Annotated in this window: 53 protein-coding genes and 2 pseudogenes (2 of these 55 only partly in view); 35 read left to right on the plus strand and 20 right to left on the minus strand. The window is 68.8% G+C overall.

The window, feature by feature from the left end; genetic code table 11:
* Nucleotides 1-156, plus strand: partial view of an aldo/keto reductase gene (locus SM116_RS07480; protein ID WP_320943819.1) — the end only. Its footprint begins 837 nt before the window's first position; 156 of the gene's 993 nt are visible here — the last part of the coding sequence; its start codon lies off the left edge, out of view; its stop codon occupies nt 154-156.
* Between the two features lie 36 nt (nt 157-192).
* Here SM116_RS07480 and SM116_RS07485 read toward each other — a convergent pair whose 3' ends face one another.
* Nucleotides 193-1,080, minus strand: a complete 888-nt coding sequence (locus SM116_RS07485) for an NADP-dependent oxidoreductase (protein ID WP_320943820.1) — start codon at nt 1,078-1,080, stop codon at nt 193-195.
* A 204-nt stretch (nt 1,081-1,284) separates the two neighbouring features.
* On the opposite strand from SM116_RS07485, the gene SM116_RS07490 reads away from it, so the two are divergent.
* The 3 genes from SM116_RS07490 to SM116_RS07500 all read left to right on the plus strand — a co-directional run bounded on the left by SM116_RS07490 (nt 1,285) and on the right by SM116_RS07500 (nt 3,413).
* Complete coding sequence (locus SM116_RS07490; protein WP_320943821.1) at nt 1,285-2,049, plus strand: hypothetical protein; 765 nt, start codon at nt 1,285-1,287, stop codon at nt 2,047-2,049.
* Nucleotides 2,050-2,136: 87 nt separating this feature from the next.
* Nucleotides 2,137-2,808: a CPBP family intramembrane glutamic endopeptidase gene (locus SM116_RS07495; protein ID WP_320943822.1), complete on the plus strand. Its 672-nt coding sequence runs from the start codon at nt 2,137-2,139 to the stop codon at nt 2,806-2,808.
* A gap of 86 nt (nt 2,809-2,894) precedes the next feature.
* Nucleotides 2,895-3,413: a MarR family winged helix-turn-helix transcriptional regulator gene (locus SM116_RS07500; protein ID WP_320943823.1), complete on the plus strand. Its 519-nt coding sequence runs from the start codon at nt 2,895-2,897 to the stop codon at nt 3,411-3,413.
* On the opposite strand, the gene SM116_RS07505 is transcribed toward SM116_RS07500, so the two are convergent.
* Together SM116_RS07505 and SM116_RS07510 are read right to left on the minus strand one after the other, a co-directional pair.
* Nucleotides 3,414-3,842: a pyrimidine dimer DNA glycosylase/endonuclease V gene (locus SM116_RS07505; protein ID WP_320943824.1), complete on the minus strand. Its 429-nt coding sequence runs from the start codon at nt 3,840-3,842 to the stop codon at nt 3,414-3,416.
* Nucleotides 3,817-6,027: an MMPL family transporter gene (locus tag SM116_RS07510; protein ID WP_320943825.1), complete on the minus strand. Its 2,211-nt coding sequence runs from the start codon at nt 6,025-6,027 to the stop codon at nt 3,817-3,819. Before SM116_RS07510 ends, SM116_RS07505 begins: the two co-directional genes overlap by 26 nt.
* A 124-nt stretch (nt 6,028-6,151) precedes the next feature.
* On the opposite strand from SM116_RS07510, the gene SM116_RS07515 reads away from it, so the two are divergent.
* Entirely contained in the window at nt 6,152-6,946 is a 795-nt protein-coding gene (locus SM116_RS07515; protein ID WP_320943826.1) for a glycosyltransferase family 2 protein, read from the plus strand.
* On the opposite strand, the gene SM116_RS07520 is transcribed toward SM116_RS07515, so the two are convergent.
* Entirely contained in the window at nt 6,912-7,799 is an 888-nt protein-coding gene (locus SM116_RS07520) for an alpha/beta fold hydrolase (RefSeq protein ID WP_320943827.1), read from the minus strand. The two genes, SM116_RS07515 and SM116_RS07520, sit on opposite strands and share 35 nt — an antisense overlap.
* A 219-nt stretch (nt 7,800-8,018) precedes the next feature.
* Between SM116_RS07520 and SM116_RS07525 the strand changes: the two genes are divergently transcribed.
* The 4 genes from SM116_RS07525 to SM116_RS07540 are packed head-to-tail and all read left to right on the plus strand — an operon-like array spanning nt 8,019 to nt 11,084.
* On the plus strand, nt 8,019-8,762 hold the full coding sequence (locus SM116_RS07525; protein WP_320943828.1) for an ABC transporter ATP-binding protein: 744 nt from the start codon (nt 8,019-8,021) through the stop codon (nt 8,760-8,762).
* Nucleotides 8,759-9,442, plus strand: a complete 684-nt coding sequence (locus SM116_RS07530; RefSeq protein WP_320943829.1) for an ABC transporter permease — start codon at nt 8,759-8,761, stop codon at nt 9,440-9,442. The genes SM116_RS07525 and SM116_RS07530 overlap by 4 nt, the downstream gene beginning before the upstream one ends.
* On the plus strand, nt 9,439-10,176 hold the full coding sequence (locus SM116_RS07535; protein ID WP_320943830.1) for an ABC transporter permease: 738 nt from the start codon (nt 9,439-9,441) through the stop codon (nt 10,174-10,176). Before SM116_RS07530 ends, SM116_RS07535 begins: the two co-directional genes overlap by 4 nt.
* Nucleotides 10,155-11,084, plus strand: a complete 930-nt coding sequence (locus tag SM116_RS07540) for an ABC transporter substrate-binding protein (RefSeq protein ID WP_320943831.1) — start codon at nt 10,155-10,157, stop codon at nt 11,082-11,084. The genes SM116_RS07535 and SM116_RS07540 overlap by 22 nt, the downstream gene beginning before the upstream one ends.
* A gap of 106 nt (nt 11,085-11,190) precedes the next feature.
* Here the strand turns inward: SM116_RS07540 and SM116_RS07545 are convergent, their stop codons facing one another.
* Nucleotides 11,191-11,790, minus strand: a complete 600-nt coding sequence (locus tag SM116_RS07545) for a dihydrofolate reductase family protein (protein WP_320943832.1) — start codon at nt 11,788-11,790, stop codon at nt 11,191-11,193.
* 755 nt (nt 11,791-12,545) lie between these two features.
* Nucleotides 12,546-13,442 (minus strand): LysR family transcriptional regulator, encoded by an 897-nt coding sequence (locus SM116_RS07550; protein WP_320943833.1) that lies wholly within the window; start codon nt 13,440-13,442, stop codon nt 12,546-12,548.
* 70 nt (nt 13,443-13,512) lie between these two features.
* On the opposite strand from SM116_RS07550, the gene SM116_RS07555 reads away from it, so the two are divergent.
* A complete protein-coding gene (locus SM116_RS07555; RefSeq protein ID WP_320943834.1) occupies nt 13,513-14,529 on the plus strand; it encodes a YeiH family protein in 1,017 nt (338 codons plus the stop codon).
* A 37-nt stretch (nt 14,530-14,566) separates the two neighbouring features.
* On the plus strand, nt 14,567-15,439 hold the full coding sequence (locus SM116_RS07560) for a PhzF family phenazine biosynthesis protein (RefSeq protein WP_320943835.1): 873 nt from the start codon (nt 14,567-14,569) through the stop codon (nt 15,437-15,439).
* 31 nt (nt 15,440-15,470) lie between these two features.
* On the opposite strand, the gene SM116_RS07565 is transcribed toward SM116_RS07560, so the two are convergent.
* Both SM116_RS07565 and SM116_RS07570 read right to left on the minus strand, forming a co-directional pair.
* Entirely contained in the window at nt 15,471-15,971 is a 501-nt protein-coding gene (locus tag SM116_RS07565; RefSeq protein ID WP_320943836.1) for an O-acetyl-ADP-ribose deacetylase, read from the minus strand.
* Nucleotides 15,972-16,002: 31 nt separating this feature from the next.
* Entirely contained in the window at nt 16,003-17,310 is a 1,308-nt protein-coding gene (locus tag SM116_RS07570; protein WP_320943837.1) for a serine hydrolase domain-containing protein, read from the minus strand.
* Nucleotides 17,311-17,536: 226 nt separating this feature from the next.
* On the opposite strand from SM116_RS07570, the gene SM116_RS07575 reads away from it, so the two are divergent.
* Together SM116_RS07575 and manA are read left to right on the plus strand one after the other, a co-directional pair.
* Entirely contained in the window at nt 17,537-18,118 is a 582-nt protein-coding gene (locus SM116_RS07575; RefSeq protein WP_320943838.1) for a YdeI/OmpD-associated family protein, read from the plus strand.
* Between the two features lie 272 nt (nt 18,119-18,390).
* Nucleotides 18,391-19,551 carry a mannose-6-phosphate isomerase, class I gene (gene manA / locus SM116_RS07580; protein WP_320943839.1) on the plus strand — a complete coding sequence of 387 codons (1,161 nt, stop codon included), beginning with the start codon at nt 18,391-18,393 and terminating at the stop codon, nt 19,549-19,551.
* Nucleotides 19,552-19,761: 210 nt separating this feature from the next.
* Here the strand turns inward: manA and SM116_RS07585 are convergent, their stop codons facing one another.
* Nucleotides 19,762-21,657, minus strand: a complete 1,896-nt coding sequence (locus tag SM116_RS07585; RefSeq protein WP_320943840.1) for an adenylyl cyclase — start codon at nt 21,655-21,657, stop codon at nt 19,762-19,764.
* A 183-nt stretch (nt 21,658-21,840) separates the two neighbouring features.
* Between SM116_RS07585 and SM116_RS07590 the strand changes: the two genes are divergently transcribed.
* A complete protein-coding gene (locus tag SM116_RS07590) occupies nt 21,841-22,131 on the plus strand; it encodes a DUF1905 domain-containing protein (RefSeq protein ID WP_320943841.1) in 291 nt (96 codons plus the stop codon).
* A 227-nt stretch (nt 22,132-22,358) separates the two neighbouring features.
* Here the strand turns inward: SM116_RS07590 and SM116_RS07595 are convergent, their stop codons facing one another.
* Entirely contained in the window at nt 22,359-23,243 is an 885-nt protein-coding gene (locus tag SM116_RS07595; protein WP_320943842.1) for an SDR family oxidoreductase, read from the minus strand.
* A complete protein-coding gene (locus tag SM116_RS07600; RefSeq protein WP_320943843.1) occupies nt 23,240-23,650 on the minus strand; it encodes a nuclear transport factor 2 family protein in 411 nt (136 codons plus the stop codon). The genes SM116_RS07595 and SM116_RS07600 overlap by 4 nt, the downstream gene beginning before the upstream one ends.
* A 52-nt stretch (nt 23,651-23,702) precedes the next feature.
* On the opposite strand from SM116_RS07600, the gene SM116_RS07605 reads away from it, so the two are divergent.
* Nucleotides 23,703-24,338: a TetR/AcrR family transcriptional regulator gene (locus tag SM116_RS07605; RefSeq protein ID WP_320943844.1), complete on the plus strand. Its 636-nt coding sequence runs from the start codon at nt 23,703-23,705 to the stop codon at nt 24,336-24,338.
* A gap of 51 nt (nt 24,339-24,389) precedes the next feature.
* Here the strand turns inward: SM116_RS07605 and SM116_RS07610 are convergent, their stop codons facing one another.
* Together SM116_RS07610 and SM116_RS07615 are read right to left on the minus strand one after the other, a co-directional pair.
* Complete coding sequence (locus tag SM116_RS07610; protein ID WP_320943845.1) at nt 24,390-24,911, minus strand: hypothetical protein; 522 nt, start codon at nt 24,909-24,911, stop codon at nt 24,390-24,392.
* Between the two features lie 298 nt (nt 24,912-25,209).
* Nucleotides 25,210-25,443: pseudogene (locus SM116_RS07615) on the minus strand (transposase); the annotation flags it as partial.
* A 281-nt stretch (nt 25,444-25,724) separates the two neighbouring features.
* Here SM116_RS07615 and SM116_RS07620 point away from each other — a divergent pair.
* Nucleotides 25,725-26,960 (plus strand): IS110 family RNA-guided transposase, encoded by a 1,236-nt coding sequence (locus tag SM116_RS07620; RefSeq protein WP_320944126.1) that lies wholly within the window; start codon nt 25,725-25,727, stop codon nt 26,958-26,960.
* Here SM116_RS07620 and SM116_RS07625 read toward each other — a convergent pair.
* Nucleotides 26,947-28,008: pseudogene (locus tag SM116_RS07625) on the minus strand (IS256 family transposase); the annotation flags it as partial. The gene SM116_RS07620 and the pseudogene SM116_RS07625 sit on opposite strands and share 14 nt — an antisense overlap.
* Before the next feature lie 255 nt (nt 28,009-28,263).
* Nucleotides 28,264-30,162, minus strand: a complete 1,899-nt coding sequence (locus SM116_RS07630; RefSeq protein WP_320943846.1) for a DUF6541 family protein — start codon at nt 30,160-30,162, stop codon at nt 28,264-28,266.
* Between the two features lie 261 nt (nt 30,163-30,423).
* On the opposite strand from SM116_RS07630, the gene SM116_RS07635 reads away from it, so the two are divergent.
* From SM116_RS07635 to SM116_RS07685, 11 genes are all read left to right on the plus strand, one after another.
* Nucleotides 30,424-30,840, plus strand: coding sequence for a type IV pilin protein (locus SM116_RS07635; protein WP_320943847.1), 417 nt, complete (start codon nt 30,424-30,426; stop codon nt 30,838-30,840).
* 82 nt (nt 30,841-30,922) lie between these two features.
* Nucleotides 30,923-31,294 carry a type IV pilus modification PilV family protein gene (locus SM116_RS07640; RefSeq protein WP_320943848.1) on the plus strand — a complete coding sequence of 124 codons (372 nt, stop codon included), beginning with the start codon at nt 30,923-30,925 and terminating at the stop codon, nt 31,292-31,294.
* On the plus strand, nt 31,291-31,830 hold the full coding sequence (locus SM116_RS07645) for a prepilin-type N-terminal cleavage/methylation domain-containing protein (RefSeq protein ID WP_320943849.1): 540 nt from the start codon (nt 31,291-31,293) through the stop codon (nt 31,828-31,830). The genes SM116_RS07640 and SM116_RS07645 overlap by 4 nt, the downstream gene beginning before the upstream one ends.
* 59 nt (nt 31,831-31,889) lie before the next feature.
* Nucleotides 31,890-33,425, plus strand: a complete 1,536-nt coding sequence (locus SM116_RS07650) for a hypothetical protein (protein ID WP_320943850.1) — start codon at nt 31,890-31,892, stop codon at nt 33,423-33,425.
* A 3-nt stretch (nt 33,426-33,428) separates the two neighbouring features.
* Nucleotides 33,429-34,328: a prepilin peptidase gene (locus tag SM116_RS07655; RefSeq protein WP_320943851.1), complete on the plus strand. Its 900-nt coding sequence runs from the start codon at nt 33,429-33,431 to the stop codon at nt 34,326-34,328.
* Nucleotides 34,329-34,397: 69 nt separating this feature from the next.
* The gene (pilM, locus tag SM116_RS07660; RefSeq protein ID WP_320943852.1) at nt 34,398-35,546 is read left to right on the plus strand and encodes a type IV pilus biogenesis protein PilM; all 1,149 of its coding nucleotides are present in this window, start codon (nt 34,398-34,400) and stop codon (nt 35,544-35,546) included.
* A complete protein-coding gene (locus SM116_RS07665; protein ID WP_320943853.1) occupies nt 35,546-36,196 on the plus strand; it encodes a hypothetical protein in 651 nt (216 codons plus the stop codon). The genes pilM and SM116_RS07665 overlap by 1 nt, the downstream gene beginning before the upstream one ends.
* Complete coding sequence (locus tag SM116_RS07670; RefSeq protein WP_320943854.1) at nt 36,196-36,939, plus strand: hypothetical protein; 744 nt, start codon at nt 36,196-36,198, stop codon at nt 36,937-36,939. The genes SM116_RS07665 and SM116_RS07670 overlap by 1 nt, the downstream gene beginning before the upstream one ends.
* On the plus strand, nt 36,936-38,072 hold the full coding sequence (locus SM116_RS07675; RefSeq protein ID WP_320943855.1) for a type IV pilus twitching motility protein PilT: 1,137 nt from the start codon (nt 36,936-36,938) through the stop codon (nt 38,070-38,072). Before SM116_RS07670 ends, SM116_RS07675 begins: the two co-directional genes overlap by 4 nt.
* Nucleotide 38,073: 1 nt before the next feature.
* Nucleotides 38,074-39,312, plus strand: coding sequence for a type II secretion system F family protein (locus SM116_RS07680; RefSeq protein WP_320943856.1), 1,239 nt, complete (start codon nt 38,074-38,076; stop codon nt 39,310-39,312).
* 371 nt (nt 39,313-39,683) lie between these two features.
* Nucleotides 39,684-41,237 carry an HNH endonuclease gene (locus tag SM116_RS07685; protein ID WP_320943857.1) on the plus strand — a complete coding sequence of 518 codons (1,554 nt, stop codon included), beginning with the start codon at nt 39,684-39,686 and terminating at the stop codon, nt 41,235-41,237.
* 212 nt (nt 41,238-41,449) lie between these two features.
* Here SM116_RS07685 and SM116_RS07690 read toward each other — a convergent pair whose 3' ends face one another.
* Entirely contained in the window at nt 41,450-43,117 is a 1,668-nt protein-coding gene (locus SM116_RS07690) for a GspE/PulE family protein (protein WP_320943858.1), read from the minus strand.
* A 132-nt stretch (nt 43,118-43,249) separates the two neighbouring features.
* Complete coding sequence (gene glgP, locus SM116_RS07695) at nt 43,250-45,805, minus strand: alpha-glucan family phosphorylase (protein ID WP_320943859.1); 2,556 nt, start codon at nt 45,803-45,805, stop codon at nt 43,250-43,252.
* A gap of 74 nt (nt 45,806-45,879) precedes the next feature.
* Here glgP and SM116_RS07700 point away from each other — a divergent pair, with 74 nt between their 5' ends.
* Both SM116_RS07700 and SM116_RS07705 read left to right on the plus strand, forming a co-directional pair.
* A complete protein-coding gene (locus tag SM116_RS07700) occupies nt 45,880-46,107 on the plus strand; it encodes a response regulator (RefSeq protein ID WP_320943860.1) in 228 nt (75 codons plus the stop codon).
* Nucleotides 46,108-46,117: 10 nt separating this feature from the next.
* Nucleotides 46,118-46,735: a CYTH domain-containing protein gene (locus SM116_RS07705; protein ID WP_320943861.1), complete on the plus strand. Its 618-nt coding sequence runs from the start codon at nt 46,118-46,120 to the stop codon at nt 46,733-46,735.
* A gap of 94 nt (nt 46,736-46,829) precedes the next feature.
* Here the strand turns inward: SM116_RS07705 and lpdA are convergent, their stop codons facing one another.
* A complete protein-coding gene (gene lpdA / locus SM116_RS07710) occupies nt 46,830-48,227 on the minus strand; it encodes a dihydrolipoyl dehydrogenase (protein WP_320943862.1) in 1,398 nt (465 codons plus the stop codon).
* Between the two features lie 145 nt (nt 48,228-48,372).
* Here lpdA and SM116_RS07715 point away from each other — a divergent pair, with 145 nt between their 5' ends.
* Nucleotides 48,373-48,861 carry a four-helix bundle copper-binding protein gene (locus SM116_RS07715; RefSeq protein ID WP_320943863.1) on the plus strand — a complete coding sequence of 163 codons (489 nt, stop codon included), beginning with the start codon at nt 48,373-48,375 and terminating at the stop codon, nt 48,859-48,861.
* Nucleotides 48,862-48,875: 14 nt separating this feature from the next.
* On the opposite strand, the gene SM116_RS07720 is transcribed toward SM116_RS07715, so the two are convergent.
* On the minus strand, nt 48,876-49,229 hold the full coding sequence (locus SM116_RS07720) for a hypothetical protein (RefSeq protein WP_320943864.1): 354 nt from the start codon (nt 49,227-49,229) through the stop codon (nt 48,876-48,878).
* A 180-nt stretch (nt 49,230-49,409) separates the two neighbouring features.
* Here SM116_RS07720 and SM116_RS07725 point away from each other — a divergent pair, with 180 nt between their 5' ends.
* The 3 genes from SM116_RS07725 to SM116_RS07735 all read left to right on the plus strand — a co-directional run bounded on the left by SM116_RS07725 (nt 49,410) and on the right by SM116_RS07735 (nt 51,258).
* Nucleotides 49,410-49,904: an FHA domain-containing protein gene (locus SM116_RS07725; protein ID WP_320943865.1), complete on the plus strand. Its 495-nt coding sequence runs from the start codon at nt 49,410-49,412 to the stop codon at nt 49,902-49,904.
* Nucleotides 49,904-50,602 (plus strand): transcriptional regulator FtsR, encoded by a 699-nt coding sequence (gene ftsR, locus SM116_RS07730; RefSeq protein WP_320943866.1) that lies wholly within the window; start codon nt 49,904-49,906, stop codon nt 50,600-50,602. The genes SM116_RS07725 and ftsR overlap by 1 nt, the downstream gene beginning before the upstream one ends.
* A gap of 110 nt (nt 50,603-50,712) precedes the next feature.
* On the plus strand, nt 50,713-51,258 hold the full coding sequence (locus SM116_RS07735; RefSeq protein WP_320943867.1) for a MerR family transcriptional regulator: 546 nt from the start codon (nt 50,713-50,715) through the stop codon (nt 51,256-51,258).
* Between the two features lie 58 nt (nt 51,259-51,316).
* On the opposite strand, the gene SM116_RS07740 is transcribed toward SM116_RS07735, so the two are convergent.
* On the minus strand, nt 51,317-52,129 hold the full coding sequence (locus tag SM116_RS07740; protein WP_320943868.1) for a ParA family protein: 813 nt from the start codon (nt 52,127-52,129) through the stop codon (nt 51,317-51,319).
* A gap of 73 nt (nt 52,130-52,202) precedes the next feature.
* Here SM116_RS07740 and SM116_RS07745 point away from each other — a divergent pair, with 73 nt between their 5' ends.
* Both SM116_RS07745 and SM116_RS07750 read left to right on the plus strand, forming a co-directional pair.
* The gene (locus SM116_RS07745; RefSeq protein ID WP_320943869.1) at nt 52,203-55,610 is read left to right on the plus strand and encodes a pyruvate carboxylase; all 3,408 of its coding nucleotides are present in this window, start codon (nt 52,203-52,205) and stop codon (nt 55,608-55,610) included.
* Nucleotides 55,611-55,663: 53 nt separating this feature from the next.
* Nucleotides 55,664-56,932, plus strand: partial view of a MinD/ParA family ATP-binding protein gene (locus SM116_RS07750; RefSeq protein ID WP_320943870.1) — the 5' portion only. 693 nt of this gene lie beyond the right edge of the window; only the first 1,269 of its 1,962 coding nucleotides appear in the window; its start codon is at nt 55,664-55,666; the stop codon falls past the right edge of the window.

Raw genomic sequence — 56,932 nt, forward strand, 5'->3', positions numbered from 1 at the left:
GCGGCCATCCCGGGCGCGCGCTCGGTCGCGCAGGCGACGTCGAACGCGGACGCGGCGACCCTGCTCGACCGCGGTTTCGACGTGATCGCGTTCGACGCCGTCGTCCGCGACGTCTACGACGAGCTGCTGCGCGAGGCCATCCACCCGCTCTGGTGAGCCCGGCCGCCGGATGTCCGGCGGCCCGGCTTCCCGCTACGGGGCGACCTTGATGACGATGTTGCCGATCTTGTGGTCGCCCATGTACTCGGCGAACGCCGCATCCATCTGATCGAGGCTCTTCTCGCGATCGACGATCACCCGCAGCCCACCGGAGTCGACGAGCGCGGCGAGTGTGCGGAGCCCGTCGCCGGTCGGATAGCCGGCGACGATCCCGACCTCGACGCGGTCGGCCCCCGGCACCATCTCGGGGGCGTAGACGACCGGCGACAGCAGCTGCCCGCCGTCGCGCACGAGGCCGGCGATCTGGCCCACGTCGCCGATGAGGTGCACCGCGGCGTCCACGCCCTCCGGCGCGATCGCACGCACCTCGCCCTCGAGGTCCGCGTAGTCGATCGCGTACGCCGCTCCGAGCTCCCGCATGAGCTCGCGCCCGGCCTCGGTGCGCGCCGTCGCGATGACGGTCGCCCCGGCCGCGGCGGCGAGCTGCACGAGCAGCGTACCGACGCCCCCCGTCGCGCCGACGATCAGCAGCGTCTTGCCTGCCGCGTCGCCGAGCATCGCGAGGGTCACGAGCGCCGTCGAGCCGGTGTGGGCGAGCCCGGCGGCCTCCGCATCCGCCAGCGCATCCGGAGCGAGTGCCAGCCCGCTGTGCGCGATCGCCGTCGTGTACTCGGCGAATGCGCCCTCCTGCAGGTGCGGCTTCGAGACGACGCCGATCACCCGGTCGCCGATCTCGAAGCCGTCCACGCCCTCGCCGAGCGCGTCGACGACTCCCGCGAACTCGCGTCCGAGGACGAGCGGGTAGCGGTGCTCGAAGAAGCCCGACATGTAGCCCGCCGCGACTGCCACGTCGAATCCGTTGACGGATGCGGCCGTCACCCGGATCCGCGCCTCGCCCGGCCCGGGTTCGGGGATGTCCACCTCCTGTATGGCGGGGGCTTCCCCCGCCGATGACACCGCATACGCTTTCATGCTGGAACCGCCCTCCATGCGTCCGTCCCGCCGGGTGCAGGTGCCTGCGGACGCCGTGAGCCAGGGATATACCCACCGCGGGCGCGGGACAACCGGACGGAATCCCTAGGGTTTCGCGGAGGATCCACGCCGTCTTCCGTCCGAATCCAGCGGATGGGACCATGGACCATGGCGACGGATGCTGCAGACCTGGAGGGCACGGTCCCGACCGAGGTGACGGTCGGCGCGGCGGGGGAGGCGGGCGAGACGGATGCCGCCCTCGGACGTCGGCTGCAGATCCTCGCCACCGAGCACTGGGGACTGCTGGCCGCCCGCAGCACGGCGCAGAGCGAGGTCCTCACACGCATCACGATCTACCTGACGCTCGTCTCGGCGGGGCTCGTGACGATCGGCATCCTCGGTCAGGCCACGCACTTCGCCGTCTGGTTCCCCGTGGCGGCCCTCGGCATCCTGGGATTCCTGTCGGTCGTCGGCCTGCTCACGCTCATGCGGGTGCTGACGGTGTCCGAGGAGGACTTCATGTACGTGACCGCGATGAACCGGATCCGCGCCGGGTACGCGCGCGTCGACCCGGCCGCGGCCGAGTACTTCCTCGCCTCGACGCACGACGACGAACTGGGGATGCGGGTCACGTACTCGTTCCTGCGCCACCGTGGTGCCGTCGAGCAGGTGCTCGGATCGTCGACGATCCTCAGCATCCTCGTCAATGCGACCGTCACGGGGATGTTCGTCGGCGGCCTGTGCGCGGCGCTCGGGGTGCCCGTCGTCGGCGCGGTCGTCGTCGGCGTCGGGTTCGGCCTGTGCGTGATCGGTGGCGGCATCTGGTACGCCGGGCACTGGTTCACGTCGGCGTGGCGCCGGTACAAGCCGCTCAGCCCGAGCGTGGGCCCCCCGCCGCACTGGCAGCGCAGCCGCTGAAGCCGCCCCGCCGCGATCCGGGTGCCGCCGCCTCCGCCGGGACCTTCGGCCCGGACGGGGTCGCCGACGCACGCTCATGATCTCGCCATGAGCCTGCATGAGAGCGGCACCGTGAGCACGAAGGCGATCGTTCGCTCGGCGTTCTATGTGCTCTGGGGAGTCGTCCTCGTCTGGGGTGCGGTCTTCGCCAACACGGTGGTCTATCAGGCGCTCTCGGCGCCGCCCGCGACTGTCAATCCGTACCTCAACGACCTCTCGTCGGATGCCGTCATCCTGTTCGTCGCGTTCATGCCGATCGTATGGGCTCCGAGGTTCTTCGGATATCAAGTCGGGGTCATTGCGAAGCACTGGCGCATGCTGCTGGGCATGGCAGCCTTCTTCGTCGCCGCCCCTCTGCTCTATCGCCTGGTCCTCGGCGAGACTCCGTTCGGAGCGAACACGTGGTTCTTCGAAGGGGTGGTGGTCCCTCTCGCCGAGGAGGGGCTGATGCGCGGCATCCTCCTCTCGCTGCTCGTATGGGGCTTCGGGCGGCTGTACCGAGAGTCGACAGCCGCATGGATGGGGATCGTCTTCAGCGCGCTGATCTTCGCGACGGCCCACCTGAACAACCTCGGCAGCTACCCGATGGGCTTCGTCCTCTTCCAGGTCGGGTTCTCGATCGTCGTCGGGCTCGCGTTCGGCTATACCCGCGTGACGACGCAGAGCATCTATCCGGCGATCGTCCTGCACTCGCTCCTCAACCTGGCCGCGACGCTCTGATGGATCGGATCGCGACGGAGTGCGTCGCGCGCCCCCGTCGTGCGCAAGATCGCGCGTCCAGCGCCGGAAGCGGTCATGATGGAGGGATGACGCTGAAGGAAGCGGCGGCACCGCCGTCGCCGCGAGAACTCGCAGGGCCGGACCAGGAGTCCAGCGCGCAGCCGCGCGAGGACGCGGTGCTCGCCCTGATGCGCGCGGTGCGCGCCTTCGGCGACGCCCACGATCGGATGAGCGGCGCGATGAAGCGCGGCATGGACATGAACGTCACCGACCTCGCGGCCCTGCGGCTCCTGATCATGCGGGCGGACAAGGGCACTCCCGTCACGCCGGCCGAGATCGCGCGGCACCTGCGCATCTCCACGGCATCGACGACGAAGCTCCTGGATCGGCTCTCCGCGGCCGGCCATGTCGAGCGGTGCCCGCATCCCACCGACCGTCGTGCTCTCATCGTGGAGCTGACCGATCACGCGCGGGCCGAGTTCTTCCGCCTGTTCGGCACGCGCCTGCGCGCGATGCGCGCCGCGTTCGAGGAGTTCTCCGACGAGGAGCTGCGCGTCGCGGCGCGCGTGCTCGAGGTCACGTCCGCCGCGATCGACCGGGACTGATCAGGGGCGCTCCCACGGCGCGATGTCGCCGGGCACCACGACGAAGAGGGGATGCGGCCGCGCCTCGCTCACGAGCCACCGCTGAGCGTCCTGGGGGCTGCGGGCCTCGAGCTTGCGTCCGAGGTGCGCCCACTCGTAGGCGAGCTGTCCGTCCGTGACCTCGATCGCGGCGCTCGGGCTGGACGGCGTGAGGATGCGACTGCGGTCGAAGCGGTAACCGCGACGATCGGCGTCGTCTGCGAGGCCCGTCAGGTACGCGCCGACCGTCGCGAGAGGATCGGCCGTTGCGCGGAAGCGCTCGAGCTGAGGGTGCCGGCGATATCCCCTCGTCGATCCCGCGAGCACCGCCTGGGCGAGGAGCGTCTCCCGCCAGCAGGCGATGATGGCGGCACGGTCGAGGATCTCAGGGTGCAGCGACCAGATCCGCATGGTTCTCAGCGCCTCCGTTCGACTCGGCATCCCGTCGTGCGAGCCGCGAGGGCCACCAGATCGCGCGCCCGATGTCGTACGTCACCGCGGGCACGAGCAGCGACCGCACGATGAACGTGTCCAGCAGCACGCCGAAGGCGACGATGAACGCGATCTGCACGAGGAACAGGATGGGGATGACCGCCAGCGCGGCGAAGGTCGCCGCCAGCACGATGCCCGCCGAGGTGATGACCCCGCCCGTGATGACGAGGCCGCGGAGGATCCCTTCCCTCGTGCCGTGCGCGACCGACTCCTCGCGCACCCGTGTCATGAGGAAGATGTTGTAGTCGACGCCGAGCGCCACGAGGAAGACGAACGCGAAGAGCGGCACGGCGGGATCCGCACCGGGGAAGTGGAAGATCCCGTTGAAGACGAGCGCCGACACCCCGAGCGCGCTCGCGAACGACAGCACGGTCGTGGCGATGAGGATCACCGGCGCGACGATCGCGCGCAGCAGCAGCATCAGGATGATCAGGATGACGGCCAGCACGACGGGGATGATGAGCGTGCGGTCGCGGATGGATGCCGCGTTCGTGTCGACGGCGGTGGCCGTGACACCGCCCACCTTCGCGCCCATCGGGTCGAGGTCGGCGCGCAGCCGGTGGACCGTGTCGGCTGCCGCCGTCGAGTCGGCGGCGTCGGTCAGCGTCCCCTGCAGCAGGACCTTGCCGTCGACCACGGTCGGCGCGGGCGTCGGCTGTCCGGGCGGGCCGACGGCCGTGAGGCCCTCGCGGGTGACGGTCGCGCTGCCGCTCGGGCTGTCCTTGGACACCACGCTGACGCCCTTGACACCGGAGTCGTCCAGCAGCACGTCGGCGGCGTCCTGCAGCTTCTGCTCGTGGACGAGCACGTAGACCGGGCTGCCGGAGCCCGCCGGGAAGTGATCGCCGAGCACGGCCTGGCCGTCGCGCGCGTCCGAATGACCGAGGATCAGGTCGGACTGCGCCACTCCCTGCGCGTGGAGCTGGGTGACCCCGAGGGCCGCCGCACCGAGCAGGATCGTGACGATGACCCACGTGAGGCGCGGCCCGCGCTGGATGAGGCGGGCGACGCGCGGCCACGGGCCGCGCCTGGTCAGGACGTCCTCGGCGGCGAACTCCGGGTCGTACGCGGGCCGGCGGGGCCAGAAGACCGCGCGGCCGAACACGAACAGGAGCGCGGGCAGCAGGGTGAGAGCGGCCAGCATGGCGAACACGATGCCGATGGCTGCGACGGGCCCGAGCGTGCTGTTGGACTTCAAGTCGCTCAGCAGCAGGCACAGGAGACCGGCGATCACGGTGCCGCCCGAGGCGAGGATGGGCTCGAACGAGCCCCGCCACGCCCGGAGCACGGCGGCGCCCTTGTCGTGCGTGGAGCGCAGCTCCTCCCGGAAGCGCGCGACGAGCAGCAGCGAGTAGTCCGTGGCCGCTCCGATCACGAGGATGAACAGGATGCCCTGGGTCTGGCCGCTGAGGAGCAGCACACCGTCCTTGGCGAGCCACCACACCGCGAGCAGGGCCGTGCACAGGGCGAACAGGCTCGTGAGCAGCACCACGACCGGCAGCAGCAGCGAGCGGTAGACGGCGACCAGGATGATGAAGACGGCCAGGAGCGCGGCCCCCAGCAGCACGCCGTCGATGCCGGCGAACGCCCCGACGAGGTCGGCGGTGAAGCCGGCGGGACCGGTGATGTGCACGTCGACCCCGCGGGGAACGTGGTCGCCCAGCTGCTGCGAGATGGTCGCGACCACCGTCGCGATCTCGGCCTTCGCGTCGATCGGGATGAACGCCTCGGCGGCGCGCCCGTCGTCCGAGACGATGACGGGGGAGACGTCCCCGTTGATCCCGGGGGTGTCCTTGACCGCGTCGAGGGCGTCCTGAATGGCCGTCTTGCCGGCGGCGTCGATCGCGCCGTCCGAGCGGAAGACCACGACGGCCGGGAGCGAGTCCGCGCCGAGGAAGCCGCCGAGGCTCTTCTGCACGACCGTCGCATCGGCGGAGGTCGGCAGATACGCGGTCTGCTCGTTCGACGACACCTCGTCGACGCGCCCGAACAGCGGCCCGCCGAGGCCGGCGGCGATGAACCAGGCGATGATCAGCGCGGCTGGGATCAGGACGCGGAGCACTCGGTGCGGGCGGCGGCGTGAGGCGTGCGCGGGGGCGGCCATCGTCTCTCCATCTGTCTCGATATTGCTAGATAAGCTAGCAATCTAGACCATAGCACCATCGGACGCCGCAACATCGCCGAGGGCGCGGCATCCGCGGGTTCAGCGGGCATATGCTGAACCACGTATGAGCACTCTCAGCGTCGTCATCCCGTCGTACAACGATGCGGCGATGCTCCGCGAGTGCCTCCGTGCGCTCGCGGCCCAGACCCGCCAGCCGGACGAGCTGATCGTGGTCGACAACGGGTGCACCGACGACACCGCGCAGATCGCGCGCGCCGCAGGTGCTCGCGTGGTCGTCGAGCCGGTCAGGGGAGTGCTGCGCGCGACGGCGGCCGGCTTCGACGCCGCCACCGGCGAGATCATCGGACGGCTCGACGCCGACTCGCGGCCGAACCCGGATTGGATCGCCCGTGTGATGGCCGACTTCCGGACGGATCCGACTCTGGATGCCGTCACCGGCGGTGGTGTCTTCTACGGGGGCCGCGCGTTCTGGCGCTTCGTGGGACGCTGGGGCTACCTCGGCGGCTACGTCGTCTCGATGCGCGTCGTGCTCGGGCGCACGCCGCTGTTCGGCTCGAACTTCGCGCTGCGCCGGGAGGTCTGGGACGACGTGCGGGGACGCATTCATCTCGACGACCCCCGCACGCACGACGATCTCGACATCACGTGCGTGCTCGACCCGGACACGAGCGTGGACTACGACCCGGGCCTGCTCATGCCCGTGTCGGCGCGCCCGTTCGACAGGTTCGCGGAGTTCCAGCGTCGGGCGTCGTGGGCGTTCCACGGTCTGGGCGTCAACCTGCGGGAGGTGCCGTGGCTGACCCGGCTGCGTCTGACCGCGGCGGGGCGTCGACGGCGCCGCGCGCGCCGCGCGGCGTACGAGGTCAGCCTTCGATCAGTTCCCGCATCGCCCGAGTGACCTGATGCGGGGCGGTCTCGCATGGGCTGTGGCCGGTGGCGAGCACGACGAGCCGTGCGCCCAGGCGGTCGGCGTACGCGCGGTGCAGCTCGTGGGGGAACACGTCGTTGGAGCCCGTCACGACGAGCAGCGGGATGCCGGTCGCCCGCAGCTCCGCGTCCAGGTCGGGCGTGCGTTTCATGAGCGCAAGCATGTCGCCGACGCTGCTGCGACGCGTGTACTCGAACCTCGCCGTGACGAACTCGGCACGGTCCAGCGGCGCCCGGTGCACGTTGTGGCGCAGCGCGACGATGAAGGCGGGGCCGAGGGCGCGCCCGGGGATGAACGGGCTGATCGGTCCGAGCCACTTGAATCCGCGCAGCGATTGGCCGCTCAGGGGAGGGGCCGACAGGAGCGTGAGGCTCGCGAAGAGCTCGGGGCGGGCGATCGCGAGGACGGATGCCACGGTCCCCGCGAACGAGTACCCCAGCACGTGCGCGGGGGTCCGGCCCGCCGCCAGCACGGCGTGCAGGTCGTCGACGAACAATTCGAGGGTGTACCGGTCGCTCGGCGGATCGAGGTTCTCAGGCCCGGCCGCGTACGACTCGTACTGACCGGACATGTCGAACGACTCGACGCGGCAGCCGCTTGCGGCCAAGAGCGGCATCATCAGGACGAAGTCCTCCTTCGACCCGGTCATTCCGGGCACGAGCACGACGCGCCGGCCGTCGACCGGACCCATCGACACCATCGCCAGCGGGCCGCTCGGCGCCGCGAACGTCGAGCGCTCGGCCTGCGGCGGCCACAGGCTCCAGTCGATCGGGCCGAGCGCCCCGTCCAGGCGCGCGGCCTCGCTCATCGAGGCGGGGTTCATGCGGGCACCCAAACCGCGTCGGGAGTCCGCATCCCGCGCGCCGCCCGTCGAGGGGTCATGGCGAGACTCTAGCGGCCGGGCGCGAGGCCGAGGCGCAGCGCAGGCGCTGTCTCGACCGCCTCGGAGCGGGTACGAGCCCGGGTGACCCCACGTCACGCGATCCGGTGAATCGCCTGCGTTCTGCGCCGAGTGGGGGTGGCCACCGCTAGCGTTTGCAGGGTGATCGAGTTCCGCGCGGTGACGAAGCGCTTTCCCGACGGCACGCTGGCGGTGACCGACCTCGACCTGATCATCCCGCCACACCAGGTGACGGTCTTCGTCGGGTCATCGGGCAGCGGCAAGACGACGATCCTGCGGATGATCAACCGCATGGTCGACCCGACGAGCGGGTCGGTCCTCATCGACGACGTCGACATCGCCACGCTCGAGCCCGTGGCCCTCCGCCGCTCGATCGGCTACGTCATGCAGAACTCCGGCCTGCTGCCGCACCGCACCGTCATCGACAACATCGCGACAGTGCCGCTGCTCGACGGAGTCAAGCGCGCGGAGGCGCACAAGCGCGCATACGAGCTGATGGATGTCGTGGGCCTCGAGCGCTCCCTCGCGACGCGCTATCCCGCCCAGCTCTCCGGCGGCCAGCAGCAGCGGGTCGGTGTGGCGCGGGGGCTCGCCGCGGATCCGAACATCCTCCTCATGGACGAGCCGTTCGGCGCGGTCGACCCGCTCGTCCGCGCTGAGCTGCAGGTCGAGCTGCAGCGCCTGCAGCGCGAGCTCGGCAAGACCGTCGTGTTCGTCACGCACGACATCGACGAGGCGTTCCTCATCGGCGACCAGGTCGTGCTCTTCAAGCCCGGCGGCATCCTCGCGCAGGCGGGCCCGCCCGCCGAGCTTCTGCAGCATCCCGCCGACGACTTCGTCACGAGCTTCATCGACGCCGGCAGGCCCCGGAGCATCCTGCGATGAACTGGTTCGCCGAGAACTGGCAGCAGCTGCTCGCCTACACCGCCGCGCACGTGGGACTGAGCATCCCGCCCATCGTCGTCGGCTTCGCGCTGTCGCTGCCGCTCGGGTGGCTCGCCAACCGCTACCGCGCCTCGCGCGGGATTCTGCTGAGCGGTGCCGGCATCCTGTACGCGATCCCGTCGCTGCCGCTGTTCGTCCTGCTGCCGTCGATCATCGGCACGAAGATCCTCGACCCCATGAACGTCGAGGTCGCACTGTCGCTCTACGCGCTGGCCCTGATGCTGCGGACGACCGCCGATGGGCTCGCTGCGGTCGACGGCGATGTGAAGCTGTCCGCGACGGCTGTGGGCTACGGCGCGTGGCGCCGGTTCTTCGGCGTCGAGCTGCCGCTGGCGGGTCCGGTGCTGCTCGCGGGTCTGCGGGTCGTGTCGGTGAGCACCGTGTCGCTCGTGACCATCGGCTCGGTCATCGGCGTCAACAGCCTCGGCTTCTACTTCCTCGACGGCTACCAGCGGGACTTCCCGCTCGAGGTGTGGGTCGGCATCGTCGGCACGCTCATCATCGCGCTCGTCTTCGACGGCGTGCTGACGCTCGGGGGCCGACTCCTCATGCCGTGGACGACGGGTCGCGCCGCCCGCCGCGCCATGCGCAAGGTCAGCATGGCGGCGGTGAACGCATGAACCCGTATACCGGCGCCATCGCCTGGCTGCTCGACCCCGCGCACTGGACCGGGGACGGCAGCATCCCGCAGCGGCTCACCGAGCACATCCTGTACTGCCTGATCACCCTCGTCATCGCGATGATCATCGCCATCCCGGCCGGGCTGTACATCGGGCACACGGGACGGGGGCGCGCCATCGTCGTCCCGTTCACCGGAGCGCTGCGCGCGCTGCCGACGCTCGGCCTCGTGATCCTGCTCGCGCTCTGGCTCGGGCTCGGGCTGATCCCGCCGCTCATCGCCCTCGTCGTCCTCGCCATCCCGCCGATCCTCGCGGGGGCCTACGCCGGCGTCGAGTCGGTCGATCCGGTGACGCGGGACGCGGCGACGGCGACCGGGTTCACGGCGTGGGGCGTGCTGACGCGCGTGGAGGTGCCGCTCGCGCTGCCGCTCATCGTGGGCGGCATCCGCTCGGCGACCCTGCAGGTGATCGCGACGTGGACCGTCGCCGCCTACCTGCCGCTCGGCGGTCTCGGCCGATTCCTCTACGACGGACTGCCCGTGCGGAATTACGCGGAGATGCTGGGTGGTTCCATTCTTGTGATCCTGCTTGCCCTCGTCGTCGACGGGCTCTTCGCCCTGACGCAGAGGTTCGTGACGCCGAAGGGCGTCATCGCCGGCCGGGTACGTGATGTCCGCACCCCGACCAGATCGACCCAACGAAAGGAACGAACATGGTTCGCACCAGAGGCCTGATGGCCGCCGCAGGGACGCTCGCGCTCGCCTCGCTGGCGCTCGCCGCATGCTCCTCCGGAAACCCGCTCGACACGAGCTCCTCCGCCGCGGGAGGGTCGTCCTCCGGCTCGTCCGTCGTGGTCGGCTCGGCCGCCTTCCCCGAGAACGAGATCCTCGCGTACGTCTACGCGGACGCCCTGAACCAGAACGGCATCAAGGCGACCGTGAAGCCCAACATCGGCCAGCGCGACGCGTACATCGCGGCGCTGAAGGACGGTTCGATCGACCTCGTCCCGGAGTACACCGGCAACCTGCTGCAGTACTTCGACGCCAAGGCGACCGCGCAGTCGAGCGACGACGTCTACAACGCCCTCAAGACCGCGGTGCCCTCCGGGTACGGGGTGCTCGCGAAGGCGGAGGCGCAGGATGCCGACTCGTACAACGTGACGAAGGCCTTCAGCGACCAGTACGGCGTGAAGAGCCTCGACGACCTCAAGAAGGTCACCATCCCGCTGAAGGTCGCGGCCAACCCGGAGTTCCAGACCCGGCCGTACGGCATCCCCGGGTTGAAGTCGGAGTACGGCGTCACGGCGACGCTCGTGCCGATCAGCGACGGCGGCGGCCCCAACACGGTCAAGGCGCTCACGGGCGGCGATGTGCAGCTCGCCGACATCTACTCGACGACGCCGGCCATCAAGTCCGAGAACCTTGTGACGCTCAGCGACCCGAAGAACATGATCCTGGCGCAGAACGTCGTGCCGCTGATCTCCGACAAGGCCGCCACCGACAAGGTCAAGGCGGTGCTCGAGAAGGTTCAGGCAGCGCTCACGACCGATGACCTCATCCAGATGAACACGAAGAGCTCCGTCGACAAGGAGTCGGCCGACCAGATCGCCAAGGAGTGGCTGAAGTCGAAGAGCCTGTTCTAGTCGCAGGCTGAGAACCGGGAGACCGCATCCGTCTTCCGGGCCCGCACGCGATGTACGCGCATCGGGTGGGGGATCGGGAGTCGGATGCGGTCTCCCGGCTTCGCGCTCAGCCGCGCACGGCGTAGCGGTGCATCGTGACGCCCTGAGCGAACGACCGCTGCTCGAGGAGGTCCAGCTGCACGGGCTCGACGCGCGCGCCGGATGCGGGCGGGTCGAAGAGCGGTCGACCTTCGCCGAGCACGACCGGATGCGTGAACAGCAGTAGTTCGTCGAGCAGTCCCGCGCGCAGCAGCTCGGTCGCGAGGGTCGCCCCGCCCACGCCGATGTCGCCATCCGCTTCGGCGCGCAGCATCCCGAGCTCTTCCACGGCGTTCGACCCTGCGCCGCCGATGACCCGCGTGTTGTGCTGCGCCGAGGTGCGCGTGCGCGACACGAGCACCTTCGACGCGCTCGTCCAGATACCGCCGTACTCGCGCAGGTAGTCGGGGAGCGACGCATCCTGACTCGCGGCGGGCCAGTAGGCCTCCATGATCTCGTAGATCTTCCGGCCCTCGACCATCATCGACATCCGCGCGGCGCGCGCGTTGAACTCGCGGTGCAGCTCCTCGTCGATGCGGAGCCACTCGCCGCCGCCCTCCTCGCCCGCGGTGCGCTCGATCCTGAGGTCGAGCGAGACGTTCATCCAGTACACGAATCGTGCGGTCATCGGTGACCTTCCTCGTCTCGGTGTCTCTCCGACCCTAGGCGGCCCCGCCGACACGCGGAACCCGGGTCGTCGTCGCGACCGTGCCACGGCTGCCCGTGCTCGCGGCCGTCGCGATCCCTGGCCGCGATCGCTGGCGTGGTGCGGTGCCGCCGACCTGCTGCATCTGATGAGCATCCCGCTCGCAGCTGCACCCTTCGTCCCGTCCGTCGCGTTCGTCGCGTTCCCAGCCGCGGCTTCGCCCCGCGCTGCGCGGCATGACCCCCGGGGAGTTCGCCTGTCACATTCCTGGGTTTAAGCCGGTGATGGTGACAGGTGAGCGGCCGTGCGATCCGTTCGCCTGTCACGTTCCTGGGCTCGTGCCGGTGATGGTGACAGGGGAGCCGAGGCGAGCGGCCGTGCGATCCGCTCGCCTGTCACGTTCCTGGGCTTATGCCGGTGATGGTGACAGGGGAGCCGAGGTGAGCGGCCGTGCCAGACGTTCGCCTGTCGCGTTCCTGGGCTCGTGCCGGTGATGGTGACAGGGGAGCCGAGGTGAGCGGCCGTGCCAGACGTTCGCCTGTCGCGTTCCTGGGCTCGTGCCGGTGATGGTGACAGGGGAGCCGAGGTGAGCGGCCGTGCCAGACGTTCGCCTGTCACATTCCTGGGCTCGCGCCAGTGATCGTGACAGGTGAGCAGAGGTGAGCGGCCGTGCGATCCGCTCGCCGGTCGCATCAATCGGCATGGGGTCCCGTCCAGCCCCGGCGTGAGCTTCCCGGTCAGCCGCGCCGGGCGATGGCCACGAGCCGGGCTGCCGCCTCGCTCAGCCCGGCGCCGGGACGACGGATGGCGCGCAGCGGACGGCTGAGGTCGAGACCGGCGATGGGCACCTCGACGAGCTCGCCGCGCGCGAGCCAGGGTGCGACGGCGAGCTCGCTCAGAACGGCTGGACCGGCCCCCGCCATGACGCTGACCCGCACGGCGGCGTTGCTGTCGAGCTCGAGCGTGGGCTTCGCGGCGACGGCGCCCGCCGAGCGCAGCGCGGCATCGAGCGTCGCGCGCGTCCCCGACCCGCTCTCGCGCACCACCAGAGGAGTCTCCGCAAGCTCGCGCACGCTCACCGACGTCCGGTGTGCCCAGACGTCGCCGGGCGGAACGACGACGGCGAGACGATCGCGGGCGACGACGGTGCTCACGAGCCCCTCCGGCGCCTCCGGGGCCTCGACGAATCCGATCTCGCACGCGCGCGTGCGGACGAGCTCTGCGGCTTCGGCGGAGTTGACGACCTGCAGCCGGACGGTCGTGCGGGGGAGCGCTCGCCGCAGTGCGCCGAGCCACGCGGGCGCGAGGTACTCGGCGACCGTGAGGCTCGCCGCGACCTCGAGCGCCGCATCGCGCTCCTCGCGCAGCGCGCCGGCGGCATCCAGCATCTCGCGTGCGTCGTCGAGCACACGCCCTGCGCCCTCGGCGATGGCCGCTCCGGCAGGCGTGAGACGGGAGCCGGTCGGATGACGCACCACGAGTTCGAGGGCGAGCTCTGCCTCGAGCCGCGCGAGCGTGCGGGTCGCGTTCGGCTGGGCCATCCCGATGTGCCGGGCCGCCGCGCTGAGGCTCCCGCGCTCGGCGATCGCGACGAGCAGCTCGAGCGCCGCGAGGTCCGGCCACCGTTCGGTCATGCCGAAATGATATGCCTCCATGCGCTTCCGGCGGCTACCGGGCACGGGGCGGCGATCACAGGCTGGATGCATGGCCTCGACGACTCTCCCGCGGACCCGCTCGATCGTGCCGGGGCTCGCCCTCGCGGGCGTGGCGGCCGCCGCATCCTTCGCGCTGACGACCGTGGTGCACGGCCTGAGCGCACTGCTCGTCGCGATCGTGCTCGGTATCGCGTTCCGCAACCTCGTCCGGCTGCCCGAGCGCGTCGAGGCGGCGCTCGCCCCGGGCCTTGCCGTCGCGTCCCGCCGTGTGCTGCGGATCGGCATCGTGCTGCTCGGACTCCAGCTCGTGCTCGGCGACATCCTGCGGCTCGGGCCGGGGATGATCCTCGTGGTCGTCGCGATCGTGATCGTCGGCATCCTGTCGTCGCTCCTGCTCGGCCGCGTCCTGGGCATCTCGCCGACGCAGCGGCTGCTCATCGCGTGCGGATTCTCCATCTGCGGGGCGGCGGCCGTCGCCGCCGTCGACGGCGTGATCGAGACCGAGGATGACGAGGAGGTCGTCGTCGCGGTCGCCCTGGTGGTGCTGTTCGGCACGCTCATGATCCCCGTGCTCCCGCTCGCCGCGTCGGTGCTCGGCCTCGGTCAGCTGCAGGCCGGGCTCTGGGCGGGCGGGTCGATCCACGAGGTCGCGCAGGTCGTCGCCGCGGGTTCCGCGATCGGCGGCGCGGGCCTCGCGGCCGCCGTGGTCGTGAAGCTCGCGCGGGTGCTCATGCTCGCGCCGGTCCTCGCCGTGATCTCCGTGTCGCGACGGCGGGCTCTGAAGCGACTGGATGCCGGCGGCAAGCGCCCGCCCATCGTGCCGCTGTTCGTCGTCGGCTTCATCGCGATGGTGCTGCTGCGCTCGACCGGCATCGTGCCGGCATCCGTCGTCTCCGTCGCGAGCGGCGTGGAGACGGCGCTGCTCGCTGCGGCGATGTTCGCCCTCGGCGCGGGGGTGCGCATCGCGACGTTCCGCCGCGTCGGCGTGAAGCCCTTCGTCCTGGCCGTGGGGTCGACGGCGGTCGTCGCATCCGTCGCCCTGGTCGGCGTCCTGCTCGCAGGCTAGCCGGAATGCGCTGCCCGCACCCGGGGTTGAGCCCGACATGACCGACGTCGACGTGCTGCGCATGGCCGTGTTCACCGACCGCCCGGAGGGCGGCAACCCGGCGGGAGTAGTCCTGGATGCCGGCGCCTTGAGCGAGGCCGAGATGCTCGCGATCGCCGCCGATGTCGGCTACTCCGAGACCGCCTTCGTCACCGGCCGGGCCGCCGACGGAGAGGTCACGCTCCGCTTCTTCTCGCCGCACGCCGAGGTCCCCTTCTGCGGTCACGCGACCCTCGGCACCGCGGTAGCGCTCGCCGCGCGCGCGTCGGGCGACGAGCTCTACACCTTCTCGACGCGGGCGGGCCTCATCCGGATCCGTACACGCCGGACGGATGGCGGGCTGGTCGAAGCGTCCTTCACGAGCGTCGAGCCGGTCGTGAGCGAGCTCGACCCCGTGGTACTGGACCGGCTGCTCGCCCTGTTGACGGTCGACGGCCGCAGCGTCGAAAGCTCCGACCTCGCCGACGATTACCCGCCGCGCATCTCGAACGCGGGGAACCCGCATCCCGTCGTCGTGTTCTCCGACGCTGAGGTCTTCGACAGCCTGACGTTCGACCCGGAGGCGATGCGCGCCCTCATGGACGAGCAGCGGTGGACCGGAACGGTCACCCTCCTCCTGCCGGCGGAGGACGGGTTCGCTGCCCGCAACCCGTTCCCGGTCGGGCGGATCACAGAGGACCCCGCGACGGGCTCGGCCGCGGCATCCACCGGTGCGTACCTGCGGGAACTGGGCGTCCTGGAGCTGCCCGCGCGCGTGACGATCCATCAGGGCGAGCACGTCGGGCGGCCCGGCGTGCTCACGGTCGACATCCCCCTCGTGGGCGGCATCACCGTCAGTGGCACGGCGGTGGAGCTGCCGTCAGCCGGCTAGCGCGATCGGCCGGCACCGTCGGCCGGCAGCGTCACGCGCCGAGCGCCGCGCTCACGTCGCCGTGCATGTCGCGACTGAACGCGACGATCCGCACCACCTCGACCGAGGAGCGCACGAGCGAGAGCGTCTCGACGGCAGCGGCCACCGCATCCTCTCGGGGCCACCCGTAGATGCCGGCGCTGATGAGCGGAAAGGCGACGGAGCGCGCGCCGAGCTCGTCGGCGACCTCGAGCGAGCGCCGGTAGCACGAGACGAGCAGCCCGCGGTCGCGCTGGCCGGCCGAGTAGTTCGGCCCCACGGTGTGGATCACCCAGCGCGCGGGCAGCTCGCCGCCGATCGTCCAGCCCGCGTCGCCGGTGGCGAGGCCGTGCGGGAACCGCTCGATGCAGTCGCGGAGGATGGCGGGTCCGCCCGCCCGGTGGATCGCCCCGTCGACGCCGCCGCCGCCGCGCATCGCGTTGTTGGCGGCGTTGACGACCGCATCGACGTCCTGTGTCGTGATGTCGCCGAGCACCGCGGTGATGACGGGCATGTACCCAGTTTCGCGCAGATGCGGCCCCGCCCTACCGCTGCGGAGGCATCACGAAGGGGCGTCCGAGCGCCGACGCGACCGCGGTGAAGATGCGGGCCGCGGGCGGTGAGCACGCGATCGTCTCATCGTTCTCTGACAGCAGGGCGCTCTGCGTGCACGACCCGGATGCGATGTCGCTGTTGACCATGACGACCACGGTGATGTCGGCATCCGTCTGGTAGTACAGGGTCGTGTTGAAGCCGGGGAGCTCTCCGGTGTGACCGACCCAGCCCGCCGAGCATCCCAGAGCGAATCCGTAGCTCGGCGCTTCGCGTCCGCTCGGGAACGACGTCAGGCGCTGCTCCTGCATGGACGCCGGAAGCAGTCCTTGGCCGGTGCCGAGCGCTCGTCCGTAGACGAGCAGGTCGCGGGCGTCGGAGATGATCTCGCCGGCGCTCCACCCCCACGAGGGGTTCCAGTCGGTCGCGTTCACCGGATGATCCGGTGTCGCGTCGTTCGCCTGCAGCGTGAATCCCTGCGCGTGCGGGTCGGGGAAGGCGGCCGACAGACCCGGGAACGACGTGCCGTCGAGTCTCAGCGGCTCGAAGATCCGCGTCCGCAGTGCATCCGCATACGACTCGCCTGTGACCTTCTCGATGACCTGGCCGAGCAGGATCGTGTTCGTGTTGGAGTAGTCGAACTTCTCGCCGGGCGAGAAGAGCGGGTCGAGGTTGCGCGCGATGTCCACGAGCTGATCGGGCGTCCACACGGCGTGCGGGTCGTCGAAGAAGACCTTCTGCCAATGCTCGTCGAGCGTGTAGCTGGCGAGCCCGCTGGTCATGTTCGCGAGCTCGCGGATCGTGACCTTCGATCCGTTCGGGATGCCGTCCACGTACTTGTCGATGGGGTCGTCGAGGGTGAGCCGGCCCTCGGCGGCGAGCTGCATGATGATCGTCCCGGTGAAGGTCTTCGTGACCGATCCGACGCGCTGGTAGACGTCGTCGGTCATGGCTGCGCCCGTGGCGGGATCGGCGTCGCCGTAAGCCTTGATCCAGGTGCCGGTCGGGGTCCGCACGGCGACGACGGCGCCCGGAGCAGCGGCTTGAGGCAGCGCGGCGGCCACGGTGCGATCGAGCAGGGATGCCGTCTCGGGGATCATGGGCCCATCCATCTGCGCCGTGGGCTGCCGCGTGGCGACGGCCTCGGGGTCGGCGACGCAGGGCGTCGTCTGCGTCGCATGCGCGGATGCCGTGGCACCCGCGGCGGACGGCTCGGGCGTCGCGCCCGCGCAGGCGGCGAGCAGCAGCGCGGGCAGGAGGACGGCGGTCGCCGTCATCGCGGTCAAGGCAGGTCGTCTCATGGTGCACCTCTCATCGGCGGGTACGCGCATCCGGACGCTCGTCCCGTCCCGAGGCGTGGTCCATGGACCCAGGTCTACGCGAAGGGCGGTCAAGATCTCGGTGCAGGTCTATGGAGCGTATCGGGCGCTCCCGGCACGCTGGCGGTCGGTGCCGGGGGAGGTGCTGAGCGGGTCCTCGACGCGGCGGTCCGGCGGGCCTGTCGCAGGTCGTGGCTAGCATTGCCGGATGGTCGATAGGGAACCGTTCGTCGTGGCCGATCTCGCAGCGTGGCGGAGCTGGCTCGACGACAATGAGGAGACCTCCGACGGGGTCTGGCTCCTCCTCGCCAAGAAGGGCACGACCACGCCCACGACGCTCACGTACGCCCAGGCGCTCGACGAGGCACTGTGCAGCGGGTGGATCGACGGGCAGAAGGCGAGCCTGGACTCCGCCACCTTTCTGCAGCGGTTCACTCCGCGCCGCCCGACTTCGCTCTGGTCGGCCCGCAACGTCGGCATCGTCGAGCGCCTGGTCGAGGAGGCCCGGATGCGCCCGCGCGGATACGCCGAGATCGACCGTGCGAAGGCCGACGGCCGGTGGGCGCGTGCCTACTCCGGCCCCGCGACGGCGCAGGTTCCCGACGACCTCGCTGCCGCGCTCGCTGCGGAGCCGGCCGCGTCCGAGCTGTTCACGCGCCTCAACGCGGCGAACCGATATTCCGTTCTGCATCGCGTGTCGACGGCGGCGACGCCCACCACGCGGGCCAACCGCATCACACGCCTCGTCGCCATGCTTGCGCGCGGCGAGACCCCGCATCCACAGCCATGATCCGCGCAGCGTCATCGCCGGAATCTTCGAAGGTCGCACTTGCATGTATCGAACATAAACACTAATCTGGATGCATGTCAACCTTCGATCGCGCACCTTTCGACGAATATTTCTTCGACCGAGGATCCGCACCGCTTCATCGATCCGCGCGACACGACCCAGCAGCGACCCCCCTTCTGATCGAGTTGCGACGCAGCATGTCGGCCGGTGAACAGCGAACCCCATCCTCTCTGCACTCGGCTCACGGATTCATCGGCGAGACTGGATGCATCATGCCTGCGCCGATGCTCATCCCGATCGACAACGACCCGCGCGGCTATGCGTGGGGGCAGCCCGGAGGAATCTCGCGACTCCTCGGCCGAGACGCCACCGATGCCCCGGAAGCCGAACTCTGGCTCGGAGCGCACCCCCTCTCGCCGAGCCGCATCGTCGACGGCGACGGGCAGCCCGCCGACCTCCACGCGTGGGAGGCCGCATCCGGTACCCGGCTCGCCTTCCTGCTGAAGATCCTCGCCGCTGCGCACCCGCTCTCCCTGCAGGCGCACCCGACCGACGAGCAGGCGGCCGAGGGCTTCGCACGCGAGGAAGCCGCCGGCATCCCGCGCGACGCCGCCGTCCGCAACTACAAAGACCCCTACGCGAAGCCCGAGGTCATCGTCGCCCTCGAGGACGGCTTCGAGGCTCTCTGCGGGTTCCGGCCGGTCGACGAAGTGCTCTCCCTCATCGACGCGCTCGAACTCCGCGCGCCCGACGCGGTCTTCGGAGCCTGGCGCGAGCGCGTCGAGCGTTCGATCGAGGAGGCCTTCGTCTGGCTCCTCTCCGGCGACCCGGAATCCCGCAGCCTCGTCGACCTGCTCGCCGACGTCTCCTCCACAGACCCGCACAACGAGCCGATCGCCGCGGCGCACGCCCGCGATCTCGCGCTCCTCGACCGCCTCGTCGAGGAGTACCCCGGGGATCCCGGCATCCCCGTCGCCCTCATGCTCAACCACGCGACGCTCGCTGCGGGCGAGGCGCTGTGGCTGCCGGCGGGCAACATCCACGCGTACCTCTTCGGCCTCGGCGTCGAGATCATGGGGCCGAGCGACAACGTCCTGCGCGGCGGCTTCACGCCCAAGCACATCGACGTCCCCGAGCTCCGCCGCGTGCTCGACTTCACCCCCGGCCGCGCGCCGCGCCTGCAGCCGGACCGCCTCGGCAACAGCATCGTCGCCTACCGCCCGCCCGCGGGCTTCGAGCTCTACGCCGTCACCGGCGACGCACGCGCCGACATCGCCGCGGCCGGCATCGCCATGGTGGTCGAGGGCGAGTTCGACCTCGCCACGGGCGAGGAATGGATGCGGCTTCCCCGCGGCTCCTTCGCACTCGTGGCCGGCGCGGCATCCCTCACGATCACCGGGGCCGGCCGCCTCTTCCTCGCCGCCGGCCGCTGACCCCCGCCCCCGCCCCCCGGCGCCCCGCCCCCGCACCCCGCCCCCCGCCCTTCCGGTCCCCGAGCCCGTCGAGGGGTCGCACCCAACCCCAACCCCGCACCCCGCCCCTCCGGTCCCCGAGCCTGTCGAGGGGCCGCCCCCACCCAACCCCGCACGAAGAACCGGCCCCGGGGTGGCGACACCCCGAGGCCGGTCCTACACCACAGGCGCCTACGGCGCCGGATACCTCACGACGTCCTGCGGCACCCCGATCTTCGTGGTGTCCGCTTGACCGCCGACGCCGTTGACGACGTGCTGGATCGTGCCCGCCGAGAGGTTGACCGTCATGATGTGGTTGAGCACGACCCCGGGCGCGTCCGGAACCGAGAACCCGTTCGCCGTCACGATCGACGGGTTGTTCTCGTTGAAGACGTACACGCCACCGCCGTCCAGCTCGTGCGTGGTCACGCCCGCGCCGACGGCATAGCCGGGGTAGCCGAGTGTCCCGTCGGGCTGCGTCCAGTCCGCCTGCGTGGGCGGGTCGTACGGCAGCTCGTTCTGGAAGAAGATCACGCGGCCGCCGTTGCCGTTCCACAGCACGTTGTACGTCTGGAAGTGCTCGACGAACAGGCCGGTCGCAGTCACATTCGCTCCGTTGACCATCACACCGGTCGTTCCCGTGTTGGTGTTCCACCGGTCGGTGTCGCCGTTCACGCCGTTGGTGAAGCCCTCGAGTCCGTGGTCCGCGCGCCACACCCAGGTGTGGTCGATGAGCACGTTGTTCGCGTCGACCTTCAGCGCGGTCGTCGTCTTGCCGATGTGCGGCCCGCCGACGCGGAAGTACACGTCGCTCAGCGTGATCGGGTTCGACGCATCCATCGGCTTGCCGACGCCCGGCCGCCCGACCTGGAGCAGCGTCGGCGACAGCGTCGTGCCGGCGTCGAACGTCACACCGGCCACGATCGCGCCGTCGACGTTCGCGACCTGCAGCGGCGTCGCGCCGCCCACCGACGTGAGCGTCGCGTGCCCCATGCCGAGCACCACCGTGTTGGGGCGGTTGACCTGGATCGTCTTGGCGATGTTGTAGACGCCCGGTGTCAGCAGTAGGTTCTTCCCCTGCGCCAGCGCCGCGTTGATCGTCGACACCGCGTCGCCCGGCTTGGCGATGTAGAAGTCGGTGATCGGGATGCTGCGCCCCGGCGTCACGCCGTTCGCCCACGAGACGCCCGACGTCGAGGTCTGGGTCGAGGGCACGCGAACGTTCCACCGACCGTCGGCGTCGACATACAGGTACGGCTTCTCACGGCTGATCGGGGTCTTGTCGACCACGGTGTAGGGGTTGGGCGACGGGAACGTCTCTGCCGGAGCACCCGTGACGCCCGAGAACACCTGGTTCCACACGCCGTTCGACCAGCCGCCGAGCACGCTGTTGCGGGTGAGCCACTGCTGCTGCGAGCCGCTGATCGTGAACGGCAGCTTCGAGTCGGCGATGAAGCCGCCGCTCGCGTACTGCGGACCGGCCGTGCAGTAGTCCATGAGCGACACGTTCGCGCCCGAGATGTCGAGGCGCCGCATCGAGACGGCCTGCGACACCGCCCAGAAGTTCGCGCTCTGCCGGCATCCGTCCTGGCCCGCCTTGTCGATGTGCAGGGCGAGGTTCGACACGGTGCGCCAGAAGTTGTCGAGCGCGAGGCAGTTCGCCGTGCCGTTATTGGCGAGGCAGCGGTTGTAGACCTCCATCGCGCCGGTGAGCGTGACGTCGTCGGGGTTCTGCCCGAGACCGGCGACCTCGGTGTAGTAGCCGACCTCGAACTGCAGCGGATCGGCCGCCGTGCCGTACTGGCCGGGCAGGAAGTAGACCGCCTGTCGCTGGGTGCCCATCTCGTTGTTGCGCTGCTGGTCGGCGATGTCGCCCAACGTCGTCTTCACCTCGGACAAGGGAGTGTCCGGCGAGAAGACGGTCACGTTGGGACCGAAATCGGGATGCATCGGGTCGACGCTCTGGGGCGGAGCCGCGGTAGCGGCGCCGGCGGACATCAGCGATGCCGCGACGAGGGCTGCGCCTGCCAGCGCTGCGGTCGCCCATCGGGCGATCCGGCGCGGCCGGGGGTGGGGAGTGGGGGTCATGCTGTTCCTCTCCGTCGAGGGATGGCGGACTTACTGACAGGACCGTAACCTACCGCGAAGCACTCCTTCCCGGTCGTTGAGTGAGCGAAGCGAGACGAAACGCCCGCCCACCCTTCCCGGTCGTTGAGCGAGCGAAGCGAGACGAAACGCCCCACGTCCGACCTCGGCGGTACTCTCGCGTTCATGCTGATCGAGTTCGAGGGGGAGGTCTGGCGTTGGGATGCGCGCACCGATTCCTGGTTCTTCACGTCGCTGCCGCCCGAGTTGAGTGCCGAGATCCGTGAGATCCCGCGGCCGCGGCGGGGGTTCGGATCGGTGCGCGTGCGCGCCCGCATCGGCGCCTCCACCTGGACCACGTCGATCTTCCCCGGGCGGGATGCCTATGTGCTCCCGCTGAAGAGGGCGGTGCGGGATGCCGAGTCCCTCGCGCTCGGCGACATCGCAGTGGTCTCCCTCGAGGTCCTCGACGCGTAGCCCCCGCCCCCCGAGCCCACTCCCGGTCCCCGAGCTTGTCGAGGGGTCGCCCCCCACCCCCGGTCCCCGAGCTTGTCGAGGGGTCGCCCCCCGGTCCCCGAGCTTGTCGAGGGGTCGCCCCCCCGAGCCCACTCCCGGTCCCCGAGCTTGTCGAGGGGTCGCCCCCGCCCCCGCCGCCGGTCCCCGAGCCCACTCCCGGTCCCCGAGCTTGTCGAGGGGTCGCGCCTTCAGACGCTGAGGGCAGCCTCCCCGACCACGTCGTGACACGGCAGCCACGGGTACGCGGCCCGCATGCGCGACGGGTCGAAGGTCAGATCGGCGGTGTCCATGGCGAGGGCCTGTTGCATGAGCCGCGCGATCGCGGGGCGCAGAGGAGCGGAAAGGGCCGCGCCGACGCGCAGCATCACTCGCGGGATATGCCGGGGCCTCGTCGACCCCGTCGCCCACGTCGCGAGCTCGTTCATGGTGACGTTCCGCGGTCCGCCCACGTCGATCACCGCGCCGATCAGTGCGGGGTCGAGCGCCGCGCGGACGACGGCCACCGCGACATCCTCGACCGACACGACGTTGATCGGATTCTCACCGCGGCCGAACACGGTGGGCCTCCCGGACCGGCCGGCGGTCTGCCGCAGCACGTCTCGCCACAGCTCGGCGAAGGCCGCGGCACGGATGATCGTCCACTCCAGCCCGTCGCCCTCGCGGGCGGCTCGCTCGGCCTCCGCCTTCATCCGGGCGATCTCGATGGGGCTGTCCTCGCGAGCGCCGATGATCGACATCAGCACGAGGTGCGCCCCGGCATCCCGTGCGGCGGCGATGAGTCGCAGGTTCCCGTCGCGGTCGACGTCGGCGGGGGACTGGCCCGCCGCGGGGTCGAGGCCGTTGATCGCCGAGATGACGACCGTCGAGCCCGCGACCGCGGCCGCGATCGTCGACGGATCCCGCACATCCGCCCTCACGAACTCGACACCGCCGACCTCGAGACCGCCGAACGGGACTCCGTCGCCCCCGGCCGGCCGGTTCCGCGCCACGACGCGTACAGCGAGGTCCTGTGCAGCCAGTTCGGCGACCACCAGCCGACCGAGCCGGCCGGTGCCGCCGATGATGGTGATCATGCTCGTACGCGGCGACGGATGTCCTCGTCGACGCTGCCGCTGTCGTACTCGACCGTTTCGAGGTAGAACCGGCACGCGCGCGCCCGTTCGTCGTCGCCGTCCTGCGCGACCTCGAAGATCGCCACGCCCCGCATGTCATGTGGCGCGCCGTCGCGGCGGGTGCCCCACATCCGCCATTCCGTCCATCGGAGCGGGCCGTCGGTCGCGCGCGCGATGATCTCCGCCCGGATGTCGGGCACGCCCGCGAAGATCTGCGCCCAGTTGGTGCGCACCTGCGCGTTGCCGCGGAAGTCGCGCGACGGATGCACCGGCATCTCGAGCCGGTAGTCGTCGGCGAAGCAGTCCACGAGCGCATCCAGGTCATGCGCGTTCGTCGCCGCGCAGATCCGATCGATGACGTCATCCATCCGAGACCTCCTATATTTGATACAGATCCCTGTATCTATTATCATGGTGCGCGTGACCGGCAACGAAGTCAAGAGGCGGTATGACGCGAGCCGTCGCCGCGCCGCCGCAGCCGAGCGTCGCGCAGGCATCATCGCCGCCGCGAGGAAGAGGTTCCTCGCCGAGGGCTACCACGCGACGACGATGGCGCAGATCGCCGCCGACGCCGGCGTCTCACCCGAGACGGTCTACAAGGCGTTCGGCAGTCGCGCGGGTCTTGTCGAGGCGATTTGGAACACCGCGCTGGCGGGGGAGGGCGACCGCCCCGCCGAGTCGCGCTCGGACGAGGGGGCGATGGATGCTGCGACCCCCGACGAGATCCTCCGCCACTGGAGCCGCATGGCCATTGAGGTCTCACCGCTCGCCGGCCCCGTGTACCGGCTCGTGCGCACGGCGGCCGTGTCCGACCCGGATGCGGCGCGGCTGCTCGAGCGGATCGACGCCGCGCGCGCCGACCGCATGGCGCACAACGCCGCGTACCTCGTCGACGGCGGTCATCTGCGGCCGGGCGTCACGGCCGATCACGCGCGCGACATCCTGATGGTCGCCACCGCCGACCTCTATCCCGCGTTCGTCGACCGGGCGGGGTGGGGTCTCGAGGAGTACGCCGAGCTGCTCCACCGGTTCCTGCGGGCGGCACTGCTTCCCTGAAGAGGGATGCGGGTGCCCGAGGGCGCCCGCATCCTTCATCGCTCGAACTGGTCAGCTCGGAATGTTGCAGGTGAGCCACATCTTGTCGAACGATACGACCGGCTGGTCGGAGACGGCGTTCCAGCCCATGTGCATGGTCTCGTGACCGATCTCCGTGTAGACGGCTCCCGATTGCGGGTCCGTAGCTGACAGCTTGAACGTGGCCGTGAACGTGTTGTTGTGGTTCTTCTGGTTGACGTTGAAGTTGCCCCAGATCGTGATCTTGCCGCTCCACGTGAGCCCGTTGATCACCGCTGTCGCCCTGCCCGTCTCGGTGAACGTGCCCCACGCCTCGTCACTGCCCGTGAAGTACGTCACGTGGCTCACCTCATTGCCGGTGATGGTGGGCGCGATCGTCTGCCCGGTGCAGAAGTCGGTGTCGCCCGGCTCGACCCAGGTTCCGTGCTGGTGGAAGGTCTGGGTCACGGTATGGCCCGTTCCGCCCGCCGCGGCGAACGCCGCAGGCCCTGCCATCCCCATTCCCAATGCGAGAGCAGCCGAAGCCGCGACCACGACGAACTTGCGCGTGTTCATAAGAACTCCCCAGATTGTGATTCGAGGTCCCCCGACCTCGCGGCCGAGCCATTCGCCGGCTCAGACGATTCGGACCCTACGCCGCTGCCGCCGAGAGCACATCGGGCGTTCACCCCATTCAGGATGACGAAAGGTTGTCGTCCGAGCGACTGGCGAGCCCGGCGGCGGCGGACGCCCGGCTGAGGTTGTATCGTGCGACCCGATGGCGCGATCGCCGTGCTGGCGGAGGAGGCGACCGCCCCACTGAGTCACGATCGGACGAGGGGGGGTCAAGTCCCTTTTCGTGGTGTAACTCGGGCTATGCGGTGAGGATGAGCTCGGCGTGGGGGTGTTCGGTGTCGTCGTGGAGGGTGTGGACGAGCCGGCGCATGGACGTGTCGGAGAAGTAGCGGCGTTCCCCGTACTGCCATTCCTCGTGCTGCTCCTGCAGGACCGCGCCGATCAGGCGGGTCACGGAGTCGCGGTCGGGGAAGATCTGCACGACGTCCGCGCGACGTTTGATCTCCCGGTTCAGCCGCTCGGTGGGGTTGTTACCGGGTATGAAAGTCGTGGGTGCCTCACGTGTTCGTCTGGCTGGCTGGGTCCTCGGGCTTGGTTCTACGGTGAGACCGTCCGGAACAGGGGCTCCTAGGGAAATCGGTATGGGCAGGCCGTTCTTGATCGATGGGCTGAGCGCCCGAATTGTTAGATGGCCGCCCTTGCGACTTGTCCGGCTGCGCCGTGAGCGCGAATCCGTAGGTGTCGGTTGCCCAACCCTTTCCCGCCTCAAAGAACGAGTGGGGAGAGGAACGCATCATGCCGAGATTCATCGGTTTGGACGTGCACCGCGACTTCGCGCAGATCGCGATCGTCGAGGCCGGGGTGGTGGTCGATGCCGGCAGGGTGGATTGCCGGCCGGAAGCGCTGCGGGCGTGGGCTGCTCAGCTGACCGTGGATGATCAGGTCGCTTTGGAGGCGACGGGCAACAGTGACGCGATCGCTGGACTGTTGTCACAACACGCGGGACGGGTGGTGGTGTCCAACCCGCTGAAGACGCGTGCGATCGCGGAAGCGAAGATCAAGACCGACAAGGTCGACGCGAGGATCCTCGCGCAGCTGCTCGCGGTGGACTTCCTGCCACCGGTCTGGCTGCCCGATGATCGCACCGCGATGCTGCGACGGATGAGCACGGCGAGAGCGAGTCTGGTCAGACAGCGCACGCAGACCAAGAACCGGGTGCATGCGGTGCTGCACCGGAACCTGATGCCGCGGCCACCTGCCACAGACCTGTTCGGCAAGACCGGACGGGCATGGCTCGAGACGCTGCCGCTGCCGAAGGACGAGCAGGACGCGGTCACGTCGCTGCTGCGACAGCTCGACTTCCTCAACACCGAGCTCGCCGCGGCGGACCGGGCGATCGCGCAGCAGGTGGTCGGCGACCAGGCGGTGCGCAGGCTGATGACCATCCCCGGCGTGGACGTGATCGTCGCGGTATCGATCATCGCCGCGGTCGGCGACTTCTCCCGGTTCGAGTCTCCCGACAAGCTCGTGGCGTATCTCGGGCTGCATCCGAAGGTCCGGCAGTCGGGGAACTCACCGGCGATCCACTCCCACATCACCAAGACGGGACGTGCGTCGACGAGAGGGATGCTGGTCGAGGCGGCATGGGTCGCGGCGAAAGCACCCGGACCGCTGCGGGCGTTCTACCACCGCGTCAAGAACCGGCGCGGGTTCCAAATCGCCGTGGTCGCGACCGCGCGCAAGATGCTCGTGCTCGCCTGGCACCTGGTCACCAAGGACGAGGACTACGCGTTCGCCCGGCCCAGCCTGGTCGCGTTCAAGCGCCGCAAACTCGAGCTGGCCGCCGGCGCCCCGAGAGACTCCCGCCGCGGAGCGGGCTACGACTACAACGACAAGCAGCTGCGCCGTTTCGAACGAGAACTGGTCCAGAAGAGCGAGCAGGCCTACGAACGCCTCGTCGCAAGCTGGCAACCATCCCGGCCGGCGGGCGCCGACCGGATCGACTTCCACCCCACCCCCGAGACGGAGACCACACCCGCGAGGACTTGACTATTTCATCCGTCGACCACACCTTCTGCCAGTGCTCCCGGGGCAGCACCGCGAACCCGGTGAGGTCGGGTTCGGCGGCCTCGAGCATGACGGTGATCTCCGGGAACGAGGAGCGGAGGCTGTCGGTGACCTGGTGATACTGCGCGACCACCGCCTCGGCGGTGGTCTGCGCGAAGATCGTGGAGATCAGCGCGTTGACCGGCTTGGAGCGTGCAGAGCCGAGGCGCTGGGTGACGTTGCGGGCGAAATGGACCCGGCATCGTTGCCACCCGGATCCGGGCAGGATCGCTTTGACCGCGTTCTTGATGCCGGCGTGCGCGTCACTGGTGACCAGCGTCACCCCGAGCGGGTCGGCGTCGGTGGCGACCTTCAACCCCCGGTCGCGGAGGCTGCGGAGGAACTCGGTCCAGAAGTCGATCGTCTCCGCGTCGCCGAGCGCCATCCCGAGGATCTCCCGCCGCCCCTCCCCGCTGACCCCGGTGGCCACCACGAGGGCTTGGGAGACGACATGGCCGCGGACCCGGACATCGAGATAGGTGGCGTCCAGGAACAGGTACGGGAACCAGGTGTGATCGATCCGGCGATGCAGGAACTCGTGCACCGACTCGTCGATCTCCGCGCAGATCCGGGACACCGTGGACCGGGAGATGCCGGTGTCGTTGCCCAGCGCCCGGACCAGCTGGTCGACTTTGCGGGTGGAGACCCCGTCGATCCAGGCCTGGCAGATCACCGCGTAGAGGGCCTTGTCGACCCGGCGCCGCGGGGACAGCAGCGACGGGAAGAATGAGCCTTCGCGCGGTTTCGGGATCTGCAGGTCGACCTCCCCGGCCGGGGTCGCGAGCGTCTTCGGACGCGTCCCGTTGCGGCGGGTGGTCCGCTCCGCAGTGCGTTCGTGCGGGGCGGCACCGATCCTGACCGTCGCTTCCGCGTCGATCAGGTCCTGCAGGCCGGCCTGCAGCATCCGCCGGAACACGTCCGAATGCGCGAGGTCGGGGTCGGCGAGAACTTCTGCGATCAGGGTCGTCAAGGCAGACTGGGTGTGGGTCATCGTGGGATCTCTTCTTGCTTCTTGGCGGAAACAGACAGGGTCCTCCCACGATGACCCATCTACGTCAACAACCACGAGGACCCCGCAGGAATTGACACCACGCTAAGAGACGCACCCCGAGGGGGCGATGGATGCCGCGACCCCGAGCAGATCCTCCGCCACCCGAGCCTCGCTTCGCCGACAGCCTCAGTGTCGCCGTGCCACTTTGGGCCGAACGGCTGAGACGGTCCTAGCGAACTGCTGTTGGCCGAGCCCTCAGCCCAGGCTGCACCCGACGATCTTGTAAAGCGAAGAGTCGCCGACGCGATCGATCAGCTCCATGTTCGGCGAGTTTTCGAGCTGCTTCAGACCTGGGTATTGCGGACGGCTTGGCAGGGTCTTTCCACCATGCAGTTCGAGGACCCAATCGACGCCGAGCTTCTTTGCGGCCCTGCAGGCGGGTCCATTCGCGCTCGAGGTTGAGATCCCATCGAGGAAGACCTTCGTCTGGCCCGTAATCGGCGCGAGCATGTGGGGTACAAGTACCTGGCGTCCGGTGAGGGCAAAAGCGAAGCTCGCCCCCGTCCATGGGTCGCCGGCGATCACCGCATTAGCCGGGACTAAAGACGGTATTCGGGCGAGCAGGGTACGATCGTCGGCCGATACACCAACCGGCGATACGTATTGATTGTCGGTGGGCGTGAACATCGACTGCATGAACCTGGTCGCATTCTGTGCAGCCCAAGATTGAACCATTGTGCACGACAGTATCAGCGCAGCTGCGACCTCTGCGATCCGGAATCGTGCGGGGTGCGTGGAGAAGTCCACGTGCCGACAGCTCCATACCCAAAGCCACTCCGCGCCCCGCGCAGCGAGCGGGATAACGGCAACGGGTGTGAAGGCTGCGATACGCATCGCGTCCGCATACCAGGGCTCTGTGAAGAGTAGCCGGACGAAGTCATAGTTGCTGGAGGCCGCGATGTAGACGGCGCATGTAAGCGCCCAGATGCCGGTGGCGACCCAACCCGACAAGCCGCTGAGTCGAATAGCCGCGATGATTCCGACGATTGTCAATACGGACAGAACGAGCGGGATAGGTTGACCGGCGAACCCTCCAAGGACGGCTTCGCCAATCGCTTGTGCTGTTGATGATTTCCACGTGGTCGACTGCGCAAATCCGGTTCTCGCTAGAAGGATCACGGCGAAGGCAATGGCCGGGCAAAGGATTGCGACCAGGATCGCGCGACTGGATGTGATTCTCCGCGCGCTACGCTGCGCCCAGAGCGCGCCGTAGACCATGGGAAGAGCCATCACAATCAGCATGACCACTGCGGATGGGTGCGCGCCCACGATCCCCGGGAGGAAAAGAATCGACAGCGCCAGAGCGACTAGCGAAGGAACCGAAACGCGTGCAAGGCCGAGGCATCCCGCGAGAGCTGCGATGGATGCAGGGAGCATCGCTACGGAGAGGAACAAGGGGTAGGTACCCATATAGGGAAGGAGGATTAGCGGGTATACGGCGAATCCGCTGCAGATCGCTCCGGCCGCGACAACGAGAACGGTCGCCGCGCCGAATAGCGTGCGCGCCAATAAGATGGCGCCAGTGGGCCACACGAGACACGCGACCAGGAGGAGCAACGCGTTCGATGCCACCGGGATCGCCACCCCCGACAGTTGGCAAGCTAGCGCGACTGTGGCGTGCCACGTCGTGGGGTAAAAGCTCACGACCGAAAGAGGGTCGAGCCCCCGCATGACATGGAGGGGGGAAGCGTCTCCATGATCGAGCACCCACCTCACCGCGTTGAGGTGGAAGACGTTGTCTCCTGCTTGATCGAATCTATCCGGCTCTCCAATTGCGATGATGAGCCTATACCCGATAAGCGAGGCGCCAGAGCCGATAGCGACTACCGGGGCCCACCTCCATCCCACTAATGGGGACTTTCTCGTGTCACGGATCGTAAGCATGAACGCGAACGCGACTCCCGCAATCACGAGCGCCGTGGCGAGAACCGTCCACCAGGCCCAGCGCACTCCGGTCGCCGCGCTCCAGACGGATGCGACCGCTATGGCGGTGAACCCGAGGAGGGGTGTTGCCGCGGCTAGCCACAGGCCTCGAAGCCGCAGCGCTACTGCGATGAGGGCACCCGGCAACCCGATCACGATCAGTGCAGCCACGAACGCGAGCAGCAATGAACCCCAGTTCGCTGTCCCCATAACTTGCGATCCTAAGCATCGCGGGCTTCGCGACTCACGTCGAGGAGGCGAACTGAGGTTGGCGTCCGGAATGCTGAGCAAAACTTGAGCCGTCTTGCGTTGACCTCATGCGACGTACTCCCCGAGAATCCTGTGTGGGGATGCGGTCAACCGCTGGGGAAAGCCGCAAATCTCGTTCTGGGGGGCGAACGACGCATCTGACCACCGGGCTCCGGTGGCCCGATGCGTCGCCACGCCCGCGCGAACGCCATGTTCATCACGTCCTGGGGAGTCAAGCGAATGCTTACCGTCCGCAACTACATCGAAGCCGCCAAGCGGCGCAAGTACGAAGAGACCGGCGAAGAGGGCTTCACCCTCATCGAGCTCATTATCGTCGTGGTCGTTCTCGGTATCCTTGCCGCGATCGCTATCCCGATCTTCCTGAACATCCAGGACCAGGCCAAGCAGAGCGCCGCTGACACCGCTGCGGCCAACGCGGCCACCCAGTGGGCTACGGCAACCGCTCAGGGTAGCACTCCGACGTTCACCAACTTCACCAACGAAGGATGGGTTATGAACACCAGCGGTACGACGCTCGACAACTTCTGTGTCACCGCCTCGAAGGACGGCAAGACCGGCAAGTCGGGCCCGGGCTGCTAGAGCTCTAGATCCAATTGGGGCGGGGGTCCGGTTAGACTGGACTCCCGCCCTTTTCCATTCGCAGCTGGGGAGCCGAATGTTGGTGCGCAAGCCCGATGACGAGGGTTTCGGCCTCGTTGAAGTGATCATCGCGTTCTTCCTGCTCGCGATCATCGCTGTCGCAATCCTTCCCGCCCTTGTCAACGGCATCCGATTCTCCGCCGCGCAGTCGACCGTCGCCACCGCGACGCGACATCTGAACGGGCTCGTCGAGGAGGCACGAACCACGCCCACCTGCGCGACGCTTGTTTCGGTCGCGACGCCGGCCACGTTCACGGACGGCCGAGGCAAGACCATCACGAGTTCTGGCACCGTCGGAACATGTGCGTCCGGCTCCGCAGTTTCACTCGACCTGAAGGCTGCTCAGGGCGGAGTTACGTTGGCTTCCGTAAATGCTCTGGTCTACGTGCCATGACCAATCGGCATCATGATCGTGCAGACGAAGCCGGGTTCACCCTGGTTGAACTTGTCGTCGTCATCGTGCTCGTCGGCATCCTTGGGGGTGCCGTTGCAACGATTCTCGTCAACTCATGGACCACGCAAAACGATGTGACGACGACGAGCCAGGCCACTGATAGAGGTCAGTTGATCGGTCAGAGCATCGAACGCGCCGTCAGGAACGCGCAGGCGATCGACGTCTCGAGCGACGGCACCATGCTCCGTGTTCACACCACCCAGCCTGGTTCTAAGGCGTGCCAGGGGTTCTGGTTCACGGGAGGAGCTGTCTACATGACTCAGCGATCTGGCGCGCTTCCGACGACTGACGTGACAACGTGGCCGAAGGCCTGGCAAGGTCAAGTCGTCCAGCATTCCGGAAATCCATTCTTCTCAACCGACGGGGTGACAGTGACGTACATGTTCGATATCGATACGGATTCGGCGCCTGTCTCTTTCGCGGGTGAAGCGGCGATGCGCGTGCCGACGACAGGGGTGACGACACCATGTTGGTGATATCGAAGTGGCAGCGAAGCCTGCGAGAAGCCCACGCCGGCGACGAGGGTATCGCCCTTGTGGCGGTCGTCGTGGTCATGTTGCTCGGATTCATCATCGCCAGCACAATCGCGGCCACGGTCCTGTTCACAATTCAAGCGAATAGTACGAATAGGAGCACGACTCAGGCGTTCATTGCGGCCGAATCCGGTCGCGATCAGGTTGTTTCCCAAATTGTCAATGCCTGCAGTGGAATGAGCGCAACGAGTACATCTCCCCAGTTCACGTCCCAGGCCTATACGACGACGGGTTCCCAGCCATCGTCGCCCACGGGACTCACGAAGACCTGTCCGACGAAGGACACCACGTATGTGCTGATCCAATCGACCGGTACGGGCCCGGACGGTTCCACGAGCACGATCAACTCCGTGTATCGATGGTCCGCGACCTATACCAATGTCCCTGGCGGGGTCGTGACCTACTTCTCCGGGAGCGTCTCGCAGGGCGTCGCGCACTACACCGGGGATCTTGTGCTTCGTAACGGCGACTGGTCATGTCTGCAGAACGGCATTCTGGACGGCGATCTCTACGTGCTGACCGGAACGGTCAGCTTCAGCAACAACTGCACCATCAACGGCGATGTGTGGTCGAACGGATACGTCTCGAGTAATTCGCTGGCGTGGAAGGTCAATGCGAACGTCCCGAACGGCAGCACCGGCAGCATCACCACGAACGGCTACGTCGACTTCACGGCCGATGGCAGCCCTACGATCGCGGGAAACATCAGCGCCGGTGGCACGGTGACGCTCAAGGCCGGAGGCGGCGGCGCGGGCAAGGTCGGGGGCACCGTCACGTCGAAGACAACGGCGAGCGTGGCCTCCGCGTGGACCACCGGCGCCGTCACCCAGAACACGGGGACCGACCCTACCTTTGTGCCGACGCTGGACTGGCTCCTCGCAGCGACGAGGTGGATCGATCTGAACAACACATCGGGGTGGGGCACGATCACCAACGGCGACTGCAGCGCACTCAAGAACGCCGGCACTGCCACGGCATACGTTCAGCCGCTGATCACCTCGGGCACGACTCCACTCGTACTGGACTTCACGAGCTGTACCAAGGCAACCAATCTCAATCTGTCGACCGCGAGCCCCATTACCCGAGATGTCGCGATTATCACGGGCCCGAACAACACGATGACGATCAACGTGAGCGGGCTCACCAGTTCGACCGTCCACCAGCTGATGTTCATCCACTCCGATGGCAATCTGGACGACCGCGACGCGGACGGAGCCCCTCAGCCCACATGTGGCAGTACGGGGACCATGAATGCGGCCGACGGATTCGGCACTGCTGGGACGATCAGCCCGAACTTGCACATCATGATCTACTCGCCCTGCGGGCTGAACGGCACTGTGACGGCGAGCTTCTCTGGCCAGCTATACACGAACGACACGACGAATTTCCATTCGGGATCGGCGTACACGTGCCAGACGATGTCGTGGCCGAGTGCGCTGCCCAGCCTGGGGTGCAAGATCAAGGGACCAGGCGGCATCGGCAATGACACGACGGTCACTCAGAAGCTCGGCTCGCTCATTGTTCAAACGGAGCAGTAGCGCGTGACTGCCGATTCCCCTGCTCTGACAACCTTCGTCGTCCTTTTCGCCGGCCTCTTCGGGCTCGTGATCGGTTCGTTCCTCAACGTCGTCGCTTACCGCGTGCCGGCAGGGATGTCCATCGTGCCGGGCAGCAGATGTCCGAACTGCGGTGCACCGATCAAGCCGTGGCAGAACGTCCCTGTTCTCTCGTGGATCGCACTGCGAGGAAAGTGCGCCGAATGCAGCGAGGCGATCTCGCCGCGATATCCGATCGTCGAACTGGTGACCGGCGTCTCTTTCGCACTCATCGCGTGGGTCGCCATCGGGATCTCGACAGGCTCGATCACCAGGCTGGGCTCGAATGTCGGATTGACTGCGAACACAGCCTCGGCGTTTGGCGGCGGAGCCGACAGCATCGCCTTCTGGCTTGTGCTCGTCGCCTTCCTGTATTTCTCGGCGATCTCGATCGTCCTCACCCTGATCGACCTCGACACAAAGCGGTTGCCGAACGCCATCGTCCTGCCTAGCTACGTGGTTGCCGTCATCCTCTTCGCCGCGGCAGCTACCCTGACGAACGACTGGGCAGCGCTCGTCCGCGCGGGGGCGGGGATGGTCATCCTGTACGCCTTCTATTTCCTCCTGCGCGTCATCCGCCCCGGCGGCATGGGCGGGGGAGACGTGAAGCTCGCGGGTGTCGTCGGCATCTATCTGGGATGGCTCGGCTGGGGGGCGCTCATCATCGGATCGTTTGCGGCCTTCGTGCTTGGCGGACTCTTCGGCATCGGGCTCATGGTCTTCCGCAAAGCCGGGCGCAAGACCGCCATCCCGTTCGGGCCGTGGATGCTCGCCGGCGCATGGGTGGGCATTTTCTTCGGGCAGCCGATAGCGAATTGGTACGTCGGGATGCTGACGGGCACATGACTTCGCCCCTCGACATGGTCGAGGTGAGCGATAGTGACAATGGGGAACACGAGACGTGGGGAGGCGCACATGGCGAAGACCGCTGTGGGCATAGAGATCACCGAGGAGAGCGTGCGCGCCGTCGAGGTCGCCGGCGGACGCAAGCCGCAGATCGTGGCATACGGCGAGGTACCTCTGCCGCCCGACGCCGCGCGCGACTCCGAGGTCGTCGACCAGGGCGCGGTGGCGGTCGCCATCCGGCAGCTGTGGTCGGGCGCGGGGATCAAGAGCCGCGACGTGACCCTGGGCGTGGCGAGCCGGCGCATCCTCGTGCGCGAATACTCCACCCAGGCGATGCGTCCTGATCTGCTGAAGCAGGCGCTGCCCTACCAGGTGCAGGACCTGTTGCCCGTGCCGGTGAGCCAAGCCGTGCTCGACTTCTATCCGCTGGGGCAAGACGGCGACCAGGTGCACGGCCTGCTGGTTGCCGCGGTCTCCGAGACGATCGAGCAGATCATCACCACCCTCGGTCGCACGAAGCTGCGCGTCGTGGGCGTCGATCTGACGGCCTTCGGACTGGCTCGCGCGTCGGCGGTGATCGCCAACCCCGGAGCGACGATTGCCATGGTCTACATCGGCGACCACACGACCCAGGTCGTGGTGGCCCGCGGAGGGGTGCCGCAGTTCGTCCGCCTCATCCCGGTCGATGTGCCGACGGCGGCCGTCCTTCGGACATCCGGCGGAGCGGTCAGCACTCCGGCCGCGCAGGTCGCTGCCCCGGCGCCCGCGCAGACCAGCGCCGCCGACCTCGAAGCCCTGTTTGCCATGGCGCCTGCCACACCGCCTTCGGAAAAGGGATCTGCAGGGTCGAATACGGGACTGCCGGCGGACGCGACGGCTGCCGCGCCGCTCTCGACCAGCGGCATCCTTCCCCGCACGAGAGGACAAGCACGGGGATCTGGACCGGACCCGTCGATCAACGACGTCGTGGCGCGCGTGCGCTCCACCCTGGCGTTCTACGCCGGTCGCGAGGGCGCGCTTCCTCTCGCCGGCGTGATCGTAAGCGGGGCAGGCGCGGCCGTTCCCGGCATGGCCGGCGCTCTCGCTGCGGCCATCGATATCCCGGTCCACGCGATCGGGGTGGATGCTGTGGCTCAGGTGCGGGGAGCAGCCCCGGCCGGTGAGCTCTCGCTGAACCTCGTCTCCACCGTCGGCATCGCACTCGGAGAGGACCGCTGATGGCCCGCAGACTTGAGCCCGCCTACGCGGGAGTCCCACGCGTCAACCTCATGCCGCGGTCCGAGACCGACCGCCGCGAACGTGAGGCACTCGGCCGCAAGTGGATGTGGGGCGTGCTCGGCGCGATCCTCGTGGCCTGCATGATCATCGCGGCCGCGTTCGGCCTGACCTGGGTGGCCAATGAGCGTCTCGCCGCAGAGCAGGCGCAGACCAACCAGCTCGTGACCGAACTGGTCGGGCTTTCGGACGTCAGTGGTGCACTCGCCAGCCAGCGCGAGCTCACGCAGTTCCGTGCGCAGGCCATGGGCTCCGACTTCGCGTGGGCGCCCGTGATCGGTGCTGTCACAAGTGCGCTTCCGGGTGGCACGACGCTCACCGGGTTCGACGTCACCTCGGGCGGTAACCCGGTGACGGGCAGCGACCCGAAGACCGCTGTGGGTCTGGTTGGCACGTTCACGGTCAACAGCGCCACTCCTCTGGACATGGCATCAACGGTCCGCGCCGTTCGCGGCGCTTCCGGGGTGATGGCGGCGGATGGTATGGCCGTGACCGCGAGCAATGTGGTCGTCGGTCAGTACCAGTACGAGCTCAGCGTGACGTTCAACCAGACGATCTACTCGGGCCAGTACGACACGAAGGTGGCGAAGTGATGCCGAAGCAGATCATCAATCTCATCGGCATCCTGGTCTCGGTCGCCGTGCTAGCCCTTGGCATCTTCCTCGTCGCGATGCCGCTGGTCACCCAGGCGCTCGGAGTCAATGCCCAGGCGGACCAGGTTTCGCACACCAACGTGCTGTATCAGGCACAGGTGGATGCGCTGAATAAGGCGAAACAGAACAAGTCCGCGACGGATGCCGCGGTGGCGACGCTCCGAGTGCAGATCCCGGCCGCGCCGCAGCTCGATGATGTGTTCGACGTGGTGGCGCGTGCCTCGGAATCGTCCGGAGCCACGATCGCGACCATCACCGCAGGTACCCAGACCGCCTTCGTCGTGCGCACAGGCCCAACGACCCTGAGCGAAGAGAAGGCGACCTCGAATCCCACTCCTGCGCCGAGTGCGACCGCGAGTGGAACGGTCGGCGATGCGCAGCAGGCGAAGGACCAGTCGAACGCGCAGACAGCACAGACGAATGCGGCAACAGGTGCGACCTCGGCCGCTGGCGGCCAGACTGCGACCGGCCAGACACGGACGCAGATCGATTTCGCGATCACGATCAAAGCCACGGACATGAACCAGGTCACCGCGTTCCTTGACGGACTGCGCGCCGGTCCGCGTCTGCTGAGCAACATCACCTCGACGGTGACGCAGAATGGCACCGGCATTCAGGCGAACGTCACGGCGCTGACCTTCGTCGACGGTGTGACAGCGCCGACCACGAAGGGAGCGAAGTGATCGACTCCGAACTCAATCGGCTCCTCGCCGCCGCCGGGCGTCGTCGAGCTTCTGACGTCCACCTGACGGCTGACCGGCCACCCCTTATGCGCGTCGACGGCGACCTCATGCCGATCCCGGGGTTCGAAGCAGCGCTCACTCTGGAGTGGCTGGCACAGGCAATCTTCTCCGTCATGAGCGAAACGCAGCGCGCCTCACTCGATCGTCACGGTGAAGTCGACCTCGCCTACAACGCGCCCGGTCTCGCTCGCTTCCGCGTGAACGCGTATCGGCAAGAGGGCTCGCTCGCGGCTGCCCTGCGATTCATCCCCGAGCGCGTCTACACGCTCGAAGAACTCGGCGCGCCGGAGATCTGCCGAGACCTCGCACTGAAGCCCCGAGGGCTCGTGCTGCTCACCGGCCCGACCGGTTCGGGCAAATCCACGACCCTCACCTCGATGGTCGACATCATCAACCACACGCGGCCGGCGCACATCATCACGATCGAGGACCCGATCGAGTTCCACCACGAGAGTGCGATGTCGCTCATCCACCAGCGAGAGATCGGGGTCGACACGGCATCGTTCTCCGAGGCGTTGCGGCGGGTGCTCCGCCAGGACCCGGATGTGATCCTCATCGGCGAGCTGCGTGATCCCGAGTCGATCTCCGCAGCCCTCTCCGCCGCAGAGACGGGTCACCTCGTGCTGTCGACACTGCACACGCAGGGCGCGGCGAAGTCGATCAACCGTATCGTCGACGTCTTTCCGCATGACCAGCAGGCCCAGATCCGCACGCAGCTCGGCGACACGCTGCAGGGTGTCGTCAGCCAGACCCTGTTGCCGCTCTCACAGAGTGAGGGCCGCACGATCGCCACCGAGGTTCTCGTCAATACGCCGGCCGTCGCGAACCTCATTCGCGAGGGGCACGTCGCCCAACTGGTGACGGCGATGCAGGCCGGGTCGGAACTCGGTATGCATACGCTCGACCAAGATTTGAAACGTCTCGTGCAGGACGGTGAGATCGCGGTGCAGGTGGCCCGTGCCTTCGCCGCCGACCCCAAGACGCTCGACGGTGTGCACATTCGTCCGCAGGAAGTCGACGTGGAAGCGTGGGCCGAGCACGGCGAACGCCAAGTGCCCGTGTGGGGGGTCTGAAATGGCTGTGGTCCAGGAGTTCACGTATCGCGCGATCGACCAGTCGAGCGGCACGACCGTCAAAGGCACCCTCGAGGCGCCGACCGAGGCATCGGTCGTCACCAAGCTGAAGGCGCAGGGCCTCACCCCGTTGGACGTCACTCTTCTGTCCAAGACGGGGCTGCGTCGAGACCTCAACATGCCGAGTCTTAGTGGCACGGTCGGCGCGAAGTCGTTGGCGGTGTTCGCTCGGCAGATGGCGGCGCTCATCAATGCCGGCCTGCCGCTCATGCGGACGCTTACCATCCTGACCGAGCAGACACGCGATAAGAGGCTTCAACAGGCGCTGGTGACTGTTGCCGCGGACGTCGAAGGAGGGTCATCGTTTTCGGCGGCGCTCGCGCTGCACCCGAAGGTCTTCCCACCCCTGATGGTCTCGATCGTGCGGGTCGGGGAGACGGGCGGCTTTCTCGGGCCTGCGCTCACCTCCATCGCGGAGAACTACCAGAAGGAGGCGGAGCTCCATAACAAGGTCCGGTCGGCGGTGACGTATCCGATCATCGTGCTGAGTATCGCGATCATCGGCGTGCTGGTCATGGTCACGTGGGTCGTGCCCGTGTTCGAGAAAATGTTCAAGGGTCTCGGCTCGTCGTTGCCCTTGCCGACCCAGATCCTCGTCACCATCTCTCACAACATGTTCTGGATCTTGCCGCTCCTCATCGTCGCATCGCTCCTCTTGTGGATCTGGTACATGCGCAACCGCCACACGGATGCGTTCCGCAAGCGGTGGGATCCGATCAAGCTGAGGCTGCCGGTCTTCGGGCAGCTGACGACGAAGATGGCCGTCGCACGCTTCACCCGCAACCTCGCGATGATGCTGTCGGCGGGCGTCCCCATCATCCAGGCCCTTTCGATCGTCGGGCAGGCGTCGAACAACTGGAAGATCGAGGAGGCCGTGCGCGACATCCAGGATTCGATTCGCGCCGGCAAGTCGTTCTCCGGGCCGCTGGCGAACGCCGCCGTGTTCCCCGCAATGGTGCCGCAGATGGTCGCGGTCGGGGAGGAATCGGGCACCCTGTCGGAGATGCTCGCCAGCATCGCGGACTTCTACGAGGACGAGGTCGAGACCGCCACCGAGCAGCTTTCGTCCGCCATCGAGCCCATCCTGATCGTGCTCCTCGGCGTCGTCATCGGCTCGATGGTCATCTCGCTGTACCTGCCGATCTTCACTCTCTACGGCGACCTGGCCAAGCAGCACTGAGGCTCGATCGTGTGCGTGGCTTCGCGCGTGCGCGAAACTGGGTCACATGCGCGCATCATTTTCGCTCGCGTAGGTGACGCTCGCGTTCGCGGTCGGCCTCGCGGGGTGGTGGCAGCGGATCCCGGCGGCTCGTCGAGGCGCGTTCGGTCGTGCCGTCGCTGCGCATCTCGGAGCCGCTGCGTGAAGACGTCCAACACCCCGATGCTCCGGCGTCTCGGCTTCTGGGACGTATGGACTAGTCCAAAAATTCGATATCCGCTTCGCCGTGTTGACGGCTGATCATCGCGTCCGACCCGGGAAACATGCGATGTGACGGAAGAAATAGAACAAAAATACTAGACAACGGGTCGAACGTCTGTTTGACTATAGGCATGACCTCCCGTCCGACCGCAGCCATCGCGCAGGCTTTGGCCGTGCTCGAGGCGGCGTGGGCGGCGGCCCTGCCGGCATCCGGGTGCGGCGACCTGCAGCAGGACGTCCATGCGATGACGGATGCCGGCCTCCTTGCCGTGAACGAGGCGCTCGCTGTCGTGCGACGCCAAGCGGACGCGCTGCACGTCAGGGTCGCCGCAGGTATCGCCGACCGGTCCCGGCCGGAGCTCGGAGCCGACGGACTGTCACGCAAGACCGGGCACCGCACCGCAGTCAAGCTCATCTCGGCGACGACGGGTGGGCATGCGGGGGACGCGGCGCGGCTCATCCAGGTCGGGCAGGCGACCGAGGAGCGATCGACGTTCTCCGGCCACCGCGCCCCGTGCAAGCACCCCCACGTTCAGCGCGCACTGCAGGCGGGCACGATCAGCATTGCGGCAGCGGCCGCGATCACGGCAATGCTCGACAAGCTCCCGCCACGCGTAACGCGTGAGAATGTGGATGCCGCCGAGGCGACGCTGGTCGAGCGGGCGCCGCTGCTGGCACTCAGCGAACTGAACCTGTTGTTGCGACGCGCCGAAGCGCACCTCGACCCCGACGGCCTCGAACCGCGTCTCGACGATCTACGCGCCGCACGCGGCCTGCGGATCACGCAGAAGACCAACGGTGCGATCCACCTGGATGGTGACTTCGACCCCGAGACCGGCGCACCGATCGTCGCCGCGCTCGAAGGAATCGTCACGAACATCCTGCGCACCAGCCGTGGTCACAACCACCCCGTAGCCGGTGCCCCTGGCGCGGACGGTCGCGACGACCGTCACGAGATAGCTGCGGGCGAGAGTGCGGGTGACAGCACCGGAGGGGGCTCGGCCGGCGCGGGATGCAGCGGCGCCACCAGCGACGCGTCCGCCGTCGGCCCGGTGATGGAGGAGACGCGCACGCTGCCGCAGCTGCGCGCCGATGCGCTCGCCGACCTCTGCCGGCACGCCCTGGGCTGCGATGAGCCGACCCTGCCGTTGGAGACGACCACGGTGATCGTGCGGGTGCCGTTGGAAGCCTTGACCACCGGGGCAGGGGTGGCGCAGATCGACGGGATCGCCCAGCCGATCGACGCGGGCGCCGCCCGCCGGCTGGCGGCGAAGGCCGAGATCATCCCGGTGGTGCTCGGGTCCGACAGCGAGGTGCTCGACCTCGGCCGCGCTTCGCGCGCCTTCACCCGGGCTCAGCGCCGGGCGCTCGAAGAACGCGACGGTGGATGCGCCTCGTGCGGACTCCCGGGCGCGTACGCCGAAGCGCACCACCTCACGTGGTGGTCGCGAGGCGGCACCAGCGACCTCGACAACGGAATCCTGCTCTGCACCACCTGTCATCACCGTGTGCACAACGACGGGTGGGAGATCCGGATCGACCCACCACCCGGCGCCCGAGGTGATCGCCCGAATCGACGCCGCACGGGAGGAACCGTCTGGTTCATCCCGCCTGCCCACATCGACCCCGCCCGCACGCCCCGCCTCGGCGGCCGTGCCCGATTCGACTGGCGCCTCGCCGCGTGACCGGCACTGGCACCGGTCTGCCCGTCGCCGACCTGCGCGACGCCGATTCCATACGACACCGACGCTGCCGGCGCCGCGGCCCGACCGCCGCACGGGACAGACCCCGACACGCGCAGCTCATCCGGAAACGCGCAACTCATCCCAGAACGCGCATCTCAGCCCCCAAACGCGCAACTCACCCCCGAGACGCGCAACCCACCGCGAGCCGCAGCTCACACCGAGACGCGCAGCACCTCTTCGACCGTGGTGAGCCCCTGCGCCGCCTTGGCCCAGCCGTCATCCCGCAACGCGACCATGCCCTGCGCGAGCGCGAGCTCACGCATCTCGGTGCCCGTCGAGCGCGTCACGATCAGCTGCTCCAGCTCGTCGGTCAGCGGCATGACCTCGTGCAGCGCGAGCCGGCCGCGGTATCCCGTGTTCGAGCACGAGTTGCACCCCATCGCGCGGTACAGCTCGTGCCCCTCGAGCATGTGCTCCGGCATCCCGAGGCCACGCAGCACGTCGTACGACTCGCCGAGCGGAGCCCGGCACCGCATGCACAGCCGGCGCGCCAGCCTCTGCGCGATCACGGCCGTCAGCGCCGTTGCGACGAGGAACGGCTCGGTGCCGATCTCGGTCAGACGGGTCAGCGCCGACGGCGCGTCGTTCGTGTGCAGCGTCGACAGCACGAGGTGGCCGGTGAGCGCCGCCTCGATCGAGATGACAGCCGTCTCCTTGTCGCGGATCTCGCCGACGAGCACCACATCCGGGTCCGACCGCAGAATCGACCGCAGCGCCGTCGCGAAGGTCAGCCCGGCGCGGTTGTTCACCTGCACCTGGTTGATGCCCGGGATGCGGTACTCCACCGGATCCTCGACCGTGATGACGTTGATCCGCGGGTTCGACACCGTCCGCAGCGCCGTGTACAGCGTCGTCGACTTGCCCGATCCGGTCGGGCCCGTCACGAGCACCATGCCGTGCGGGCGCGTGATCGCGGTGCGGAAGAGCGACTCGTTGTGATCCGAGAACCTCAGGTCGCCCATCGACATCACCTGGCCGGAGTTGTCCAGGATGCGCATGACGATCTTCTCGCCCCACACCGTCGGCAGCGTCGCCACGCGGAGGTCGACCTGACGGCCCTCGTGCGTCACCGACAGGCGGCCGTCCTGCGGCCGCCGGCGCTCCGCGATGTCGATCGCCGACATGATCTTCAGGCGCGAGATGATGCCGTCCTGGATCGCGCGGTCCGCCCGCTGCATCTCGTGCAGTACGCCGTCGATGCGGAAGCGCACCGTGAGGTAGCGCTCGCCCGGCTCGATGTGGATGTCGCTCGCCCGGTCGTTGATCGCCTGCGTGATCAGCAGGTTCACGAACCGCACGATCGGCGCGTCGGAGTCCTGCTCGTCGAGCGTCTCGGTGAAGGTGACGGTGGATGCGCCGGCCGACTCGCCCATCTGCTCCGACAGGTCGCTTAGCTCGTCGTCGCTGCGCAGGTAGCGCTCGAACGCCTGCTGCAGCGCATCCGCCGCCGCGACGACCGGGTTGATGCTCAGATCCGTGATGCTCGCCACGTCATCGATCGCGATGATGTCGGTCGGATCGAGCATCGCGACCTTCAGCTGGTCGCCCGACCGCTCGATCGGCAGCATCTGATACTTGCGGCACAGCGTTCCCGGCACGAGCCCGATGACGTCCGGCGGAATCGTCATCACCCCGATGTCGACGTACCGGTGCCCGGTGTTCAGCGCCACCGCCTCCGCGATCTCGGCATCCGATGCCAGCCCGTTCGACACGAGGACCCGGCTGAGATCCGGTCCGTCGCCCACCTCCGCGAGCACGGCCGACATGTCGGCGGCACGAACCGCGCCGGTCAATACGAGCGTCTGTGCAAGTCCACGCATAAAGATTCCCCAATCCCCAGGCTTTCATCTTCGCGCATACCAGGTCCGTGGCGGGCAGATCCGCAGCGACACCGCAGCCTGTGCACAAGAAATGGCCGGGTCCCGAAGGACCCGGCCATGGCGAAGACGGCGTCAGGAGGCGAAGGCGATGAGCCCCAGCTCGACATCCGAGACGAGCTGCGGATGCGCCGGAACGACCCGCACCGTGTAGCCGAACGACCCGGTGGCCGTGAGGGTCCGCGAACCCGTGAACAGCGTCAGGCCATCCGCGCCGGCCGGTCCCGTGGGCTGCAGCCTGGCGGTGCGCCGGTTGTCGCCGAGGTCGTCATCACCGTCGACGGGTCCGTACACCACCTCGACCGCGACATCATCGGGGGAGAGGCCGTCGAGCGCCACGCTCGCCTGGATCTCCAGCACATCGCCCGCCTGCGCCTGCTGGGGGATGCCGCTGCTGTCGACGTTCGCGACCCGCACCTTCGGCCACGAGGTCCGCACGCGCTGGATGAATGCGGCGAGCGCGCGCGCCTCCGCGAAGTCGTCCGTGCGCAGCGCGGCGTCGTGAGCGGCCGCCGGCACGTACATCGTCTGCACGTAGTCGCGGACCATCCGGTCGCTCGTCGCCTTCGAGCCGAGATCGGTCATCGTGTGCCGCACCATCCCGAGCCAGGTCGTCGGGATGCCGCCCTCGCGCTCGTAGAACGCCGGGACGAGCTGATGCTCGATGAGGTCGTACAGCGCCGCCGCCTCGGCGTCGTCGCGCTCCTCGTCGTTCGACGCGGTGTCGGCCGTCGGGATCGCCCAGCCGTTGCGGCCGTCGAACCACTCGTCCCACCATCCGTCGAGGATCGAGAGGTTCAGCGCGCCGTTGAGCGCGGCCTTCATGCCCGACGTGCCGCACGCCTCGAGCGGGCGCAGCGGGTTGTTCAGCCACACGTCGCAGCCCGGGTACAGCGTCTTGGCGAGCGTGATGTCGTAGTCCGGCAGGAACACGATCCGCCCGCGCACCTTCGGGTCGCGGCTGAATCGCACGAGCTGCTGGATGAGGATCTTGCCCGAGTCGTCGGCGGGATGCGACTTGCCGCCGATCACGATCTGCACCGGCCGCTCGGGGTCGGTGAGAAGGCGCGTGAGCCGCTGCGGGTCGCGCAGCATGAGCGTGAGGCGCTTGTATGTCGGCACACGGCGGGCGAACCCGATCGTCAGGACGTTCGTGTCCAGCAGATCGTCGACCCACGCGGGCGTGATGGTGTCGCCGAGGGATGCCGCGACCCTCCGTCGCGCCTCGGCGACGAGGTCGGCCTTCATCGCCTGGCGCACGCCCCACAGCTCGGCGTCGCTCACGACACCCCTGTCGGTCCAGTCGTGCGTCGCCACGTGCGAGTCGCCGAATCGCTCCTCGCTCAGCCCCTTGAGCTTGGCGTGCACCCACGTCGGCGCGTGCACGCCGTTCGTGATCGAGCCGATCGGCACCTCGTCGGTGTCGACGCCCGGCCACAGCTGGCCGAACATCCCGCGGCTGACCTTGCCGTGCAGCCGCGACACCCCGTTGGCGTGCTGCCCCAGGTGCAGGCCGAGCACGGCCATGTTGAACACGCCGGGGTCGCCCCCCGGGTAGTCCTCGAGGCCGAGGGCGAGGGCGCGCACCGGGTCGATGCCCGAGAAGAGGTTGCTCGCGAGGTAGGCCTCGATGAGGTCGCGCGGGAACCGGTCGATACCCGCGGGCACCGGGGTGTGGGTCGTGAAGACAGTGGATGCGCGCACCTGCGCCAGCGCCTCGTCGAAGCTCAGCCCGCTGTCCGTCATGAACCCGGCCATGCGCTCGAGGCCCTGGAACCCGGCGTGGCCCTCGTTGGTGTGGTACACGTCGGGGGTGGGACGCCCTGTGAGCGCCGCGAACGCGCGGACCGCGCGCACGCCGCCGACGCCGAGCAGCAGCTCCTGCAGCAGGCGGTGCTCGCCGCCGCCGCCGTAGAGGCGGTCGGTGACGCGGCGCATCTCGTCGGTGTTCGACGGGGTCTCGGCATCCAGGAGCAGCAGCGGGACGCGCCCGATGTCGGCGATCCAGATGCGCGCGGAGAGCCGACGGTCGCCGGGGAGGTCGAGCGAGATCTCGACGGGTGCGCCGTCCTCGTCGCGCAGCAGCGTCAGGCCGAGGCCGTACGGGTCGAGCAACGGGTAGCTCTCGCGTTGCCACCCGTCGTCGCCGATCGACTGGCGGAAGTAGCCGGACCGGTAGAACAGGCCGACACCGGTCAGCGGCACGCCGAGGTCGCTCGCGCTCTTCAGGTGGTCGCCGGCGAGGATGCCGAGTCCGCCCGAGTACTGGGGGAGGGAGCCGTCGACGCCGAACTCCGGGGAGAAGTACGCGATGTGCGCCGGCTTGTCCCCCTCGAGCTGCTGGAACCACCGGTCGCCGGTGAGGTAGCCCCGCAGGCTCTCCGCCTCGGCGTTCACGCGCTCGACGAACGCCGCATCGGCGGCGAGCTCGTCGAGGCGCTTCTGGCCGATGGCGCCGAGCATCCTCACGGGGTTCTCACCGACCTGCGACCAGAGGGCGGGGTCCATGGAGGCGAACAGATCGCGTGGCGTGCGCGACCACGACCAGCGGAAGTTGGCCGCCAGCGCATCGAGCGGCGCGAGCGACTCGGCGAGGACGGGGCGGACGGTGAACGTGCGGATGGCCTTCACGGAGGCGAGTCTAGGGGAAGAGTGGAAACGCTTGCATGCGCAGTAATCCGACCGCCGAACACTACGCTGTCCCCATGGCGATCGCACGACTCTCCGGAGGCCCGCTGGACGGGCAGATCATCCCCCTCGAGCCCGGTGTCACGGATTCGCTCATCGTGCCCTACGGCGAGGGTCAGCTCATCTACCGCCGGCGCGGTGAGGATGAGCACACGGGGGCGCACGACGGTCCGACCGAGGCGCACTTCATCTACGTCGAGGCGACCGAGGACATCGATCCCGATCCCGACGGCAGGGACGAATAAGTCGGCACCGTTGAGTGATCCCTCGCACTCCGTAGAGGTCGAGCGCAAGTACGACGTCGACGAGGACACGCCGCTTCCTGATTGGATGCGTCTGCCCGGCGTCGCCTCGATCGGCGAGGCCGAGCTGCGCCCACTCGACGCGCAGTACTTCGACACCGTCGACCTCGCGCTCGCGCGGCAGGCCATCGCGCTGCGCCGCCGCACCGGCGGGCCGGACGAAGGCTGGCACGTGAAGACCTCCGCCGCCGACGGCAGGCACGAGTGGCACTGGCCGCTGGATGCCCCGGTGTCGGGTGATCAGGACGTGCCGGACGGAGTGGTCAAGGCGCTGGCGCGCTATGCGCAGCCGCCGTTCCTGCCGCTCGCGCGCCTGCACAACCCGCGCCACGCCTACGCGCTGCGCGACGAGACCGGAGCGCTCGTCGCCGAGGTCGTCGACGACCGCGTGCGCGGGCGCGCCGAGCGCACCGGCCACGAGGACTCCTGGCGCGAGTGGGAGGTCGAGCTCGGCCCCGCGGCTCCCGACGACCACACGGCGTTCTTCGCCGCGGTCGACGAGCTCGTGCTCGCCGCCGGCGGGCGGCACGCCGCATCCGATTCCAAGCTCCAGCGCATCCTCGCCTGCTGAGCCGATACCGAGTGTCCTCACCGGGTTCGGCTCTTAACGGGCTCGACGCCGCCCCCGGCTTCGGTCGGGGCGGCGTCGAGTGCTTCCGTCGAGCTTAGAGGTTGATCATGTGCCCTGCCAGGCCGTGGAACGCCTCCTGGACGGCCTCCGACAGCGTCGGGTGGGTGTGCACGTTGCGCGCGGCCTCGAGGGCGGTGAGGTCCCACTTCTGCGCGAGCGTGAGCTCGGGGAGAAGCTCCGAGACGTCGGGGCCGATCATGTGCGCGCCGAGGAGCTCGAGGTGCTCGCCGTCCGCGATGACCTTGACGAAGCCGACGGGCTCGCCCAGGCCGTTCGCCTTGCCGTTGGCGGAGAACGGGAACTTCGCGACCTTCACGTCATAGCCCGCGTCGCGCGCCTGCTGCTCGGTGAGGCCGAACGAGGCGACCTGCGGGTTGCAGAACGTGGCGCGCGGCATCATGCGGTAGTCGCCGAGCGTCATGGTCTCCGCGTTCGCGATGGTCTCGGCCGCGACGACGCCCTGGGCCTCGGCGACGTGCGCGAGCTGGAGCTTCGCGGTGACGTCGCCGATGGCGTAGATGCCCTCGACGTTCGTGCGCATGTGGTCGTCGATGTCGATCGCGCCGCGCTCGGTGAGCTTGACGCCCGTGTTCTCCAGGCCGAAGCCCTCGACGTTCGGTGCGAAGCCGATCGACATGAGCACCTTGTCGGCGTCGATCTGGCCCGCCGTGCCGTCCTGCGCGGTGTACGCGACGGTGACGCGGTCGCCGTGGTCGGTGACCGACTCCACCTTGGTCGAGGTGAGGATCTCGACGCCGAGCTTCTTGTACTGGCGGGTGATCTCCTTCGAGACCTCCTCGTCCTCGTTCGGGAGGGCGCGGGGGAGGAACTCGATGATCGTGCACGTCACGCCGTAGTTGCTGAGGATGTAGGCGAACTCCATCCCGATCGCGCCGGCGCCGACGATGACGATCGAGTCGGGGAGCTCGCGCGTGAGGATCTGCTCCTCGTACGTGACGACGTTCTCGCTGAGCTGCACGCCGGGGAGGAGACGCACGGTCGAGCCCGTGGAGATGATCGCGTTCGTGAAGGTGACGCGCTCGGAGGTGCCGTCGTTCTTGGCGACATCGATCGTGTGCGCGTCGACGAACGTGCCGCGCCCGTCGTACTCGGTCACCTTGTTCTTCTTCATGAGGAAGTGGATGCCCTTGACGTGCGTCTCGGACACCTTGCGGCTGCGGTCGTGTGCGACGCCGAAGTCGAAGTGCACGTCGCCCGAGATGCCGAACAGATCGGCCTTCGCATGGAACGTGTGGGCGAGGTCCGCGTTCTTCAGCAGCGCCTTCGAGGGGATGCAGCCGACGTTGAGGCAGACGCCGCCCCAGTACTTCTCTTCGATGACGGCGACCGAGAGGCCGAGCTGTGCGCTGCGCACGGCCGCGACGTAACCGCCGGGGCCCGCGCCGAGGATGACGACGTCGTAGTGAGGCATACTCCCAGCCTATCGGTCGGAATCGGCCTCCGAGCGGGCCGGATCACCCCTCGGAACCCCGTCGTCGCGGCCTGCGCGAACGCGACGTGGACGGCCTCCGGAAACGCCTCGCTGCTCTTCCGTCGACCGGTCCCGCGCGCCTAGCATGGGCGGCAGCGGCGGACTGCCCGCCGTTGCCAGCGATCGGCCGGAATCGACCCGGTCGGCCGGAGAGAACGGAGAGGGCATGGACGCGATGATGATGGACATGATGTCCAAGGACATGATGACGATGCCCGGCATGGACACCGCGATGGACATGGACGTCATGCAGGCCTGTATGGACGCCTGCTCGGCGTGCGAGCAGGCGGCCACGGTCTGCGCGGTTCAGCTGATGGACGGATGCTCGCCCGCCTGCATGAACTGCGCCGACATGTGCAACACGATGATGCGGGCGATGATGCGGATGCAGGGCATGACCCCCGCGAGCATGATGGCGATGCTGGATGCCTGCATCGCGATGTGCCAGACGTGCATGGACGAGTGCATGGACCACGCGGACATGAGCGCCGTCTGCAAGATGTGCGCGCAGGCCTGCAAGGCGTGCATGGACGCCTGCATGGCGGTCAGGACCTCGATGATGTCGGCGGCCTGAGCCGCGGTCATCCGTTACGCGTCGCGCAGGACGTTGAACCGGCGACGCCCGTCGGCCAGCACGTGGTAGCGCGCGTGCAGCGCGACCGGCGCGCCGGCCTCGAGTGCGCGCGCCGCGCCGGCGCCGTTCCAGACGAGGATCGGTGCGGCATCCGCGATGGTGCGCAGCACGATCGTGCCCGCATCCGGGTCCACCGCCTCGACGACCGCGTCGATCCAGTCGGACGGCGTGGCCGATGCCAGGCGCGCCTGGATCAGGTGCACGGCGTGGCCGGGCTCGTACGAGGAGCAGGTCGATCCGTGGTCGCACATGCACGCCGCACGCTCACGCACCTCGAGGGGCGGAATGCGGCTGTGCGAGGTGGACACGATGTGCTCCTTCTGAATAGGGTCGTTACCCAGATCAGGCTAGGGCGGCGCGTCATCCGGGTCATCTCGGGCGACACAGACTGAAACACTGCGCCTCGTGTCGATGGACGGACGGATGCCGCGACCCCGCGCTTTCGCCCGCGGATCGATCCGATAGTCTGAGAGGAGAGGAGGGTGGACGTGGACGAGAACCGCCAGACGGACCGCGGAGGAATCCGCCGTTCGCCCGACCGCCCGGCCGGTCCGCCGAACGACACGACGCAGACCTTCGGGCACGATTCCGACCTGTCGTTCGTGCCCTTCGGCGCCGATCTCACCGACGCCGAGCTCGAGGCCATCGAGGCCCTGCCCGGCGGTGCGGCGCTCCTCATCGTGCGCTCGGGTCCCACGGCCGGCGCCCGCTACCTGCTCGATGCCGACGTCACCACGGTGGGCCGGCATCCCGAAGCGGACATCTTCTTCGACGACGTCACGGTCTCGCGCCGGCATGCCGAGGTCACCCGCGAGGGCGCGGCCTTCGAGATCGTCGACCAGCGCTCGCTCAACGGGACGTACGTCAACGGCGAGCGGGTCGACCGCGCCGCCCTCGTGAACGGCGCCGAGGTGCGGATCGGAAAGTTCCGCCTCAACTTCTTCGTATCGCCCGTGGATCTGCAGCAGGCACAAGGCCGCTGATGACGGCGATGCAGGCAGGCGGCCGCTCGGCGGCGGCCGGCGGTCGCAGCACCCTTCTCAGCATCGGACAGGTGCTCGCGCGGCTCGGGCCGGAGTTCCCGAAGCTCACCAGCAGCAAACTGCGCTTCCTCGAGGTGCAGGGCATCGTCACCCCGCGGCGCACCGAGTCGGGCTACCGCAAGTTCACGCACGAGGATGTCGAGCGCCTGCGTCTCGCCCTCACGCTGCAGCGCGACCACTACCTTCCGCTCGTCGTCATCCGCGAGTACCTCGACGACCTCGATGCCGGACGCGATCCGGCGCCGCTGTCCCCGCCGCCGTCGATCGTCCCCGCGCCGCGCCGGTACCGTCGCGACGAGCTGCTCGCGGTCGCCGGCGCCTCCGCTCAGCTGCTGAACGACGCCGTGAGCACCGGCATCCTTCCCGCCACCGACGCGTACGACGAGCAGCACCTTGCGACCCTGCGCGTGCTCGTGGCTCTCGACCGGCACAGCATCGAGCCCCGTCATGTGCGCACGCTCGTGCAGTCCGCGGAGCGGCAGGCGGCGCTCGTGGCCTCGGCGCTCGCGCCGTTGCTGCGACGGACGGATGCCGCGTCCCGCGCGCGGGCGAGCGAGCTGGCGCCGGAACTGTCACACCGCCTCGACGAGCTGCGCGGGATCTTCGTCCGTGCGGCCGTCGACAGGATGCTCGGCTGAGCCGTCCGGGGCTCGAGTCCGACGACACGCCGACGGGCGGGGTCGTTGTCGGAGGGGCAGGGCTCCTCTACCGTTGACAGAGTCGAATCCAGTGGGGGGAGGAGCACGCGATGGGCGCAGATGACGAATCGGGCGAGCCGCAGTTCGTGGACGATCTCCTCTTCACCGACGGTCTGCCGCTGATGGACGACGAGGTCGGCTACCGCGGCGCGGTGGCGGCCAAAGCCGCGGGCATCACCTACCGCCAGCTCGACTACTGGGCCCGCACGGAGCTCGTCGAGCCGACCGTGCGCGGGGCGAAGGGCTCGGGATCCCAGCGCCTGTACGGCTTCCGCGACATCCTCGTGCTCAAGCTCGTCAAGCGCCTCCTCGACACCGGCATCTCGCTCCAGCAGATCCGCGTGGCGGTCGAGCAGCTGCGGGCTGCCGGCATCCGCGACCTCACCGGCACCACGCTCATGAGCGACGGCGCCTCGGTGTACCTGTGCACGTCGAACGACGAGGTGATCGATCTGGTCAGCCGCGGTCAGGGCGTGTTCGGCATCGCGGTCGGCAAGGTGCTCCACGAGGTCGAGACGAGTCTCATCGACATCGAGCCGCAGATGGTCGACGCCGTGGACGAACTCGCCGCGCGCCGCGCCAAGCGCTCCGCCTGAATCCGGAAAGACGACGCCCCGAGAGTGGACTCTCGGGGCCTCACCATGTCGTGGGGTCTCAGGCGCCGGTCGGAGCCTCGGGGGCCGGGATGCGCCCGGTGCGCATCACACGGTCGAGCAGGGCGTCGAAGTCGCCCGCGAGCTCCTGGGCGGAATCGCCGGGCCAGATGTGCAGCGGCTTCGCGGCCCCCTGTGCCTGCTGCAGCGAGGTGCGCTCGGGCAGCTGCGGCGCGAGGACGAGCGGGCCGAACATGTCGCGCAGCTCCTTGATGCGGAACTGGTGCTCGATCGACTGCGGGCGCACGCGGTTCACGACGATGCCGAGCGGCTGGAGGCGAGGGGAGAGACCGCGGCGGATCTCCTCGATCGCGCGCAGCGCGCGGTCGGCCGCGGCGACGGAGAACAGGCCGGGCTCGGTCACGACGACCACACGGTCGCTCGCCGCCCACGCGGTGCGCGTGAGGGCGTTCAGCGACGGTGCGCAGTCGATGAGCACGAGGTCGTAGTCCGCCTCGACGGCGGCGAGCGCCTCCTCGAGCTTCCACACGTCGCGGACGCTCGGATGCGGGCCGTCGAAGTTGATGGCGGAGGGGCTCCCGATCATGACGTCGATGGTCCCCGGATGCACCTTGGTCCAGCCGCTGGAGGTGATGGCCTGGCGGACCGTCTTCTCCTTCGGATTCGCGAGAACGTCAGCGACGTTCAGGCGACCGGCCACTTGGATGTCCATTCCGGTGGACACGTCGGACTGCGGGTCGAGGTCGACGACGAGCGTGCGGACACCGCGGGCGAATGCCGCTGACGCGAGTCCGAGAGTCACGGTCGTCTTGCCGACCCCGCCCTTGAGCGAGCTGACGGAAAGGACGTGCACGGTCGTCTACGTTACCGTCCCCTAGGCTGTGAGCACACTCAGCGTCCGCCCCCACGCCAGCTGTGAGGTCTGCATGTTCCGCAAGATCCTGGTCGCGAACCGCGGCGAGATCGCGATCCGCGCCTTCCGAGCCGCCTTCGAACTCGGAGCCCGAACGGTGGCCGTCTACCCGTACGAGGACCGCTATTCGCTGCACCGGCTGAAGGCGGACGAGGCCTATCAGATCGGCACCGAGGGCCATCCTGTGCGGGCCTACCTCGACGTCGACGAGATCATCCGCGTCGCCCGGGAGGCCGGCGCAGACGCGATCTACCCGGGCTACGGCTTCCTGTCCGAGAATCCGGACCTCGCCGCCCGCGCGGCCGAGAACGGCATCGTCTTCATCGGGCCGCCGGCATCCGTCCTGGAGATGGCGGGCAACAAGGTCACCGCGAAGCACCACGCGATCGCGGCCGGCGTGCCCGTGCTGCGCTCGACCGAGGCCTCCGACGACGTGGATGACCTGGTGGCGCAGTCCGACGACATCGGCTTCCCGCTGTTCGCGAAGGCCGTCGCCGGCGGCGGCGGGCGCGGCATGCGCCGCGTCGAGTCGAAGGCCGAGCTTCCCGCGGCGCTGGCCGCCGCCATGCGGGAGGCAGACAGCGCCTTCGGCGACCCGCGGATGTTCCTCGAGCAGGCCGTGCTGCGGCCCCGACACGTCGAGGTGCAGATCCTCGCGGATGCGACCGGGCACACCGTTCACCTCTTCGAGCGCGACTGCTCGGTGCAGCGCCGTCATCAGAAGGTGATCGAGATCGCGCCCGCGCCCAACCTCGACCCCGACGTGCGCGACGCGCTCCACCGGCACGCCGTCGCCTTCGCACGCTCCATCGGCTACCAGAACGCGGGAACGGTCGAGTTCCTCCTCGAGACCGCCGGCCCGCGGACCGGGGAGGTCGTCTTCATCGAGATGAACCCGCGCATCCAGGTCGAGCACACGGTGACCGAGGAGGTCACCGACGTCGACCTCGTGCAGTCCCAGATGCGGATCGCGGCCGGTCAGACGCTCGCCGAGCTGGGTCTGCAGCAGGATGCGATCCGCCTGCGCGGAGCGGCCCTCCAGTGCCGGATCACGACGGAGGACCCGAGCCAGGCCTTCCGCCCCGACACCGGCAAGATCACCACCTACCGGTCGCCGGGCGGCGCGGGCATCCGTCTCGACGGCGGCACGACGGCCGCCGGCGCCCAGGTGAGCCCGCACTTCGACTCGATGCTCGCCAAGCTCACGTGCCGCGGACGCGACTTCGGCGCCGCGGTCACCCGGGCGCGTCGCGCACTGGCCGAGTTCCGCATCCGCGGGGTCTCGACCAACATCCCGTTCCTGCAGGCCGTGCTCGATGACCCGGCCTTCCTCGCCGGAGACATCAGCACGTCGTTCATCGACGAGCGCCCCGAGCTGCTGCGCGGCCGCGAATCGAAGGACCGCGGCACGAAGGTGCTCACGTGGCTCGTCGAGACGACGGTGAACAAGCCCCATGGCGACAACCCCCTGACGACGGAGCCGCGACTGAAGCTCCCGAAGATCGACGTGGCGACGCCGGCCCCGGCCGGTTCGCGCGACCGGCTGCTCGCTCTCGGCCCGACCGGTTTCGCAGCCGACCTTCGCGCCCGCACGGAGCTGGCCGTGACCGAGACCACGTTCCGGGATGCGCATCAGTCGCTGCTGGCCACACGCGTGCGCACGAAGGATCTCGTCGCGGTCGCGCCCTACGTGGCGCGGCTGACCCCGCAGCTGCTGTCGGTCGAGGCGTGGGGCGGCGCGACGTACGACGTCGCACTGCGCTTCCTCGCCGAAGACCCGTGGGAGCGGCTCGACAAGCTCCGTGCGACGCTTCCGAACATCGCGATCCAGATGCTGCTGCGCGGCCGCAACACCGTCGGCTACACGCCGTACCCGACGGCGGTGACCGACGCGTTCGTGCACGAGGCCGCGGCATCCGGGATCGACATCTTCCGCATCTTCGACGCGCTCAACGACGTCTCGCAGATGCGTCCCGCCATCGACGCCGTCCTCGCGACCGGCACCTCGGTGGCCGAAGTGGCCATCTGCTACACGGGCGACCTCCTCGATCCCCGCGAGGAGCTCTACACGCTCGACTACTACCTGCGTCTCGCGGAGCAGATCGTCGACGCCGGCGCCCACATCCTCGCGATCAAGGACATGGCGGGACTGCTGCGGCCCGGCGCCGCATCCCGTCTCGTCTCCGCTCTGCGCGAGCGCTTCGACCTGCCCGTCCACGTGCACACGCACGACACGGCGGGCGGCCAGCTCGCGACCCTCCTCGCGGCGAGTGCGGCGGGGGCGGATGCGGTGGATGCCGCGGCCGCCCCGATGTCGGGGACCACGAGCCAGCCCTCCCTGTCGGCGCTCGTCGCCGCCCTCGCGCACACCGAGCGCGACACCGGACTCTCGCTCGACGCCGTGTCGGACCTCGAGCCGTACTGGGAGGCGGTGCGCCGGCTGTACCGTCCGTTCGAATCGGGCCTGCCCGGCCCCACCGGCCGGGTGTACCACCACGAGATCCCGGGCGGGCAGCTGTCGAACCTCCGCCAGCAGGCGATCGCCCTCGGCCTCGCGGACGACTTCGAGCTCATCGAGGACATGTACGCCGCCGCCGACCGCATCCTGGGCCGCGTCCCGAAGGTGACGCCCTCGTCGAAGGTCGTGGGCGACCTCGCCCTCGCGCTCGCGGCGGTGCGCGCCGACCCGGCCGACTTCGCCGCCCACCCCGAAAGGTACGACGTGCCGGACTCCGTCGTCGGCTTCATGGCAGGCGAGCTCGGCGACCTGCCGGGCGGCTGGCCCGAGCCGTTCCGCACGAAGGTGCTGCAGGGCCGCGACGTCCGCATCGGGACGACCCCGCTCACGGCTCCGGAGGAGGAGGCGCTCGACGGCGACTCGACCACCCGCCGCGCGATGCTCAACCAGCTGCTGTTCCCCGTGCCGACGCACACGTTCGCGCAGGCGCGCGAGACCTACGGCGACCTCAGCGTGCTCGACACCGCCGACTACCTGTACGGGCTCGCACCCGGCACGGAGCATGTCGTCGAGATCGAGCGGGGCGTGCAGCTCTACGTCGGGCTGGAGGCCATCGGCGAGGCCGACACGAAGGGCATGCGGACCGTCATGACCACGCTGAACGGCCAGCTGCGCCCGGTGGTCGTGCGCGACCGCTCCATCGACGTCGAGGTGCGTCAGGCCGAGAAGGCGGACTCGTCGGTTCCGGGCCACGTGGCGGCGCCGTTCTCCGGCGCGGTGACGGTCAAGGTCTCCGTCGGAGACCACGTCGCCGCCGGCCAGGCGGTGGCATCCATCGAGGCGATGAAGATGGAGGCGTCCATCAACGCCACCGTCGCGGGCGTCGTCGAGCGGGTCGTCACCACGGGAACGCAGCAGGTGGATGCCGGCGACCTTTTGGTCGCCATCCGCAATGCGCAGTAGCCTGGAGGGCGGCCCCATTCCCGACGGCCCCGACCCTTCTGGAGAACTCACCAGTGAGTCCTGACCGCATTGACAACACGCCTGATGCCGACGACGACGAACAGAACGGCGTTCTGAGCGATACCGCCAGCATCGACACGACCGGCATCGCGATCTTCGGATCGACCGCTCACGTCAGCGTGAGCATGCCGGTCGGCTCCGAGGACGACGACCTCGACAGCGACGATGTCGTCGACGACATCGTCGCCGACGAGATCGCCGTGGAGCACATCCACCTCGACGCCGCGGCGCTGCCCGCCCTCGCCGGATCCGACGATGCGTCGGATGAGGCCGAATTCCAGGCGGAAGACGCAGAGGTCGTCGTGGCCGAGATCATGTCCGAGGACGAAGTCTTCGAAGCCGTGGTCGTCGAGGACGTCGACACCGTCGAGCAGGGCGAGCAGGTCGAGCAGGTCGAGCACGCCGATGAGCTCCAGGATGCCGGGCAGGAGGCGGTCGCCGAGTCCGTCGACGCTGAGCCTGCCGCGTCCGAGCCCGTCGAGTCCGAGCCCGTCGAGTCCGAGCCCGTCGACGCCTACGCCGCCTTCGCCGCGGCGGGCTTCGACGTGAGCGGACTCACGGACGAGCCCCTCGAGCCCGAGGTGCTCGACGACGCAGAGGACGGCGAGGACGTCATCGACGTGGACGCCCCGGCCGAAGAGCCGGCGGACCTCGCGCCGGTCGGCGATGCCGAGGATCTGGACGAGCTGGACGTCCACCTCGAAGATGAGATCAGCAAGACCGACGCCGTCGATGGGGATTCGACGCAGGGGGACGAACTCGAGCCGGCAGATGAGGCGCCGGCGGAGGACGCCGTCCAGGACGAGGGGGATGCCGTGGACGAACAGAAGCCGACCACTGATTCGTTGACGCGCTCGGCGTTGCGCCAGGCGACGGGCGCTGTGCCGGTCCAGCCGGCCGCCGCGGCTCCCGGCGATGTCGAGCGCGTGCACCAGACCGAGCGCGTCGCGGTGCACCCGACCGAGATCTCGCTGACCTCGAAGCGCGTCGGCGAGTTCGAGCCCGACCGCGAGAGCGCCGACCTGCTGACCGCCGATCGCCTTCTCGACCACACGAAGGTGGGACGCACCGAGCCCGAGGGCACGTGGCAGCAGTTCGTGTACTCGATCTCGGGACGTCGTATCAACCTCGGCGACGGCAAGCGCGCCCGCGCGCGCAAGGAGCTCGACCGTCGCATCGCCGCGCCGCTGGCCGGCGGCGCCCGCTTCGTGCCGGTCGTGTCCCGCAAGGGCGGCGTCGGCAAGACGACGATCACGACGCTG

The sequence above is a fragment of the Microbacterium rhizosphaerae genome, assembly GCF_034120055.1.
Taxonomy (GTDB): domain Bacteria; phylum Actinomycetota; class Actinomycetes; order Actinomycetales; family Microbacteriaceae; genus Microbacterium; species Microbacterium rhizosphaerae.

Bases quoted from the DNA above. Each gene is read 5' to 3' on its own strand.
- SM116_RS07490 (WP_320943821.1), top strand. From the start codon at position 1,285: ATGGGACCATGGACCATGGCGACGGATGCTGCAGACCTGGAGGGCACG.
- SM116_RS07495 (WP_320943822.1), top strand. From the start codon at position 2,137: ATGAGCCTGCATGAGAGCGGCACCGTGAGCACGAAGGCGATCGTTCGC.
- SM116_RS07500 (WP_320943823.1), top strand. From the start codon at position 2,895: ATGACGCTGAAGGAAGCGGCGGCACCGCCGTCGCCGCGAGAACTCGCA.
- SM116_RS07505 (WP_320943824.1), bottom strand. From the start codon at position 3,842: ATGCGGATCTGGTCGCTGCACCCTGAGATCCTCGACCGTGCCGCCATC.
- SM116_RS07510 (WP_320943825.1), bottom strand. From the start codon at position 6,027: ATGGCCGCCCCCGCGCACGCCTCACGCCGCCGCCCGCACCGAGTGCTC.
- SM116_RS07515 (WP_320943826.1), top strand. From the start codon at position 6,152: ATGAGCACTCTCAGCGTCGTCATCCCGTCGTACAACGATGCGGCGATG.
- SM116_RS07520 (WP_320943827.1), bottom strand. From the start codon at position 7,799: ATGAACCCCGCCTCGATGAGCGAGGCCGCGCGCCTGGACGGGGCGCTC.
- SM116_RS07530 (WP_320943829.1), top strand. From the start codon at position 8,759: ATGAACTGGTTCGCCGAGAACTGGCAGCAGCTGCTCGCCTACACCGCC.
- SM116_RS07535 (WP_320943830.1), top strand. From the start codon at position 9,439: ATGAACCCGTATACCGGCGCCATCGCCTGGCTGCTCGACCCCGCGCAC.
- SM116_RS07540 (WP_320943831.1), top strand. From the start codon at position 10,155: ATGGTTCGCACCAGAGGCCTGATGGCCGCCGCAGGGACGCTCGCGCTC.
- SM116_RS07545 (WP_320943832.1), bottom strand. From the start codon at position 11,790: ATGACCGCACGATTCGTGTACTGGATGAACGTCTCGCTCGACCTCAGG.
- SM116_RS07550 (WP_320943833.1), bottom strand. From the start codon at position 13,442: ATGACCGAACGGTGGCCGGACCTCGCGGCGCTCGAGCTGCTCGTCGCG.
- SM116_RS07555 (WP_320943834.1), top strand. From the start codon at position 13,513: ATGGCCTCGACGACTCTCCCGCGGACCCGCTCGATCGTGCCGGGGCTC.
- SM116_RS07560 (WP_320943835.1), top strand. From the start codon at position 14,567: ATGACCGACGTCGACGTGCTGCGCATGGCCGTGTTCACCGACCGCCCG.
- SM116_RS07565 (WP_320943836.1), bottom strand. From the start codon at position 15,971: ATGCCCGTCATCACCGCGGTGCTCGGCGACATCACGACACAGGACGTC.
- SM116_RS07570 (WP_320943837.1), bottom strand. From the start codon at position 17,310: ATGAGACGACCTGCCTTGACCGCGATGACGGCGACCGCCGTCCTCCTG.
- SM116_RS07575 (WP_320943838.1), top strand. From the start codon at position 17,537: ATGGTCGATAGGGAACCGTTCGTCGTGGCCGATCTCGCAGCGTGGCGG.
- manA (WP_320943839.1), top strand. From the start codon at position 18,391: ATGCCTGCGCCGATGCTCATCCCGATCGACAACGACCCGCGCGGCTAT.
- SM116_RS07585 (WP_320943840.1), bottom strand. From the start codon at position 21,657: ATGACCCCCACTCCCCACCCCCGGCCGCGCCGGATCGCCCGATGGGCG.
- SM116_RS07590 (WP_320943841.1), top strand. From the start codon at position 21,841: ATGCTGATCGAGTTCGAGGGGGAGGTCTGGCGTTGGGATGCGCGCACC.
- SM116_RS07595 (WP_320943842.1), bottom strand. From the start codon at position 23,243: ATGATCACCATCATCGGCGGCACCGGCCGGCTCGGTCGGCTGGTGGTC.
- SM116_RS07600 (WP_320943843.1), bottom strand. From the start codon at position 23,650: ATGGATGACGTCATCGATCGGATCTGCGCGGCGACGAACGCGCATGAC.
- SM116_RS07610 (WP_320943845.1), bottom strand. From the start codon at position 24,911: ATGAACACGCGCAAGTTCGTCGTGGTCGCGGCTTCGGCTGCTCTCGCA.
- SM116_RS07635 (WP_320943847.1), top strand. From the start codon at position 30,424: ATGCGTCGCCACGCCCGCGCGAACGCCATGTTCATCACGTCCTGGGGA.
- SM116_RS07645 (WP_320943849.1), top strand. From the start codon at position 31,291: ATGACCAATCGGCATCATGATCGTGCAGACGAAGCCGGGTTCACCCTG.
- pilM (WP_320943852.1), top strand. From the start codon at position 34,398: ATGGCGAAGACCGCTGTGGGCATAGAGATCACCGAGGAGAGCGTGCGC.
- SM116_RS07665 (WP_320943853.1), top strand. From the start codon at position 35,546: ATGGCCCGCAGACTTGAGCCCGCCTACGCGGGAGTCCCACGCGTCAAC.
- SM116_RS07670 (WP_320943854.1), top strand. From the start codon at position 36,196: ATGCCGAAGCAGATCATCAATCTCATCGGCATCCTGGTCTCGGTCGCC.
- SM116_RS07680 (WP_320943856.1), top strand. From the start codon at position 38,074: ATGGCTGTGGTCCAGGAGTTCACGTATCGCGCGATCGACCAGTCGAGC.
- SM116_RS07685 (WP_320943857.1), top strand. From the start codon at position 39,684: ATGACCTCCCGTCCGACCGCAGCCATCGCGCAGGCTTTGGCCGTGCTC.
- SM116_RS07690 (WP_320943858.1), bottom strand. From the start codon at position 43,117: ATGCGTGGACTTGCACAGACGCTCGTATTGACCGGCGCGGTTCGTGCC.
- SM116_RS07700 (WP_320943860.1), top strand. From the start codon at position 45,880: ATGGCGATCGCACGACTCTCCGGAGGCCCGCTGGACGGGCAGATCATC.
- lpdA (WP_320943862.1), bottom strand. From the start codon at position 48,227: ATGCCTCACTACGACGTCGTCATCCTCGGCGCGGGCCCCGGCGGTTAC.
- SM116_RS07715 (WP_320943863.1), top strand. From the start codon at position 48,373: ATGGGCGGCAGCGGCGGACTGCCCGCCGTTGCCAGCGATCGGCCGGAA.
- ftsR (WP_320943866.1), top strand. From the start codon at position 49,904: ATGACGGCGATGCAGGCAGGCGGCCGCTCGGCGGCGGCCGGCGGTCGC.
- SM116_RS07735 (WP_320943867.1), top strand. From the start codon at position 50,713: ATGGGCGCAGATGACGAATCGGGCGAGCCGCAGTTCGTGGACGATCTC.
- SM116_RS07745 (WP_320943869.1), top strand. From the start codon at position 52,203: ATGTTCCGCAAGATCCTGGTCGCGAACCGCGGCGAGATCGCGATCCGC.